The sequence below is a fragment of the uncultured Campylobacter sp. genome, from assembly GCF_937959485.1.
Lineage (GTDB): Bacteria > Campylobacterota > Campylobacteria > Campylobacterales > Campylobacteraceae > Campylobacter_B.
The window spans coordinates 230,685-276,828 of the sequence record NZ_CALGPY010000004.1; the positions used below are offsets into that span (position 1 = coordinate 230,685).

Annotated in this window: 40 protein-coding genes, 1 tRNA gene and 1 pseudogene (1 of these 42 running past the window's edge); 17 read left to right on the top strand and 25 right to left on the bottom strand. The window is 46.7% G+C overall.

Annotated elements, in window-relative coordinates:
* The 6 genes in view from Q0380_RS01745 to Q0380_RS01770 are tightly spaced (at most 32 nt apart) and all read left to right on the top strand, a layout consistent with a single transcriptional unit that may run on beyond the window.
* Nucleotides 1–213 carry the 3' portion of a DNA gyrase subunit B gene (locus Q0380_RS01745; RefSeq protein ID WP_298959400.1) on the top strand. It extends 327 nt beyond the left edge of the window, so only the last 213 of its 540 coding nucleotides appear in the window; its start codon lies beyond the left edge, outside the window; the stop codon is at nucleotides 211–213.
* The gene (locus tag Q0380_RS01750; RefSeq protein WP_298959403.1) at nucleotides 194–2,338 is read left to right on the top strand and encodes an AMP-binding protein; all 2,145 of its coding nucleotides are present in this window, start codon (nucleotides 194–196) and stop codon (nucleotides 2,336–2,338) included. The genes Q0380_RS01745 and Q0380_RS01750 overlap by 20 nt, the downstream gene beginning before the upstream one ends.
* A complete protein-coding gene (locus tag Q0380_RS01755; RefSeq protein ID WP_298959406.1) occupies nucleotides 2,319–4,424 on the top strand; it encodes a glycosyltransferase in 2,106 nt (701 codons plus the stop codon). Before Q0380_RS01750 ends, Q0380_RS01755 begins: the two co-directional genes overlap by 20 nt.
* Nucleotides 4,411–4,938, top strand: coding sequence for a thioesterase family protein (locus Q0380_RS01760; protein ID WP_298959409.1), 528 nt, complete (start codon nucleotides 4,411–4,413; stop codon nucleotides 4,936–4,938). Before Q0380_RS01755 ends, Q0380_RS01760 begins: the two co-directional genes overlap by 14 nt.
* A gap of 32 nt (nucleotides 4,939–4,970) precedes the next feature.
* Nucleotides 4,971–5,498: an outer membrane lipoprotein carrier protein LolA gene (locus Q0380_RS01765; protein ID WP_298959412.1), complete on the top strand. Its 528-nt coding sequence runs from the start codon at nucleotides 4,971–4,973 to the stop codon at nucleotides 5,496–5,498.
* Nucleotides 5,491–7,626, top strand: a complete 2,136-nt coding sequence (locus Q0380_RS01770) for a hypothetical protein (RefSeq protein WP_298959415.1) — start codon at nucleotides 5,491–5,493, stop codon at nucleotides 7,624–7,626. The genes Q0380_RS01765 and Q0380_RS01770 overlap by 8 nt, the downstream gene beginning before the upstream one ends.
* A 380-nt stretch (nucleotides 7,627–8,006) precedes the next feature.
* Here Q0380_RS01770 and Q0380_RS01775 read toward each other — a convergent pair whose 3' ends face one another.
* Nucleotides 8,007–8,918, bottom strand: coding sequence for a LysR family transcriptional regulator (locus tag Q0380_RS01775; protein ID WP_298959418.1), 912 nt, complete (start codon nucleotides 8,916–8,918; stop codon nucleotides 8,007–8,009).
* Between the two features lie 141 nt (nucleotides 8,919–9,059).
* Here Q0380_RS01775 and Q0380_RS01780 point away from each other — a divergent pair, with 141 nt between their 5' ends.
* The 4 genes from Q0380_RS01780 (at nucleotide 9,060) to Q0380_RS01795 (ending at nucleotide 12,659) form a co-directional block, all read left to right on the top strand.
* Complete coding sequence (locus Q0380_RS01780) at nucleotides 9,060–10,601, top strand: flavocytochrome c (protein ID WP_298959421.1); 1,542 nt, start codon at nucleotides 9,060–9,062, stop codon at nucleotides 10,599–10,601.
* An 80-nt stretch (nucleotides 10,602–10,681) separates the two neighbouring features.
* Nucleotides 10,682–11,113 (top strand): cytochrome c3 family protein, encoded by a 432-nt coding sequence (locus Q0380_RS01785; RefSeq protein WP_291937344.1) that lies wholly within the window; start codon nucleotides 10,682–10,684, stop codon nucleotides 11,111–11,113.
* Nucleotides 11,110–11,781, top strand: a complete 672-nt coding sequence (locus Q0380_RS01790; RefSeq protein WP_298959500.1) for a NapC/NirT family cytochrome c — start codon at nucleotides 11,110–11,112, stop codon at nucleotides 11,779–11,781. Before Q0380_RS01785 ends, Q0380_RS01790 begins: the two co-directional genes overlap by 4 nt.
* 386 nt (nucleotides 11,782–12,167) lie before the next feature.
* Nucleotides 12,168–12,659, top strand: a complete 492-nt coding sequence (locus Q0380_RS01795) for a hypothetical protein (RefSeq protein WP_298959424.1) — start codon at nucleotides 12,168–12,170, stop codon at nucleotides 12,657–12,659.
* A 359-nt stretch (nucleotides 12,660–13,018) separates the two neighbouring features.
* Here Q0380_RS01795 and Q0380_RS01800 read toward each other — a convergent pair whose 3' ends face one another.
* Both Q0380_RS01800 and htpG read right to left on the bottom strand, forming a co-directional pair.
* Nucleotides 13,019–14,410 carry an OprD family outer membrane porin gene (locus Q0380_RS01800; protein ID WP_298959427.1) on the bottom strand — a complete coding sequence of 464 codons (1,392 nt, stop codon included), beginning with the start codon at nucleotides 14,408–14,410 and terminating at the stop codon, nucleotides 13,019–13,021.
* A gap of 436 nt (nucleotides 14,411–14,846) precedes the next feature.
* Nucleotides 14,847–16,688 carry a molecular chaperone HtpG gene (htpG, locus tag Q0380_RS01805; protein ID WP_298959429.1) on the bottom strand — a complete coding sequence of 614 codons (1,842 nt, stop codon included), beginning with the start codon at nucleotides 16,686–16,688 and terminating at the stop codon, nucleotides 14,847–14,849.
* Between the two features lie 97 nt (nucleotides 16,689–16,785).
* Here htpG and Q0380_RS01810 point away from each other — a divergent pair, with 97 nt between their 5' ends.
* A complete protein-coding gene (locus Q0380_RS01810) occupies nucleotides 16,786–17,484 on the top strand; it encodes a hypothetical protein (protein ID WP_298959432.1) in 699 nt (232 codons plus the stop codon).
* Nucleotides 17,485–17,719: 235 nt separating this feature from the next.
* Here Q0380_RS01810 and Q0380_RS01815 read toward each other — a convergent pair whose 3' ends face one another.
* From Q0380_RS01815 to Q0380_RS01895, 17 genes are all read right to left on the bottom strand, one after another.
* On the bottom strand, nucleotides 17,720–18,733 hold the full coding sequence (locus Q0380_RS01815) for a UDP-N-acetylglucosamine--N-acetylmuramyl-(pentapeptide) pyrophosphoryl-undecaprenol N-acetylglucosamine transferase (RefSeq protein ID WP_298959435.1): 1,014 nt from the start codon (nucleotides 18,731–18,733) through the stop codon (nucleotides 17,720–17,722).
* Nucleotides 18,734–18,869: 136 nt separating this feature from the next.
* Nucleotides 18,870–20,030: an FtsW/RodA/SpoVE family cell cycle protein gene (locus tag Q0380_RS01820; RefSeq protein ID WP_297904610.1), complete on the bottom strand. Its 1,161-nt coding sequence runs from the start codon at nucleotides 20,028–20,030 to the stop codon at nucleotides 18,870–18,872.
* Between the two features lie 951 nt (nucleotides 20,031–20,981).
* A complete protein-coding gene (locus tag Q0380_RS01825) occupies nucleotides 20,982–23,201 on the bottom strand; it encodes a DNA translocase FtsK (RefSeq protein ID WP_298959503.1) in 2,220 nt (739 codons plus the stop codon).
* A gap of 183 nt (nucleotides 23,202–23,384) precedes the next feature.
* Nucleotides 23,385–24,629 (bottom strand): type II secretion system F family protein, encoded by a 1,245-nt coding sequence (locus Q0380_RS01830; protein WP_298959440.1) that lies wholly within the window; start codon nucleotides 24,627–24,629, stop codon nucleotides 23,385–23,387.
* Nucleotides 24,626–26,374: a GspE/PulE family protein gene (locus Q0380_RS01835; protein WP_177389147.1), complete on the bottom strand. Its 1,749-nt coding sequence runs from the start codon at nucleotides 26,372–26,374 to the stop codon at nucleotides 24,626–24,628. The genes Q0380_RS01830 and Q0380_RS01835 overlap by 4 nt, the downstream gene beginning before the upstream one ends.
* Before the next feature lie 5 nt (nucleotides 26,375–26,379).
* Nucleotides 26,380–26,919 carry a hypothetical protein gene (locus tag Q0380_RS01840; protein ID WP_177389145.1) on the bottom strand — a complete coding sequence of 180 codons (540 nt, stop codon included), beginning with the start codon at nucleotides 26,917–26,919 and terminating at the stop codon, nucleotides 26,380–26,382.
* Complete coding sequence (locus tag Q0380_RS01845) at nucleotides 26,916–27,923, bottom strand: hypothetical protein (protein ID WP_297987259.1); 1,008 nt, start codon at nucleotides 27,921–27,923, stop codon at nucleotides 26,916–26,918. Before Q0380_RS01845 ends, Q0380_RS01840 begins: the two co-directional genes overlap by 4 nt.
* The gene (locus Q0380_RS01850; protein ID WP_005870282.1) at nucleotides 27,916–28,746 is read right to left on the bottom strand and encodes an ATP-binding protein; all 831 of its coding nucleotides are present in this window, start codon (nucleotides 28,744–28,746) and stop codon (nucleotides 27,916–27,918) included. The genes Q0380_RS01845 and Q0380_RS01850 overlap by 8 nt, the downstream gene beginning before the upstream one ends.
* Nucleotides 28,739–30,247, bottom strand: a complete 1,509-nt coding sequence (gene mshL / locus Q0380_RS01855) for a pilus (MSHA type) biogenesis protein MshL (protein WP_298959444.1) — start codon at nucleotides 30,245–30,247, stop codon at nucleotides 28,739–28,741. The genes Q0380_RS01850 and mshL overlap by 8 nt, the downstream gene beginning before the upstream one ends.
* Nucleotides 30,225–30,584 (bottom strand): hypothetical protein, encoded by a 360-nt coding sequence (locus Q0380_RS01860; protein ID WP_177389139.1) that lies wholly within the window; start codon nucleotides 30,582–30,584, stop codon nucleotides 30,225–30,227. The genes mshL and Q0380_RS01860 overlap by 23 nt, the downstream gene beginning before the upstream one ends.
* A 68-nt stretch (nucleotides 30,585–30,652) precedes the next feature.
* On the bottom strand, nucleotides 30,653–31,306 hold the full coding sequence (locus Q0380_RS01865; protein ID WP_298959448.1) for a hypothetical protein: 654 nt from the start codon (nucleotides 31,304–31,306) through the stop codon (nucleotides 30,653–30,655).
* Complete coding sequence (locus tag Q0380_RS01870) at nucleotides 31,306–32,826, bottom strand: hypothetical protein (protein ID WP_298959451.1); 1,521 nt, start codon at nucleotides 32,824–32,826, stop codon at nucleotides 31,306–31,308. Before Q0380_RS01870 ends, Q0380_RS01865 begins: the two co-directional genes overlap by 1 nt.
* A 62-nt stretch (nucleotides 32,827–32,888) precedes the next feature.
* A complete protein-coding gene (gene era, locus Q0380_RS01875; RefSeq protein WP_298959453.1) occupies nucleotides 32,889–33,758 on the bottom strand; it encodes a GTPase Era in 870 nt (289 codons plus the stop codon).
* A 530-nt stretch (nucleotides 33,759–34,288) separates the two neighbouring features.
* Entirely contained in the window at nucleotides 34,289–35,608 is a 1,320-nt protein-coding gene (hslU, locus tag Q0380_RS01880; protein WP_298959456.1) for an HslU--HslV peptidase ATPase subunit, read from the bottom strand.
* Nucleotides 35,605–36,153 (bottom strand): ATP-dependent protease subunit HslV, encoded by a 549-nt coding sequence (hslV, locus tag Q0380_RS01885; RefSeq protein ID WP_177389129.1) that lies wholly within the window; start codon nucleotides 36,151–36,153, stop codon nucleotides 35,605–35,607. The genes hslU and hslV overlap by 4 nt, the downstream gene beginning before the upstream one ends.
* Entirely contained in the window at nucleotides 36,146–36,589 is a 444-nt protein-coding gene (gene rplI / locus Q0380_RS01890) for a 50S ribosomal protein L9 (protein WP_298959459.1), read from the bottom strand. Before rplI ends, hslV begins: the two co-directional genes overlap by 8 nt.
* 182 nt (nucleotides 36,590–36,771) lie before the next feature.
* Nucleotides 36,772–37,992, bottom strand: a complete 1,221-nt coding sequence (locus Q0380_RS01895; protein WP_298959462.1) for an argininosuccinate synthase — start codon at nucleotides 37,990–37,992, stop codon at nucleotides 36,772–36,774.
* Between the two features lie 88 nt (nucleotides 37,993–38,080).
* Here Q0380_RS01895 and Q0380_RS01900 point away from each other — a divergent pair, with 88 nt between their 5' ends.
* The 4 genes from Q0380_RS01900 (at nucleotide 38,081) to Q0380_RS01915 (ending at nucleotide 41,021) form a co-directional block, all read left to right on the top strand.
* A complete protein-coding gene (locus Q0380_RS01900; protein ID WP_298959464.1) occupies nucleotides 38,081–38,326 on the top strand; it encodes a S4 domain-containing protein in 246 nt (81 codons plus the stop codon).
* Nucleotides 38,310–38,717 carry a tRNA (adenosine(37)-N6)-threonylcarbamoyltransferase complex ATPase subunit type 1 TsaE gene (tsaE, locus tag Q0380_RS01905; RefSeq protein ID WP_298959467.1) on the top strand — a complete coding sequence of 136 codons (408 nt, stop codon included), beginning with the start codon at nucleotides 38,310–38,312 and terminating at the stop codon, nucleotides 38,715–38,717. Before Q0380_RS01900 ends, tsaE begins: the two co-directional genes overlap by 17 nt.
* On the top strand, nucleotides 38,710–39,432 hold the full coding sequence (gene lptB, locus Q0380_RS01910) for an LPS export ABC transporter ATP-binding protein (RefSeq protein WP_005870257.1): 723 nt from the start codon (nucleotides 38,710–38,712) through the stop codon (nucleotides 39,430–39,432). Before tsaE ends, lptB begins: the two co-directional genes overlap by 8 nt.
* A 770-nt stretch (nucleotides 39,433–40,202) precedes the next feature.
* Nucleotides 40,203–41,021, top strand: a complete 819-nt coding sequence (locus tag Q0380_RS01915; protein ID WP_298959474.1) for an ATP-binding protein — start codon at nucleotides 40,203–40,205, stop codon at nucleotides 41,019–41,021.
* A gap of 652 nt (nucleotides 41,022–41,673) precedes the next feature.
* Here the strand turns inward: Q0380_RS01915 and Q0380_RS01920 are convergent.
* From Q0380_RS01920 to Q0380_RS01940, 5 genes are all read right to left on the bottom strand, one after another.
* Nucleotides 41,674–42,408: an arginyltransferase gene (locus Q0380_RS01920; protein ID WP_298959477.1), complete on the bottom strand. Its 735-nt coding sequence runs from the start codon at nucleotides 42,406–42,408 to the stop codon at nucleotides 41,674–41,676.
* Complete coding sequence (locus Q0380_RS01925; protein ID WP_298959480.1) at nucleotides 42,401–42,682, bottom strand: hypothetical protein; 282 nt, start codon at nucleotides 42,680–42,682, stop codon at nucleotides 42,401–42,403. The genes Q0380_RS01920 and Q0380_RS01925 overlap by 8 nt, the downstream gene beginning before the upstream one ends.
* A 9-nt stretch (nucleotides 42,683–42,691) precedes the next feature.
* Nucleotides 42,692–44,125, bottom strand: coding sequence for an acetyl-CoA carboxylase subunit A (locus Q0380_RS01930; protein ID WP_298959483.1), 1,434 nt, complete (start codon nucleotides 44,123–44,125; stop codon nucleotides 42,692–42,694).
* A 115-nt stretch (nucleotides 44,126–44,240) separates the two neighbouring features.
* Nucleotides 44,241–44,327: transfer RNA gene (locus Q0380_RS01935), tRNA-Leu, on the bottom strand.
* Between the two features lie 70 nt (nucleotides 44,328–44,397).
* Entirely contained in the window at nucleotides 44,398–44,694 is a 297-nt protein-coding gene (locus Q0380_RS01940) for an HU family DNA-binding protein (protein ID WP_291937435.1), read from the bottom strand.
* A 326-nt stretch (nucleotides 44,695–45,020) separates the two neighbouring features.
* Here Q0380_RS01940 and Q0380_RS01945 point away from each other — a divergent pair, with 326 nt between their 5' ends.
* Both Q0380_RS01945 and Q0380_RS01950 read left to right on the top strand, forming a co-directional pair.
* Nucleotides 45,021–45,698 (top strand): response regulator transcription factor, encoded by a 678-nt coding sequence (locus tag Q0380_RS01945; protein ID WP_298959487.1) that lies wholly within the window; start codon nucleotides 45,021–45,023, stop codon nucleotides 45,696–45,698.
* Nucleotides 45,699–45,807: 109 nt separating this feature from the next.
* Nucleotides 45,808–46,144 (top strand): annotated as a pseudogene (locus Q0380_RS01950) (methionine ABC transporter permease); the annotation flags it as partial.

Below are 46,144 nucleotides of genomic sequence, written 5' to 3' on the forward strand. Positions count from 1 at the left end.
CTCAACGAGCACGGCCGCGCCTACACGCGCAAGCTAACCGAGGTTTGGCTCGGATTTTTTGTGCTAAACGGCCTACTTAGCGCGACGCTACTGCTACCGCGAGATAAAATTTATTGGAGCGTTTACTGCGGCGCGATCTCATATGTCCTCATCGGCGCGCTGATCGGCGGCGAGATGATTTTTAGGAAATTTTATGTTAAAAAATTTGATTAATTCTTTAAAGCCTTACGAGCGCGAAATCCTTGCCGCGGCGGCTCTTGCGCGCGATTTGGCAAAAACTGGATGCAAGCAGAGCGAAGCGGCAAGCTTAAAAGGCGCGGACAAACCCCAAAGCAGCGCGGCAAATGTAAATTTAAAAGATGCGGAAAATTCTGGCGGCAGCGCAAATTTCAATGACGCGGAAAATTCTAGCGGCGGCACAGATACCGCGCGCGACCTGCAATCGGCGCAGACGCAAGAGCAAAAAAACGCGCCGATGATTGAAATTTACGGCGAGGACGCGGCGGAGTTCATTGCGTTTTTTTTCGGCGCGCTGATTGCGGGTTTTGCGCCCGTACTGCTGCGAGAGCCCAAATTTAGCGGCGAATTTCATCTCGGCGGCGACGTGAAAATTCCAAATCTCGCCGCAGCGCAAAATTTAGACAAATTCAGCCCTAATGATTTAGAAAGCATTTCGCCGCACGATACCGAAAAATCTGCACCTAAAATTTTATCTAAAAACGCGCCGCAAAATTACGCGCCGTGCGAGCAAGAGGCTGTCTCTTTGCATCTGCTGCGCGCGGATCAAAAATTTTATATCAAAACTTCGGGCTCGACGGGCGAGGCGAAAAACATCGAAAAAAGCCTGCGCGATATGGTTTTAGAGGCGGAATTTTTAGTAGAAAGATTCGGCCTTTGCGCAAGCGATCGATTTTTATCGGGCGTATCGCACCAAAATATGTTTGGGCTCACATTTAGCATCTTCGTGCCGCTGCTTTGCGGCTCGCGCACGCAAAAAGGCAGTCTAAACTACCCTGAAATCATCCTTGCAGCCGATCTTGCGGGCGCCGTGCTGATCAGCTCGCCCACGGTGCTAGGCGCGCTGTGCGAGCACGCAGACGCCGCAAACATAGCGCCTTTGAGCACCATTTTTAGCGCAGGCGCGCCGCTAAGTCCTGCGATCCGAGATAATTTGCGCGCGCTTAGCAATGCCCGCATCGTCGATATTTACGGCTCCAGCGAAACGGGCGTGATCGCCTGCAACGAGGGCGCGGGGCTTAAAAAATTCGCTCCCGTTAGCGTGCATATCCGCACGGATATTGATAGCGGCAGCGCGGCAAAATGCGAGAATAAGCCCTTCGATCTTGCGGCAAGCTCTTGCGGCGAAAATTTTGCGGTAAAGCCTAAAACGAGCCGTGTGGGCGAGCAAAATGCGGACGGACAAGACACAAGCCTCTCGGACGAGCGGGCGTCTAAATTTAATGCAGACATTAGCGATAAAACCTCGGCCGGCCAGAAAAGCAGCTCCACACCGAGCTCTGTGACAAAACACGATGATAAATTTGCGCAGGCAGAGGGGCTTTGCGATAAATTTGGGGCAAAGCAGCCCGCCGACCAATTTTCGCAAACGGGCGAGTTTACGATCAGCTCTCCTTGGTGCGAGCGCTTCGAAAGCCGCGATTTCGGCTATGTGCGCGCAGACGAGATCGTGCTTTTAGGGCGCGGCGACCGCACCGTAAAGATCAACGAAAACCGCGTGAGCCTCGATCTGCTCGAAGCCAAACTCCGCTCGCACGAATTTATCGGCGAGTGCAGGATCGATCTGCACCCGCAGCGCGACCGCGCCGTAGCTCTTATCAAGCTTAGCGAGCGCGGCGAGCAGGCGTTTCGTGCAGGCGGCAAGAAGGGCGTCACGGACGAACTAAAGGCCTTTTTGAAGCCCGAATTCGGCGCGATTTTGCGCTACTTTAAAATCGCAAGCAAACTACCTTTTAACGAGCAGGGCAAGCTAAGCAAAAAGGACTTTTTAAGCGCCTTGCAGCGCTACGAGGTGCCCGTTTTCAAGCGGAGCGCGGAGAATGAGTTTCGCGCGAAGGTACGCGCCAGCGACTTTTATTTTGACGGACACTTTGCGAAATTTGCGCTGGTGCCCGCGTTTATGCAGCTTCACTTCGTATTGATCTGCGCAAAAGCCCTTGGCTACGAGCTGGATGGCACGCAAAAGATAGAAAATTTAAAATTTAAAAATTTCATCCGCCCGGGCGATGAAATTTCGATCAAAATTACCGAAGCAAGCGGCAAACTCCGCTTTGAAATTTCAAACGACAAGGTCTGCGCCAGTGGAAGAATCTGCCTTTAAGCCCGCGTTTTTGCTGCCCTACTTCAACCACCCCGCGCGCATCGCCGAGCTCGTAAGCGCTCTAGCGCCCATCGCGCCCGTACTGATCGTGGACGACGGCAGCGACGAAGCGAGCAAAAGCGCGCTAAAGGGACTTGCGGCTCAAATTTACGCCCGTGCGCAAAACGGCGGCAAAGGCGCTGCCGTGGGCGACGGGCTGGCGTGGGCGAAGGAGCTTGGATTTACGCACGCCTTTCAGATAGACGCGGACTTTCAGCACGACGTAAGCAGATGCGAGGAGTTTTTGGCGCTTGCGGCGCAGCAGCCCGCCGCGCTAATCTGCGCCGCTCCCATGTATGACGAAAGCGCGCCCAAATCCCGTCTGCATGGACGCAAGATAATGAATTTTTGGTGCGTGGTAAATACCCTCTCGCACCGCATAAAAGACGCGATGTGCGGCTTCAGAATTTACCCGCTAGAGGGGATCGTGCCGCTTCTGTCCCGCACCAAAAACCGCAGGATGGGCTTTGATGCCGAAATTTTAATCCTGGCCGTGCGCGCGGGGCTAGAGATAAAATGGCTCGATCTGGCGGTGCGCTACGAAGCGGGCGGAGTGAGCCATTTCGCGCCGTTTCGAGATAATTTTGGAATTTCGCTGATGCACGCGAGGCTATTTTGCGGGCTTCCGCTTTGGCTTGCAAAAAGAGCACTTCGTCGCTTTAGCTCGCTTTTTGGAAACATCGACGTACATAATGACGCGACAAAGCCGCGCAACATGATCGGTGCGGTGAAAAAGCACGATCGAGGCGCCGTAGAAAATAGCCGCGATATGGGGGCACAAAATGATCTCGCCGCCGCACGAGAGCCGAAGGCTAAGAGCGCAGATAGCAGGCCTTCCGTGCAAAAAGGCGCAAAGAGCACTCCCGTCGCTGCAGAAGAAAGCCCTTATGCCGTAAAAGATCTCGATTCAGGCACGACAGAAAGCAGCCGCGACGAGAGAGAGCAAGAGGATACCAACACCGCGCAAAAGCCCGTAGCAAAAAGCGAGCGCGAAACGACCAGCAGCGGTACACAGGCTAAACATTGGAGCGAAAACAACGAAAAGGCGGGCGCGGCGCTTTTAAATTTAGCCCGCTTCATCACGCTTCACACTCCCGATTTTTGCATGCGAGGCACCGCGCTTTGCATCTCGGCGATCTATTTTGCGCTGCTTAAAAACGAACGGCGCGCAATCAGGGAGTTTTTGCGGCGCGCGCTTGATCGCGAGCCCAAGCTCCGCGAAATTTACGCGAATTTTTATAAATTTTCCCTCAGCCTATGCGAAAAAATCGCGGTTTGGAACGGCAAGATCGCGCTGGATCAAATTCGCGTGCAAAGCGGCATGAAGGAGCTTCTAAGCGATGGAACGGGCAAAATTTTAATCACTTCGCACTTCGGCAACACCGAGATCGCGCGCGCCCTTTCGGCAAGCACGGCGGGGATAAAAATCAATGTGCTGATCTTTCGCAAACACAGCGAAAATTTTATGAAATTTATCGAAAAAATGGGCGGCGGCGTGAAAATTCTCTACGTCGGCGAGCTCGGCATCGGCGAGATGCTGCAAATCAAAGAGCTGCTGCAAAACGGCGAACACATCGCGGTAATGGGCGATCGCATGCCGGTGGGCTCGGATAAATTTCAAAGCGAGGATTTTTTAGGGCGCAGCGCGAACTTCCCGATCGGCGGCTATCTGCTCGCTAAAATTTTAGACGCGCCGCTATTTAGCCTATGGTGCTACGAGGGGCGCAGCGGCCATGAGCTGCGGCTGCAACCGCTACCTGTGCCGCTAAAGAGCCGCGATAAGGCGCGATCGGTCGCGCTAGCGCTTAAATGCTACGTGCGGCAGCTCGAGCTTTATGCCAAAGAATTTCCTTCTCAATGGTATAATTTCTTTGATTTTTGGGCGCAAGGGAAAAACACGAGCGATGCGGAGCGCGGCGGCGCGCAAAATTTCGGCGAGACAAGCACGGATACTGCGCTAAATTTAAATAATTCAAATTTAGCCGCCGCAAAATCCGCCGCGCAAGACGAAAAATTTCATAGCGGAAAGAAGAATGAAAGAGTATAAATTTCGCGCCAGATTTTACGACGCCGATCCGATGGGCGTGATGTGGCACGGCAACTACGTAAAGCTCTGCGAGGACGCTAGATGCGAGTTTTGGCGCGACGCGGGCTACACATATATGCAGATGAGAGATGATGGATTTATATATCCCATTATCAAAATGGAGTTTAAATTTATCGCTCCGATACTTTTTGACGACGAGGTTGCGGTGAGCATCGAGCTGCTTGAGTGCGACACGATCATAAAATTCTCCTACCGCATCAAAAGCCTATCCGGCGCGCTATTAGCCAAAGCTACCACGTCGCAAGCCGCGGTAGAGCTTGCTTCCAAAAGGACGCTGTATGAGATACCGCCGCAGTTAAGGGCGTGCGCGGATAAAATTTTAGCGGGGAAAAATTCCGCGAGTAAAATTTCAATGGCAGATAGAATTTCAGCGGCAAGCAAAGCCGCGTCCGAGCAAGACCGCTCTCAAAACGCCGCGGCGAATGAAAATTTGCCTAGCGATAACGAGCAGTGAAATTTAGCGAGCATAAAATTTAAAGGACTACGATGAAAATTTTAGCTTTATTTTTAGCGATTTTGGGACTTGCGAGCGCGCTTGAAGTAAGCGATCTGGTGCTTAAGACCGACAATATCGGCGGCAAATTTAGCGAAACGCTCAGCATCGAGGGCTTTGCCGAGCCCGTGCGAAGCAGCGGCGAGTTTAAAATCAAAGGCGGCGAGCTGTTTTGGACGACGCTAAAGCCGGTGCGAAGCGAGCTAAAAATCAGCGCGGACGGCGTTTTTGAGCGCAGCGGCGCGGCGTGGGTCAAAAGCGCCGATTCGCTTTTTGATAAGGACACCTTTTTGGCGATCTCACGCCTGGACGTAGCGCGGCTTAGCAAAAATTTCTCGATCGCGCTAAGCGGCAGCAAAAATGCGTGGCGCGCCGAGCTAAACCCAAAAGGGATGCTGCAAAATATCTTTAAAAATATCGTGATCGAGGGCGGCGCCTACGTCAGGGTGCTGCGGATCAGCAGCGCTAACGGCGACGTGAGCGAAAACGTATTTTCGGGCGTCGTGAGCTTAGATGAGTAAGATCGCGATTTTAGCGGTATTTGGCGCAGTATTCATCGCGCTTTGCGCCTTTATAGCGTTAAATTTAAACCGCGTAAATTCCGATTTTTACGAGCTGAGCGGCATTGAAATTTCGGGCGAGCAGAAACAGAGCGTCGAGGATTTCAACCGCGAGATTGCGCGGCAAATCATCGTCGCAAGCGCAGAGAGAGCGAGCTTTGACGCGTTCATTGCAGATATGCAAAAAAGCGGGCTTTTTGAGAGCATAATTTACGAAGTGAAGGACGCAAGCGTGTATCAGAGCGAGCTTGCGCGCTTTGCGCCCGCGATGCTCGATGATGCGAGCGTGGAGCTTTTAAAAAGCGATCCGCAGGCCTTTTTTGAGCGCAGCGCGCGTGAGCTTTACTCAAAATTTCGCCCGCTTAGCCTCTCGCAGGATTTTTTCTCGCTTAGCCTTCACTCGCGCCTCGGCTCTCGCGGCGCGATCAAGCTTGATCCTGCGCAAAACCGCTTCATCGCGACCATTGACGGCGCGCCGCACTACCTCGCTACGGCTAAGCTCGCTCCGAAAGCAAACGACGACGCGCTTAGCGCTCTTGTGCGCGAGGCGCAAAAGAGCGAAATTTTAATCTCCGGCACCGCCCTTTTTAGCGCATTGGGCAAAAGCGCGGGCGTGCGCGAAAGCTCCATCGCGGGCGCCGTTTCGCTTAGCCTGTGCGCGGCGCTGCTGCTGGCGGCTTTTTCGCGCGCACGGATCTTCTGCCTGCTACTGCCCGCACTTTTCGGGCTTGCCTGCGGCGTAGCGGCTACGATGGCGATCCATGGCTCGATCCACATCCTAAGCGCCGTGGTTTCGACGAGCCTAATCGGGCTGATGCTGGATTATGCGGTGCATTGGCTGGGCGCAAATATCGCGCGCAAAATCGAGGCTCGCTCGATAAAAAGCATGCGAAACATCCTACTTCTAGGCTTTTTCATCACCGCGGCAGGCTATTTCGTATTTTTATTCAGCCCGTTTTTTCTGCTCAAAGAGATCGCGATCTTTGCCATAGCCGCACTTGCGGGAGCGTTTTGCTTTAGCTACTTCGCCCTACCGATCCTGCTTGAAGGGGTAGAATTTCGCCCCGCCCAGATCTTTGCAAAAGCTCTTGAGCTCTACGCAAAGGCGCTTTGCAAGATAAACCTAAGCCTCAAAGCGCTCATTCTCGTTTGCGCGGCGCTGCTTGCATTTTTGTATTTTAAAATGGAGCTTAAGGACGACGTCAGCGAATACGCGAGCTTGGATAAAAACCTGATCGCGATGAGCGCCAAGCTCGCAAGCATCGGAGGCTCCAGCTTCGATCTGATCGTGGGCAATGACGCGAGCGCGGTAGCCAAAGAGGCCGTAGCGCGCGATCTTGCGGACTCATACGTGGGCGCGCCGATTTTGGATCCCGCTACGCAGAGCTTTATCAAGCAGGCCTTTGCAAACTACGATAGAAGCGCATTTTTACGTCTCGGGCTCAGCCGCGAGCTCGTGGACGCGAGCTTTGCCAAGATTGCAGAAGCACCTATTTTAAGCTACGAGCAGGCGAGAAGCTCTATTCTTTTTGCCGCGATGCCGAGCATAGATCCGCATATCGCTTTTTTGCGCGGCGTGCACGATAAAGCAGCCGTAAGCGAGCTTGCCGCGCAGATGGGCGCGCTGCATCTAAACATGCGAAGCGCCATAAGCGAGGCGTTTTCGCAGATCAAAATCAACGCCTTGTATCTAAAATGTGCCGCATACGCCCTCGCCCTCGCACTATTGTGGGCGTTTTTCGGCGCGCGGACGGCGTGGCTGATCGTCATCTCTGTCTTTGCGTCAAATTTAGCCGTGCTCGCCCTGCTTAGCGCATTTGGCGTGAGCGTAAATATATTTGCGATCTTTGCGCTGATCCTATCAGGCGCCGTGGGGATAGACTATATGATCTTTGCAAACAACGATAAGATGGCGCTTAGCGACAAAATTTTCGGCATCACGCTCGCGTCCTTAACCAGCATAATCTCTTTTTTTACGCTCGCTTTCAGCTCCACTAAAGCCGTGGCGCTGTTTGGGCTCTGCGTCAGCCTAAATATCGCGCTAGCGGCGATCTTGGCGCAAATTTTAGCGGCGAGCAAGAAAAGCTAATCAAGCGGGAGCCAAAGAGCTGAAAGCACTGAATAGACGCTCTTTGCCCGCTTGCAGATAAAATTTTATAAAAGAGCGCGCCGTAAATTTACGTAGTCGCGGCGAATGAAAATTTTAATCCAACCTGCTGTGAGATAAAATTTAGTCTGCATGTGCAAGATAAAATTTAACCGATTAGAGCGCAAGATAAAATTTTAGATGAAATTTCGGCTAAGCAAGCTGCGAACCGGAATTTAAAAAACAAGGTTGCGGGATAAATTTTAAAAGTCGGTTTTGACACGGCGCCTTGCAGTTATTAAATTTAAACCTATGCAGTGCATTTTTAAATTTAAACCCTTGCGGCGCGTTATTAAATTTAAATTTGCACACCGCAGACCGCCCTACTCGCCGCTTTTGCCCGCTTTTATCATCTTTATAAATTCCTTTGCGAGCTTGGAGGGTTTTTTATACACGACCGAAAACGACACGTCCAAAAGCGGCTCATCAGCGACGTCAAAGAGCGTGATGTAGTCCTTTTGCGTCTCAAAAATGTACCGTGCGAAGCTGAAACTCACGCAAAGCCCCGCCGCGACCATCGCGTTAGCCACATACAGATATGAGGTGTCGCAGAAAATTTGAGGCGTAAAGCCTGCGTTTTCAAATATCTTTTTGAAGTTCGATTCGCTTTTTAAAATTTTACTGCTGATTGCAAATTTATCGGATTTAAACTCGCTAAGCGCGATTTTAGGGTATTTCTCGGTAGAATTTATACTCGCTCGCGAAACCGCCGGATGAGAGGAGCAGACGCTTAGAAGCAGCCTGCGCTTTTTTATAAACTCGCACTCAAGCCCCTCCGCGAAAAGCTCGCCGAAGTGCGCGGCATAGACGATGTCAAGCTCGCCGCTTTTTAGCATCTCGATGAGTGCGGGCTCGGAGTGAGCGTGCACGATCCTGATATCAGCCTTCGAAAACCTGCTATAAAACATCGCAATGATCTTTTCGATAAATTTAAAGCTGGTCGAGGTCGCGCCGATAACGAGCTTGCCCGTCTTGATCGACGAAAGCCCGCGTATTTCGTTATTTAGCTCCTTATTGAGCCTAAGCATATTTTTCGCTCTGGCGATGTAAATTTCGCCCGCATAGGTAAGCTCAAGGCCGTTTTTTCTATCGAAAATTTCGATCCCGAGCTCCTTTTCTAAAAGCATAATGCTCTTTGAAAGCGACGGTTGTGCGATTCCAAGCTCGCTCGCCGCTTTTGTAAAGCTTTTAAGCTCCGAAATTTTTACCGCAAATTCCATATGTCGCAGGCTCATTTTTTGCCCCTTCGGTTGAAATTTTATAGCTTTTAGCTATTAAATTATATACCAAATAACATTTGACTTACATAAAGATTTAATATAAAATTACAACATTAATCTTTAAGATTAAAAAATCTCTAAGTAAAGGGGCAAAATATGCAGAGACGCGACATACTGAAAATGGGTATGGTAGGAGCCGGTGCACTCGCACTTAGCGCGGTAAATGCACAAGCAAGCGCAGTGGACGCAAAGGACGTCAAATTTGACGAGGAGTGGGATGTAATCATCATCGGTAGCGGCTTTGCTGGACTTGCGGCGGGCTTAAAAGCAGCCGAGAAAGGCAACAAAGTCTTGATTCTAGAAAAGATGGGTCGTATCGGCGGAAACTCAGTCATCAACGGCGGCGGTATGAGCGTGCCGATGAATCCCGTGCAGGAAAAAACGGGCGTTAAAGACAGCAAAGAGCTATTTATGAACGACTGCCTAAAGGCGGGCCTTGGCATCAACCACCCTGAGCTTTTAAGCACCCTAGCCGATCGCGGCTTGGACGCGTTTAAATTCCTCGTCGATAGCGGCGTGCAATTTAAGATGGATCACTGCGCCCACTTCGGCGGACACAGCGTCGCGCGCTCGATGCTAACGACGAATGATAGCGGCTCTGGCTACATCCAGCCGATGCTTGAAAAATTTGAAGCGCTAAAAGATAAGGGCTGCGAGCTTCGCCGCCGCGCAAAATTTGACGATTTCGTAATGGACGGAGATCGCGTGGCGGGCGTCGTAATCCGCGAGGAGTATAAATTTGATCCGAATCTTTACAGCGACGATCTTGAAAACACGAGCGGCACAAAAAAGACGCTCAAAGCCAAAAAAGGCGTAGTACTCGCAGCGGGCGGATTTTGCCGCGATAAAATTTTCCGCAAGCTTCAAGACCCGCGTATTCCAGATGATGTCGATAGCACAAATCACGCGGGAGCTACCGCGGGCGTGCTACTAAAAGCCTTTGAAATCGGCGCATATCCGGTGCAGGTCGATTGGATCCAGTTCGGTCCGTGGGCGAGCCCCGATGAGAAGGGCTTCGGCACCGCTCCGATTCTAACTCAGCAAGGCACCTTTAAATACGGTATCGCCGTGGATGTACGCAACGGCAAACGCTTTATGAACGAGCTTGCAGACCGCAAGACCCGCGCGGACGCGGAGTTTAAAATTTTACGCGAGGATCCCAAAGCCTATCCGATAACATTCGCCGATACCAAAATGGCGTTTAAAGATCTAAGCGAAGAGGTTATTTCTAAAGGCATGGCAAGCGGCAAGCTAGTGGGCGAATGCGCGAGCCTAGATGAGATCGCTAGTAAATACAGCGTGCCTGCAGATGCCTTAAAAGAGAGCGTCAAAAAATACAACGAAGGCGTTAAAGCTAAAAAAGACGAGTTCGGCAAACAAGAAAGCGCACTTAGCCAGATCAACGAAGCGGGACCTTTCTACGTCATCCGCCTCTCGCCGAAGCCTCACCACACTATGGGCGGCCTAAAAATCAATACCAAAGCCGAGGTCTTATCATCTAAGACGAATAAACCGATCCCTGGGCTTTGGGCTGCGGGCGAGATCACCGGCGGTACGCACGGCGCGAGCAGACTCGGTACGGTTGCGATAACCGACTGCATAGTTTTCGGAATGATCGCTGGCGAGCAGATCGCCTAATTTGGTCTGAGCGCAAGCTCTTTAAAGCCTTGCCGGTAGCGAAAGCGGGCCCGGTAAGGCACTTCTACAAAAGGTTGTAAATGAAAAATTTCAGTTTTACGGCGCTGTTTCTGTGCTGTATCATCGCGACTTTGTTCGGCGCGCCGAGCGCTAATGACGCCAACGCCACGAACATAGTCGTTTCAGATGAGCTTCGGGCAAAATACAAAATCAAACCTCATCACGAGCATTTGGCGTTTGACTGCGTTGATTGCCACGTAAATCAAGGAAGCGATCCGTCTAAATTTAAAAGTATCGGCGACAAGGGCTGTATCAGCTGCCACGGCGACAAAAAGCAGCTCGCTTTGAGGCTTAAATTTATGGATACGCTTAAGGCTAATCCGCATAACTCCGTCCACGACGGTCCTACGCTATACTGCGACGAATGCCACAACGAGCACAAGGCATCTACGAATATGTGTACCGAATGCCACGAGCACGAAGTGCCGCAATGGATGGGGGTGACGCCATGAGAATTTCTAAAAAATTACTAGCGCTTATCATCTTAATAAGCGGTATTATAGGGTTTTTCGTCGTCGTGCCGGTGCACTATGCGCTTGAGAAAACGAGCACCGATAAATTCTGCGACGTCTGCCACGAGATGGATCCGATGGTGATCGCCTATCAAGAGGACGTCCACTCGGGCAAGGGCAAAACGGGTATCAAAGCTCAATGCGTCGATTGCCACCTACCGCACGACAATATCGTAAAATACGTCTATCAAAAGGCCAAAAACGGCGTGTTGGAGGGCTACTCGCACTTCTTTGACGAGCCTGAAAAATACGACTGGAGCGCAAGGCGCAAAAACCGCGAGCACTATGTGTTTGACAACGGCTGCACGAGCTGCCACGCCACCGTGATCGACAGCAAGATCACCTCCGAGCAGGCGCAACGCATGCACGCGCACTACAAAAAGCTCCTAGGCACCGAGCGCGAGCTAAAATGCGCGAGCTGCCACGTAAGCGCGGGACACGGTATCGGGCTTCGCAACTACCTAGAGTACTGGCGACCGACGTATAAAATTTACGAAAAGAAGATGATGCAGGAGAAGATCAAGGCGAAGAAGGAATTTTTCGGCGACGAGTATAAACCGAGCGCCGAAGAGCAGGCCTTTATGGACGCTTCTAGCGCGAAGAAATAACGCCGCTTGAAATCCTAGAATTTCTAAATTTCAAAATTCCGCCGAGGTTTAGCTGAGACCTTGACGAAATTTTTGAAATTTTGGCGAGGTTTTTGTGAAGTTTTTATTAAATTTGATCGACTTTTAGATTTGAAATTTCCTCGAATTCTCGATTTAAAATTTCATCTATCAGACTATATTAAACTAACTACTCACAACTTAAGTTTATACGCTTCTTACTCGCCAGCTCGTAAACGAAAAGTATCGACAAAAAACCCTTACAATTGCATCTCTATGAGCCTTACTATAGTGCTAACTTGATTTCATACTCACGATACATTTATGAGAGCATAAGGCTAGCATAAATTATCGAGGGTATAATCGAATTAAAATTTTAGGAGGAAGCGATGGCGTTTGTTGCGGAATATATTTCTAAAGAGGACTTGAAGAAATATGATATTGTAAATATTATAAATACATGCTGCCGCAAATATAATGAAGAAGAATATTCGGATTATTTAATTGATCAACTCTACTGGGTGATTGATAGGCAAAGAGACATTTGGCTAATATCCGTCGTTAATTTGCATTTGCCAGATCATAGAGATGGATGGAGCGGGGAACGGATCTGGGTTTTACACTATGATGATCAAGATATTGAGCTTGATTTAAGAGATATAAATAATAAAAATACTAGCACGAAAATTACGGACAACCCTTTTAAAATCTTATATGAATTAAAGTCTATAAAAACCCATACTTATGGTATATCAAGGGATGAAATAGTTAAAATTTTAAAAGACGCATTAGAAGAGTATAGAGGCGGTGCAAGTTTAAATAAATTTGTCCCGAAAGAAAATATTCAAGTAACTTTCGTATCAAAAGATTTAAAACGCTAGAAAGGTATATTTCTTGTAATTGTAAGGAAATCTCTAAAATTTTTATAAATTTAAAATTCCTATAAAGCGCGCAGAACAAAATCCTCGTCAAAATTTCAACGCCCAAGCTTTAATTAAATTTCGGTATGTCAAAGCTCTGCGGCAAAATTTTAGATAAATTTCACCTCCGTTTCATTTAAAATTCAAGAGCATGTTTAAATTTAAGGAGTTTGGATGAAACATTTATCAAGCGCGAGCTCGCTTGATGATACGGATGAGAAAGAATAAATTTTTAGGGTTTAAACGCTCTTTTTTGCGTCATATACGAGGCAAAATAATGCAAATGAGAAAGAGCGGAAAATTCTCCGCTCTTTAAAATTTTAGTTGCCGCTTAGATCAAATTTATACGCAGCCTGCAACCATATCTCGTTCTCGTCGAACTTTCTATTTACGCCGCTAGCGTAGTGGTCGCTTCTCTCAAGCGCAGTGTAAGTTACACCCAAGCTTAGCCCCTTAACAGCCTTAGGAGCGTAGTTTGCCGTTACCGCCCAGCCCTCTACGTCCATGCTGGTGCCGACCTTTTGGCCCGCAGCCCCGCTAGCATTGATATTATTCGTGCCGCCTACTCTGTCTTGATCGCCTTTTACGTAGTGTAGCGCGGTTTTGAAGCCGTCCAGACCGATAGCACCGAAGTTGTAATCAAGCACGACCTTATGCGTATCCATACCCGCGTATCCCGTGAATACGAACGGACCTCTAATAGGCAGAGCGGTGTATGATCCCGGGCCGTTGCCTACGCCCAAAATAACGGCATCATCGTCGCTAACGGTCGTATAGGCATACGATAGACCGAATCCGAAAAACTCGCTAACCGAGACTCTTGCGCCGAACATATCGCCGTCAAGCCTTCTTGGCTCCAGCCCTCCGTCTACGCGCGAGCCTTTGTAGTTAAGATCAAATCCCAGCTTTAAAACCTCGCCTACCGGTACTTTTACATTCGCCTCGGCAAGATACAGGCTAATGTCGCCGTCTTTTAATGCGTTAGCGGGTTTTACGTCCGTTACCGCTGCGTAAGCGCCAGTTAAAGTAGTATAAGGCAAGGATTTATTTTGAACGTATGCGGAGAAGATATTTTCAAATTTTACGGCGACCGGACCGGTCATATTACCCAGAATCACCCTATCTTTAAATAAAGGAGCCTTTCCTTCGCCTGCTGGAGCGCCCATAGCGGTTTTGCTCCTGCCTTGGAATTTATAAAACCATCCGCCCCACAATGTAGTATCGGGGATATCTTTATTAGATATCGCTACGCCCTCGAAAGCCTCTTTAAACGCCCTCGTATAGTTGCCAGCAACGAGCGGAGTAACGACATATTGTCTACCCACCTTTATATCGGTATTTCCTATGCCGTATCCTAGGTATAATTCCGATAATACCGCACCTTTAGTATACCACTCCTTATCGTAGGCGATCTTATTGCTTGAGCCTACATGATACGGCATCAACCAGCCCTGTCCGGTAAGCCCTATTCTAAAGCCGTAAAGAGGATCGGTAACGTATCCGAGCTCAAGACCCACGCCGAATGCCTCGTAGTCGTTATCGCCCGTAGCGGCCTCGCCTCTATTATCTACGGTTTTATTGGCGTAAGTGGTCTTTACCGTTCCGCCAAGCTTACCGTTAGCGATCGCCTCGGCTACGCTATCCGCCGCGCTTAACGAGGACACCGCACATGCGAAAACCGCCGCAGCTAAACTTAGTTTGATGAGTTTCATTCGAAATCCCCTTTCATAAAGATTTACAAATATTTATAAAATGAATTATATCAAACAATCTCGCTGTTTGCGATAAAAAAAGGGGAAATTTAAAATAAAATTACGCAACTTCGTAAAGATTAAATTAATGAATAGTGAAATTTATCGCCCGATTTATGATTTTATGATTTGACGAATATTTTCGGCTTGCGCCCCGACCTCGACTCGCGGATAAAAGCGATCAAAATTTCAAAATTTTCAAAACGCCAAACCGAGCCGCCGGATAGAATTTTACCGAAATCAAAGGGTGAAATTTCGCCGCTTTTAAATTTTAAAATTTAAAAAGCTCGTGAAGTTTGCCTGCAGAAATTTCTCTTTAAATTTAAAACGCGGCTACATAGATATATGCAGCCGCGCGGAATTTGGGTAGCGGATCGAAGCTCTAAATTTAGATAATTTACAGAGCCTTTGCGATCAGCTCGTTTACGTTTTTAATAAACCCGCTCGGATTTTCAAGCTCCTGCCCCTCGCTAAGGCGCGCCAGATCGTAGATTATTTCAGACACTTGCGGCAGCATCAGCTTATCGGCCTGCAGCTTTTTGATGATCTCGTGATCTGCATTGATCTCCAAAATCGGCTTTATTGGCGGTAGATTGCGGCCTCCCATCTGCTTAAGCAGCTGCTGCGTCGCAAAATCGGGATCGTTCTCGTCAAAAACAAGGCAGGAAAGCGAGCCGCTTAGACGCGATGAAATTTTAACGTCCTTGACGCGTTCGCCTAAAATTTCTTTGATCTTCGCGGCGATCTCTTTGGCTTGCGGCGTCGCGGCATCGTCGCTCGCAGCTTCTTGCTTGATCGAAGTTGCGTTTTTAACCGGCGTCTTATCAAACTCAAAAACGCCCGGCATCACGATCGTATCGATCTCATCGTCGCAGAGCAACACCTCCGTTCCTTCGGCGTTAAATTTCTCGATCAGAGGCGAGCTTTTAAGCATCGCAGCGCTGTTTCCCGCGATACAATAGATCTCTTTTTGCTCCGCGCCCATTTTTTCCTTATACTCGCTAAGCGTGATGAGGCCGTCTCGCAGATTTGATTTGAAAAGACAAAGCTTTAAAATTTCCTCTTTGTTTGCGCCGAAGCCGTAAAGCCCCTCTTTCAAAACCTTGCCGAATAATTCGTAAAATTTTATGTATTTTTCGCGATCGTTCTGCAAAAGCTTTTCTAGCTCGGATAGAATTTTTTTGACGCTCTGTTCGCGAACGTAGGCTAGAATTCGATTTTCTTGTAAAATTTCGCGGCTTACGTTTAACGGCAGATCCTCGACGTCCATTATGCCGCGCACGAAGCGCAGATAGCTAGGCAGCAGCTCTTTGGCGTCGTCGGTGATGAAAACGCGCTTGACGTAGAGCTTCACGCCGCTTTGATAATCGACGCGGTATAGATCGAAAGGCTCGCTGCTCGGCACGTAAAAAAGCGTCGTGTATTCGTGCGTGCCCTCGGCCTTGGTGTGGATGTAAAACAGTGGATCGCCGCTGTCGTGGCTGATCTGCTTGTAAAATTCATTGTAATCGCTCGGCTTTAGGCTGCTTTTTGGTAGCTGCCAAAGCGCGCTCGCGCGGTTGATCTGGACGTTTTTAACCTCGCTATGTCCCTGCTCGCCCTCTTTTTGCGCAGGAACGTATTCTTCCTTATCCATAAAGATCGGATAGGGGATGTGGTTTGAGTATTTTTTGATGATGCCTTCCAGCCTATATTCGTCCAAAAACTCCTCATCTTTCATATGCAGGATTATCGTCGTGCCAAAGCTCTCTTTCTGCGCCTTTTCGACTATGTAGTTGCTCGCGTCGCTGCTCCATTTATAGCCGTCCTGCGAGAGCGGCTTGCGGCTGATCACCTCGATACGATCCGCTACCATAAACGCCGAATAAAACCCGACGCCGAACTGCCCGATGAGGTTGCTATCTTTCGCCGCATCGCCGCTAAGGCTCGCCATAAAGCCCTTCGTGCCGCTGCGCGCAATAGTGCCTAGATTGCTCTCGAGCTCGGCCTCGTCCATGCCGATGCCGTTGTCGCCAATGCTTAGCGTTTTGGCCTCTTTGTCGATCTTTATATCGATGCGCGGCACATACGAAAGCGCCTTATATTCGTCGTTCGTAAGGCTTAGGTAGTTTAATTTATCCAGCGCGTCGCTCGCGTTTGAGATCAGCTCGCGCAGAAAAATCTCCTTGTTTGAATAAAGCGAATGGATCATCAAATTTAGCAGATCATTCACTTCGGTCTTAAATTTTTTCTTTGCCATTATGCGGTCCTTTTTGAAAATTTTGGCAGATTATATCATGGAGTGCTAATCTTGTCAAGAGTAGAATAAATAAACTTGATATGAATACTATCAAGTTTTGGAAATTTATGCACGTCCAAAGTGTATAAAATCTAAACCCGACTGCGGATTATACAGCGAGAACCGACCGATCATCATCGTATGTATAATCGCGGTTTTTATAGCGATAAAAGCGCCTTTTCGCACAGAAATTTTGAACGAAACCCAAATTCCTATCAATCAAGCAAACGAAGACGCAAATAAAAATCCTAAAGAAATTTCTATTCGCACCAAAGACGGCACTTTAAAAATGAAAAATCCCGTAAGATTTCGCGAAGATTGCGACGGCGGGGATGGCGATGCCTGTGCCGTACTTTCGAGCCTATTGCTACTAAATGGCGAAATTTCGCAAGAAGGCGCCAAAGATCTACTTAAAAAAGGCTGCTACGAGCTTAACGGCGGCGAAAGCTGCACGAGACTCGCAGGCTACGAGGATAGAGATTCACAAGAGGGCAGAAAATTGTACAAAAAAGCATGCAAGCTCGGTAACGGCGAAGGCTGCTTCATGTTCGGTTACGTCGCGTATTTTGATGATGACGACAAAGAAACGGGTACGCGATACTTTGAGCGATCGTGTGAGTTGCGATTTGCGGAGGCATGCTATTTTCTAGTAGGAATTTATTCAAATGATCCGGCAAAATCGCAAAGATATCAGGCTCTGTTTGAAAAATATCAACAAGAAAACGACGATGCGATAATCAGCTTTAGGCGCAGATAATTTTGCGGCTCAATGCACTTTTGCGCATTGCGCTTGCGGGTTTAAATTTGCGCAAATCAAAAAGCGTCCTTCGCCTGCAAGCATGTAAATTTCAAATTTTTACTCAAACCCAAGCGTCGCGTCAAATTTACACAAACGCAAAAGTCAAATTTAATCGGTTTATAAATTTAAAGCCTCGTGCAGAGGTCGTCTCAAATTTGCACACAAAGTACGGGCATAAAAAAACGGAGGTGCCTTAAATTTTACTCATTACGTCGTCAATAATCGCTTGCGCGCCGTTTCGATCAGCAAGCTCAAGCAGCCCTTTGCTCGCTCGCGCCACGTCGAAGCTCTCAATCAAGCCTAAGATCCGCTCGCCGCTTGCGTCCTGCTGGCGTAAAATTTCGCAAAGCCCGCGCTCTTTAAGAAATTTCGCGTTATAAAACTGATGATCCGCCGCCGCGAATGGAAACGGCACGAATATCGCAGGCAGGCCGTTCGCGCAGAGCTCCCACAGCGTGCTGGCGCCGCTACGTCCGACGCAAAGATCGGCGCTTGCGATGAGCTCGTGCATGTTTTTACAAAAGCCCACGAGCTGTACATCTAGGCCCTGCTGCGCGTAGATCTGCGAGATGCGCTCAAACTCGCGCTCGCCGCACTGATGGATCAAGCCGTAGCCGAGGCTCAAAAGCTTGGGCGCAAGCTCCACGGCAAGCGAGTTGATAAAGCTCGCCCCTTGCGAGCCGCCCAAAAAGATGACCCTCTTAAGCGCCGTGCGCGGCCGCGCCGTCTCAAAAAAAATATCCGCGATCGGATAGGCAAACGCGGGCTTTTCATAGGAGCTGTAAAACGCCCGCGCGAATGGCCTCAGCAGGCGGTTGAGCCGCCCGCAAACGGCGTTTTGCTCGTGGATAAAAAACGGCACGCGAGAAAGGATCGCCGCGATGGATGCGGGCGCCGAGCTGTATCCGCCCACGCTGATGAGCGCGCGGACGCCGTTTTGCTTTAAAATTTTACGCGCCGCAAGCGAGAGGCGCAGGATATTTAGCAGCGAGGCTAGCTTGGCAAAGCCCTTTTTATCGACTACGCCCGAGCTTTGCAGAAAATAGGTGCGCGCAAAAAGCTCGCTATTTTCAAACCACGCGCGATCCTGCCCGCGGTTTGAGCCGATGAATATCGCCCTGATGCCCTGCTTCGCAAGATGAGCGGCTAAATTTTTAGCGATTATCAGATGCCCGCCAGTGCCGCCGCCGCTGATTGCTATGACCATACTTTTCCTTTAAATTTATAAAATTTCGCGCTTAAATTTAAGCCTCGACGCGCTTCGGCGTAGAATTTTAAGCGCAATTCGCCTCTAAATTTACGCCTAAATTTAAATCGCACTCGCTCCAAAGCCCGCAAAAGCCTTAAAATTTCGCCCTTTTCGACGCCATCAAAACGAGCCCCACCGCAAACGACGCCGCGAGCAGGTGACTGCCGCCGTAGCTCAGAAACGGCACGGCGATGCCCTTTACCGGCGAGATCGACGTGATGCCGTAGGAGTTGATAATGAACGAAAAGAAAAACATAAAGCCGATACCGAGGCAGAAGAGGAAATTTACGTTACTCGGCGACTTACTCGCGGTCTGAAAGATGCGAAAGAGCATCGCATAAAATAGCGCCACGATGAGCAAAATCCCGATAAATCCCCACTCCTCGGCGATACCTGCGAGCACGAAGTCGGTATGCACCTCGCTCAGATAGCCTAGCTTAAAGCTTCCAAGCCCAAGCCCCTGCCCGAAAAACTCGCCGTTGTTTATCGCATTTAGCGAGTGTCCGACCTGATACGGCGCGCTAGCGTCCTCTATACGCAGCCCTGCGGCAGTTTCGGGCGACATAAACGACAGCACGAAATCCTGCACGCCGCCCCACCACGAGCGCACGCGATCGACCCTGTGCGCGCTCGTGACGATAAAAACGTAAGCGAGCCCCAAAATCCCCATAAAGCTAAAGCCGATGAGCTTGAAGCTCGTGCCCGCAAAAAGCGACATAAAAATCATCGTAAGCCCCAGTACCGCGACCTGCCCTAGATCGTTTTGCACGATGGCGACCAGGATCACCACAAAGCCGAAAAGCGCTACGTATGGAAGCAGCGTCGCGATCTCGCGCCCGATGCTTTTTTTGGAGTGATCGAGCTTACGCGAGAAGCTCCACGCCAAAAAGTAGATGAAGCCCACCTTAAAAAATTCCACCGGCGCGAGGTTAAAAAACGGCAGCCTTATCCAGCGCGCCGCGCCGTTTACGTCGGCGACCAGGGATTTTGGTAAAAAGCCCATCGCGAGCATCAAAATCCCCATTATCGCAAAAAGCGACATGCACACCGGCGTTAGGCATTTATCGGGATCGGCGCGCGAGACGATCCACATCACCGCGATGCAGGCGATCCCTACCGCGCACTGACGATAAAAAAAATGCAGTGGTGTAGCGCCCAGCAGAAGCACCGTATACGAGCTCAGCGACAGCGAAAATATCATGCCGATCGTAATGAGCGCGCAGGTGAAGTAATATAGCCATTTATCGGTTCTCAATCATCTCTCCGTTTTAAAATTTTATCCGCATTTACGCGCGCCGTGCACGCTTCGTCTGCCGCGCGAGCTCAAACCTCGCATCGCGCCCATGCCGCATGGTGCTGATCGCGCATCATTTTTTGGCATGCAGCGCGATCGCGCATCTTTTACGCGTGGCACGATCACACATTGTCTTTTGGAACGCAGTGCGAATTTTATCTCGCACATAGGCGACTTTGGCAGCGCACGCTGCGGGATAGCGCACCGCCTTGCAAGTACGCATTCTTCTTACACAAGGCGGCTTTCAGCATACGAAACGTAAATTTATACCGCACACGCCGTCTGTCAATAGGCGCGGTGCGATTTAGAATTTCAATCTGTTGCGGCAAATTTAAAATTTCAAAATTACAAAGCTCAAAAAGAAGCAAAATTTTAAATTCTGCGGGGCTCTATAAATTTATAAAATTTAAATCGCAAAATTTTTACAATCAATTTTTAAATTTTAAAACCGCCCTATTTCTACTACGTTTGCACTTTAAAATTTCACGCCGCGATTGAAATTTAGCGCCAAGAGCACAGCGCACATTAACTTGCGCCTTATAAAATTTGACAGCGCGCACGCCGTAAACGCAAGCTGTAAAACGCGCTGTTTGCACTGCGCCGAGCCTACTTTTGAAGCATCTCTCTGCCGCTACGCCACAAAATGCTTCGATCGCATCCGTGTAAAATCGCCGCTTTGCCATAGCCACAAGAAAACGAGCATGAGCCGCAAGGCGCGCAAATTTTAAAATTTAAATCCGCCGCAGGGGCCGAAAATTTTAAAATTCCGCTGTGACAAATCCGATAAATTTTAAAATTTATAAAATTTAAAATTCCACCGGCGCAGACCGATTAAATTTCAAAAATTCTGGTACCCGTAAATCCAATAAATTTCAAAATTTCGCTGCTTAAATTTTATCAAAATTTTGAAATTTACTTGATTATGTCGCGCTGGCCTTTGGCGTTGATCTCGCTTAAAACGCCCATCTGTTCTAGCTGCTCGATGATCGTCGCGGCGCGGTTGTACCCGATACGCAAGCGGCGCTGCAGGTAGCTGATCGAGGTTTTCTCCTCCTCCAAAACGATCGCTTTCGCCTCGTTGTAAAGCTCGTCAAGCACGATATTTTGCGGATTGATTATACCGCCTTCTTGCTTGGCGCCCTCGTTTTCGATCAAAAATCGCTCGTCATAAACGACGCTTTCTTGCGCTTTTAAAAATTCCGCGATTTTGTTGATCTCATTCTCGGTCGTAAACGGCGCGTGCAGGCGGATGAGCCCCGGCGCGGTAGGCGGCGTAAAGAGCATATCGCCACGCCCAAGCAAGCTGTCCGCGCCCATCTGATCCAAAATCACCTTGCTATCGACCTTTGAGCCCACGCGGAAGCTGATACGGCTAGGCAGATTCGCCTTTATCAGCCCCGTGACGACGTCCACGCTAGGGCGCTGCGTCGCTACGATGAGATGGATGCCGCTAGCGCGCGCCATCTGCGCCAAACGCGCGATATAGTGCTCCACATCCTTGCCGCTCGTCATCATCAGATCCGCGAGCTCATCGATGATAACGACGATGTAAGGCAAAATTTCGCCCCCCTCGCGCAGCATCTTTTCGTTATAGTTGTCGATATTTTTCGTCCTGTTTTGCGCCATGAGCGAGTAGCGTTGCTCCATCTCCGAAACAAGATTACTTAGTGCGATGATCGCCTGCTTAGGCTGCGTGATTACGGGCGTTAGCAGATGCGGGATGTCGTTGTAGATACTAAACTCAAGCATCTTCGGATCGATCATTATAAGGCGCAGGCTCTTGGGCGAGTTGCGATACAAAAGGCTAAGCAGCATGGCGTTGATACCCACGCTCTTGCCGCTTCCGGTGGTGCCTGCGATGAGAAGGTGCGGCAGCTTCTTAAGATCGGTGACGAAAGGCTGCCCCACGATGTCCTTGCCAAGCACGATGGTAAGCGGACTGGAAGCGCTTTTAAATACGTCGCTTTCTAAAATTTCGCGCAGATATATCGTATCGATATTTTGATTTGGGATCTCGATACCCACGACGTCTTTGCCCGGAACCGGCGCTTGGATGCGGATGGTCTGCGCCCGAAGAGCCATCGCGAGATCATCTTGCAGCGTTAGAATTTTACTTACTTTGATGTGCGCGGCGGGGCGAAACTCAAAGGTCGTAACGACCGGACCCGAGTAGGTCCGCACCACATCGCCGTCGATCTTAAATTTACGCAGCTTATCGAGCAGGTCGTAAATTTTACGATCGATCTCGCTCTCATCGATGTTGCTTTTCTTTTTCGGCGGTAAATTTAAAAAGTCAAGCGGTGGCAGCTTAAAATCCTTGGGCTTGGCCACCCTGCCCTTGTCGAGCTGATCCAAAAGCCTTTTATTTTCGGCGACCTCACTTAGGCGCTCGACCCTTTTTAGCCTGCTCGGCTTTCCCTTTTGCGGCATTTTAAGCTCGCGTTCAGCGGAAGCCTGCGGACCCTGTGCATCACTGAAATTCTGCTCATTTTCAGGCTCGCGAGTATCGTTTAAATTTTGTAAATTTCGCTCACCTTCAAAACCGCGCCCGCTTGCACCTTGCTCCACAAAATTACCCTGTTTTGCCGAATTGTCCTCTGTGCTCAAAGCGTCATTCAAAGCGTTAAAATTTTCCGTACCTCTCAAGCCCTGCGCAGACGAATACCTTGCAAGCCCGCCCCTTTGCGCTGCATCCGCATCGCTAGTGAAATCGTCCCCAATTTCATCCTGCAAGCTTTCGTCTCTTGAGCCAATAAAGCAGTTTTTGATGATGTCGGTAAAACGATCTTCGAATATAAGCACTAGCGAAAGCACAAAAATCGTAATATTAAAAATCCACACGCCGACGCTTCCGATCATTCGCCTAAGCCCGTCCACCGCGAAGCTACCAACTGCTCCGCCGCTAGCACCAAAGAGACTCGACTGCACCATCAAAATGGTAAAAAATAGCAAAATCGCGCCAATGCTAAACTCAAAAAATCTAAAGTCAAAACCGCGAAAATGCTTATAGGCTACGTATGCTAAGGCGAGCAAAAATAGCGGATAGATGTATGCAAAATAGCCGAATAGCTGGGTATTAAACGAGCGGATGGCGTTACCCGCGCTGCCTACGAGCGCAGAATCGGGCGCAATAGTAGCAAGCCCAAAAAATATTATGATAGCCGATACGACGATAAAATATACTTCTTTGATTATGATAGATCCTTAAATTTAAAGCGGTATTTTAGCCAAACGAAGGTTAAAATTTTATTTGAAGGACGAAATTTTAATGCTTTGATAAAATTCCGCGCCCTCACAGGCGCGGAATTAAAGGAGTTAGTTTTTGACGGCTTTGCCCAAATCCCACATAGGCATAAAGATACCAAGAGCCAAAAGAAGAACCATGCCCGCCATAAAAAATAGCATGATCGGCTCGACGTAGCTTGAGATATTATCGATGATATCATCAAATTTCTCTTTATAATAATCCGTGACGTTGCCAAGCATCTTATCGAGGTTACCGGCCTGCTCGCCCGCGCTGATCATCTGAATAAGCATACTCTCATAAAGCCCTGTATTGTTAAACGCCTCTGTTAGGCTCACGCCTTGCTGCACGGCAATTTTAACGGTAGAGAGTTTCTCTTTTAAAGTATGATTATCCACCATTAAAACAGATGTATCCAGCGCATCAGCAATAGGAATACCCGCTCGCACAAGCTCTGTAAAAATAAGCATAAATCGCGACATCGTAGAGAAAAATATGATCTTGCCAAATAGATAGACCTTTAAAATCGTCTTGTCAAAGCCCTTTTTAAACTCAGGGTTATTGCGATATGCCCATCTAAGAGCTATGATAGTGCCTATGATGCCCGCTAAAACAAAAATTCCATAATTATTAAGCGTGCTTTCGATGCCAAGTAGAATTCTAGTAGGTAGTGGCAAATCCGCGCCCAAATCCTCAAAAATCTCACGGAATTTCGGTACGACATACATCATCAAAACCGAAAACGCAATTGCCATAACGATCATAAGGATCATAGGATAACGCATCGCCTTTTTAAATTTACGCTGGTTCTCCCAAAGCTCTTGAAGCATAGCGGCAAGCTTGGCTAGAGATTCTGCCATATTACCGGTTGCTTCGCCCAGACTTACCATCGCAACGACGACATCACCGAGCTGTCCTCTAAATTTCTCCGTAGATTCGGTCAAACTAAGACCTGCATTAAGATCATCGTTCATAGCGCTAAAAATCTCTTTTAGCGTCTTATCCTCTGCCGCCCTTGCGACCTCTTTGATCGAGTCGTGGATTGAAATTCCGGCATTTGTCATAACGGAAAGCTGCCTGATCGACGCTACTAACGGCAGCGTTCTAACTCTTCCGCTACCACCTAGCATGCGCGAAACCTGCGCCTTAAAATCGCCGCCCGTATTCGCTACGACTTTGGTTTCACCTCTTTTTACGATCGTCCCGCCTACGCGCTGCTTCATGAGGTTGTTTGCTTGCACCTTATCGCTAGCTTGCAAAAACATCTTCCTTCTTGCGCCCTTGGCGTTGTATTCAACTTCTAATTGCTTTTTCATTGTTTAGCCACCCTATAAATTTCTTCTATACTAGTTACTCCGCGCGCAGCACGTATAACACCATCTTCAAACATATCTATAAAACCCTCCTCCTTCGCCAAGGCCCTCATATCGTCCTTTGAGCCGCCGTTAGCGATCAAGCTTTGCATTTTATCGGTAATAGGTAAAATTTCACTAATCATCTCACGCCCCATATAGCCCGTCTGACCGCATTGATCGCAACCTACGGCCTTAAAAAATGTGTATTTTTCAGGCAAGAATTCCTTCAGCTGATCAAGCATCGATTTAGGCAGATTTGTAGGCTGCTTGCAGTGCGGGCAAAGCTTTCGCACAAGACGCTGTGCCTCTACCGCAATCAGTGCACCACTTATGAGATAGGCTTCGATACCCATATCTACTATTCGCGGGATCGCACTAACAGCGTCGTTGGTGTGTAGGGTCGAGAAAACCAAGTGTCCCGTAAGAGCGGCTTGGATCGCAATCCTAAGGGTCTCTTGATCACGGATCTCACCTATCATTATGATGTCGGGGTCTTGTCTTAAGATCGAGCGCAATGCTGAAGCAAAGGTAAGACCCGCTTTTTCGTTAACTTGGACTTGTTGGATTAAATTTACTTGATACTCGACTGGATCTTCTACGGTAATAACCTTAGTATCGATATTTTTAATATCGTTTAGCGCTGCATATAGCGTCGTAGACTTACCGCTTCCCGTAGGTCCGGTAACCAAGATAATACCATATGGAGCCTTCATAGCGTTATTAAATTTCTTAAAGCTATCAGGGTGCATGCCTAGTTTTTCGAGGCTGATGATAACCTTCGATTTATCAAGGATACGCATAACGGTAGATTCGCCATTGATAATAGGCAGAGTCGAGATACGAAAGTCGTACTCGCGACCTGAAATTTTCATACTAAACCTGCCGTCTTGCGGCTTGCGACGCTCGGCGATATCCATATTCGAAAGTAGCTTCAATCGGCTTACTAGCGGTGGATAGATATCCTTATCAAAGATAAAAATTTCAGCGAGCATTCCGTCGATTCTGGTGCGCACGACGCAGTTATTCTCGGTAGGCTCGATGTGAATATCGCTACCGCGCATCTTAATAGACTGACTAATTATCATCTCAATGAGCTTTAAAATCGCCGAGGTATCATCGCTGCTTCCGCTACCGCCGGTGTTAGCAAGCTCTTTGCGAATCTCCGCTACGAGCCCTTTAATGCTCTCTGAAAGCTCAAGCTTAGATAGATATTTATTTACCTGATTTGGATCGGCTACTACGATTTTAAGCAGCTGTTTGCTAAACATAGCCTGCGCTTTATCTTGCGACTCAAGATTAAACGGATCAGAAAAAGCAACGTAAATATTCAGATCATCCGCTTTAACCGGTATCACGCCGTATCTTTTAAGCTGTGCGGTAGGAGTGCGTTCCGATAGCCTGAAGTCTATGTCGATATCGTCTAAATTCATATACGACAGGTTCATTTTCTTGGCTAGAATTTGCAAAAATTCCTTCGGATCCATCGAAAATTTTTCGCTTATATCGTCAAATGCTATCTGACGACGCTTGTATAACTCAACTAAAATTGAGCAAAAATCATCCTGGCTTAGATAGTTATCTCCGACTAAAACCTCGCCTAGCGTCAAGCCAATATCCATCTTGTCCTTGATTTCTGGAACAACGGTGCTAGTAAGGATATTGTTTCGTATTAAAATCGCAACGATCTGCTCTTCAATCTTTGTCATCGCGATCACCAATAAATTTTAATCGAGCTAAGCTTATCGCCAGCATAAATTGCAATTACCATCTTTTTTACCTCTTCCTCTTCTTTGATAAAAAGCTCGGCACGCTCGCCGTTTTCTAGGGTAAAGACATACGTATCACTCTTTTTTACGTATGCTCTCTCCGTAAATTTATCAAAAATTTCAGACAAAATATAATTAATTTTAGGTGTTCTTATATAGCTTATGTCTACGCCATCGCAAAGCGCCAAATAAAGCATCTTTTTTTGAAAAATTATGGTCGAATAAAGAGAGGCATTCTCGCGAGCCTCTTTCGTCTTATAAAGCATCACCGTAGGCACGACGAGCTCGTTTACTTTATCCATCTTGAGGCACGCTTTAGCATACATATTTGCAAGTGCCTCGCTCTGCTCCTCGATGAATAAATTTCGCACGCTTTCTTGGCAGATACGGTTATACTGACCGATCTGATCCCAGTTGCGCACGTCATCGGCGCTAACTGCAAATAACGACGCGATCGCAAAAGCTAAAATATATAAAATTTTCATAGTTTATCGCTTCTTATCTTTGAAATGAGGTTAGAAATTTCGCTATTTTTCGCCTTTGCATTAAAAGTCTCAAGAGCGTAAAGTGCGTCTTCCTTACGACCCTTTTTATAATTGGCTTTAGCAAAAATTATCCAGCTAGCGACGTTGTCCTTATCAAGCTCGTTTGACGTAAGAGCCCATTTGATCGCATTGTCGTAGTCTTTCTTATTATACGCTTCTTCGGCTAGCGATAACGAATACTCAATCTTATTCGTCGCGTAAAATTTGCTCTCCAAGCTCTGCTTATCTTCGCTTAAATTTGAAGTTTTTATCTCAATTCTAGAACTTAGTGGAGCGCTACTTGCGGTATTTGTAGAACCTCCCGAGAAATTTGATTTAGGCGGCAATGGAGCGCGTCCAAAATCTATAACCTCATTTTTAGGTGGCTGATTTGCAAAAGCTGCGTTATTGGTATTAGGTACATTAAATGTAGGAGCATTTTGATTGCCAAAATTCTGTCCGCCAAAATTTTGACCGCCGAAATTCTGAGCCTGAGCCTGCCCGCCATAGTTTCCGCCATTTTCGTAATTATTGGTTATCTTAAACCCACCGGAATCCTCGCTGGATAGCACACCCACATCGTTTAAATTTAAGCTTGGACGTTCCTTTTCGTGCTTAGAAGTACGAGCAACTTTCGGCGCGCTGATATTATAATCTTCTTTGGAAATATTATTTTGCACTGCAAGATCTGCCGCCTGCTGCTCGGCATCACTAGCAGAATTTGTAGCACCACCCTTGTCTTCAATATTTTGATTGATACTTGCCATACTGACGCTATCGCTATCTTTAAGCAGCCAAAATATCGCTCCGATCGCAACCGAGATTAATATCAAAAGCCCCAAAATCGTCTTGTCAAATCTCAATACGAAATTCGGCTTAGATTTTAGGAAAGAAAACTGCTTTCTGTTTTTGTTATACTCTTCCCATTTTTTTTCAAGTTCGTTTACTTCGTAAAATTCAAGCATTTATTATCCCCGAGCCTATCGCTGCCATCTCTATGATTTTATTATTAATCTGCGAAAAACTAATTTCCGTAGGTTTATTTACCTCGTAATACTCAAAAAGCTCATACATCTTATACATAAGCTTGTTGATATTCCTCATATTACCGTCCGTTAAATTTAAAATCAAATCGAAATTATCGTCGCTAAACATAAAATAGTATTGTTGAAAGCCATGAAGCACAAGCTTTTTTTCAATATACAGCTTGACTTCGCCTAAATTTGAATTAGGAAGCTCGATGCTCTCCCAAATTCTAGTTTTAAAATAATCCTTTGCGAGGCGATCTTCCTCGTCGGTCTTATGCACCGTAAATAAAAATTTAAATAGTCTAGTATCTGCCATAAGACGAATTTTTTCTATCAAATTCCCAGGATACAGCTGAGCCTCATCAAGCAAAATAACGACCTGCTCTACCGCCCCTACGTTCGTAGAAATTCCAAATCTCTCTCTGTAAACCCGCATAAAATTTTCATAATTATCAATCGGCTCGCTAGGAGTTGAATGAAAAATCTGCGAATACAGCTCTAAGAAAAATTCTTTCTCATCAAAAAACGGCTGCGGTACAAATACGACTCTTACCTTTTTTTCAAGATCAACCTTGATCTTATTAAGCAAAAATGTCTTGCCACAGCCCGGTTTGCCGTAAAAAAGTATAAGTTTTAACGGCTTTTGCAAAGCATTTAAAATTTTATGATAAGCAAGGGTCGATTTATCGAGATTAACGAAGTCCGAGACTTCGTTATCCTCGATAAAAATTTCCTTGATCGCCGTATAGTTATTACTCATTTTCGTAGATGGATTTTGAGTAACCTAGCTCTTTAAGCGAAGTAGCAAGCGGCGCGCCGGTATTGTCGATGATATGTGGAGTTACTACGAAGATTAGCTCCGACGTGCTCAAAACATCGGCAGTGCTTTTGAAAAGATTTCCGATTAATGGAATTTCGGCTAGCACAGGCACTCTAGTATTATTCTTGGACTTAGTTGCGCCGATTAAACCACCTAAAATTACAGTATCGCCATCATCTACCCAAACTACACTAGAGAGTTTCTTTTGCAAAGTATCAGGTGCGATATCTCTTCTGCCATTCTCTCTCCTTACATTATCCTCTGCATATTTAAGAGAGCTTAAAGATGGATTAATTCGTAGCATAATCCTATTATCATCTGAAATTTCAGGTAAGATATTCAAAAGAATACCTACAAATATCGAATACTGATCGTCCGACTGAGTATCTCCACCTTGATAATCGCCTGTAGTAGTAGATTTCAATACGTAGTTAATGGTATCACCTACAGAGATAATAGCAGGCTGATTATTCATCGTAGTTACTTTAGGGCTTGAAATAATCTTGGTTTTGCCTTTAGTCTCTAGGAAGTTAATCAAACCGTCGATATTGAAATTTAGATTAGCTCCTATCGTCCAAGTTCCGTGAGTATCGCTAGCCTTTCCTCTATTTCCGTTATCTATGTGATAGCCTGAAAGTTTCTTTGGATCTCCGCCTACATAGGTATTAAATCCTAGTTGAAATTTACTCCAATCAATACCGGTAGTGTATTCGTTATTTAGCTCGACAGATATGATATTTACGTCTAGCAAGACTTGGCGACTAAGGCGTTTTTGCATACCGCTTAGATATCTATCTACGCGAGCTATCTGAGACTTCATAGCAGTAACGGTTACTAAACCGGCATTTTGATTTATAATAGGAGCGACTGCGACGTATTTTTCGGTACCGTTATTTAGAACAGAGGTGATTTCTTCGCTAATCTTCTCCCAAAAATCAAATTTCTCTTTGGTAGTGATCTTATTATCTTCTTTATTTTCTTTATCGTCGCTATCATCCACTTTCGTAGGTGCAGAATCGACAGAAGATTTAGTAACAGCAGTGCCTTCTCTAATAGAGGTGATGTAATCCACCTTAAAAGTCCTAGTCTCTAGTGCTGAAATTTTTAATATACCATGAGAATACTCATAGCTTAGATTATTCTCTTTTATGAGTAGATCTAAAACTTCGCGCAAAGAAAGGTCTTTGATACTTACGCCTTGCAGCGGTTTACTCATCTCCTCTTGAGCGATAGCATCTTTTGCTACCACCGAAAAGCGGCACATATCGGATAGCTGAGTTAGCATCTCGTTTAGCGTAACGGTATCGTTAATCTTAATATTTAGCGCCTTCCTATCGCAGTTACCTGTAGTTGCGGGAGCGGCATATAGACTAGTAGCCGTAACAGACAAAGCAAGCATAGCAGCTATGCTAAGCTTTTTACTTATATGTAATAATGACATTTTGACTTCCTTGTTTTAGTGTTAATTCGACTTTATTTTCATCGTCGTTGGTAATAATAACGCTATTGCCCGTTATTTGCACGATCTTATATGAGCCTACATACTCGCCCAAACCATACCACTTATCGTTTAGCTTAACCTTATCGCCCATAATACCTACTAGCTGATAACCTAGATCCACCTGCTGATTAGCTTCTCTAGGTGCATTAGCTTCTTTAGGATAAAACGGATCTTGCAAAGAAGCTATCTGCTCATCGCTAAGACCCACTCTAGGTTTGCTAAGATCATCAAATATCGCATCGTATTTAGCTTTATAGGCTCCATTACTAGGCGCCACCGTCTGATTATTATCTACAGCAAATAGAGCAGTAGAAAGTAGCAAAGAGCATAAAATTAACTTTTTCATTAGTAATTTACTCCCCAGATAGATATACCGATGCTTCCACCGATTTTGCCATTTTTAGTGGCATTGATATCCATCTTATTTACATCTACGATCATCTCCGATTGTTCGATAAGGTTGATATACCTAAGGACATTCGAAAACGCTCCTTCAAATTTCACATCTATATCCAGCAAGGCTTCAGGTTGAAAAATCTGTTTGATGCTAGGCTCCCTTCTATCGCTGTGAATAGCGTAAATTTTAATATTGTTATTCTCTGCGATCGTTGAGAGACTATCCATAAATTTAGCCCAGTTCTTTTCATTATAGGTAAGCTTTGAAATTTCTTTTAGCTTACCGTCTAGATACCCACGCTCTTCAATAATATTGTTAAGGTTGGTCCTAGCACCATTGAGTATATTGCGCTTATTATCAACGAAAGCTTTAGGATCACCGCCGAAGAACTCATTATATTCTCTTTGTGCGCCTTCAAGCTTAGTCGTGGCAGTACTTAGATTTGTTTCACTCTCCTCTAAATACGGATCCGCATAGCTACTCAAAATAAAGTAAGCTACCACACCTACAAACAATAAAGCTATGTAAAAATAGTTATTTGCACTATTTCCCTTGGAGGCAAACCATTGATCAAGCTGATCTAATGAACTTTTCTTTTTCATTATCTAACCTCCACACTGATATTGCTATCGTAAAAGACAGTTTTATTACCCTCTTGTAGCGCGATTGTTTTAGTATCCACGCCATACACCTCTTTTTTACTGATATCCTCTAAAAGCTCGGTCATCTGCTTATCGTTTTTGGTGCGCACCTGAACAGTCAGAGTCCTATTCTCATCACCGATCCTAACCATATTGCCCTTATTTTTAACGACCATATTGGTTAGCTCAAAAATAGAAACACCCTTCATAGCGTAATTATTTTTCTTATCTAAGATAGCATTAATTAGATCGCGCCTGTCATTAAGCTCCTTGCCGCTCTTAGCAGCCTGGGCATTTACCTCTTTAGTCTCTTTATCCAAACGCGCATTTTCTGCTCTAGCAGGAACCATCTGATCTTCTAAACCCTGATATTCGCTAGTTTTATCGTTAGCTACCATATTATTATAATATCCATAGCCGAAGTTATACGCAGGATACGCAGCGCCAAGTAAGCAGCCTAGCAGCATATAGCCTATCAGCTTGCCGGTTGATCTTTGAGTCAAAGGCGGAGGTCTCATAAACGGCGAGTAGTTGTGATCGTCGTCTTTAGTAACCAAATAATCTTGACCTACCAAGAACATCAAAATATCTAGCTGAGTGAGCGGATAATCTTTTGCGTTGATTGCAACATTAAAATTAAAATCCTTGTATCTTAGCTTTAGATTATTTTCTACAAAAACCTCGATCGCAGGAATTTTACCGATATCCGTTCCGATATAAACGTTTTGAATATTGACGTTGTAAATTTTACTGATACCGTTCAACACGTCGTTAATGTAGTAAAACATATCGTCAAAAATTTGGATCATGTAATCGCGTTCGGTCGGATTTTCTAAATTTACTCCCTGTTTGGAGAGCAATCTATAAAAGCTCTCTTCATCGACTCTACTACCGACTAGCTCGACATATTTTTCATGCAAGAATTTTAGGTTATATCTTACTTGGCGGGATTGAAAATATTCGCCGTTTTGATACACTACCAAAAACGCATCGTCGCGTTGCAAGTAGATGAAGCAGTCGATTCCGTCGCGAGTTAGGACGCCTCTATTATACAAGCCCTCGTATAAAAACGGAGCCATAGCCACATAGTCGATGTAGTTCGTCCTAGCGGCGATCGCATCGAATTCTGAAGTGAGTTTGGCATTATCTACGACAAAGACATTGAAAATTCTATCATCGCCGCCAGCGCCTATTACCTCACTATAAGTGATTTTGTAATCCAAAGCGGTGTCAAGCCCCAGCTCCTCATACACCTTAACGACGATCGCATCTAAAAGATCCGCGTCCTCTACCGATCTGCTTATCTCGACCGTCGCAGTCATTATATCCTTATACGGAATATATGAGACGTAAGTTTCCTTCGCACGATTCGCTTTTGAGAAGTCGTGCTCGAAAACTTCATTCTCACTTAGACCGAATATGGTTTGCGTGACTTTGTTAATCGCAACAATCGAACTAGCATTTTTACTATTCTTTGCCATAACACTCCACTTCCAAATGAAATTTTCTACGCTGCTAATACTAATAGAAATAAAATAAAATGTCAATAGATAAAATCGGTTTTTACCCTAAATTCGTCATTTTTCCAGCTTTTTTTTACAAAAACTGTTAATTTTAAGTAAATTTTGACCTTAGAAAAATTTGAAATTAACTTTTTGGCTCGAATTCCGATCCGCTTTATCGCCTCGCCGTTTTTGCCGATCAGCATCTCTTTGTGCGAATTGCTGTCCGTTATAATCCGCGCATATACCGAGATCAGACCCGGTTTTTCCACCACTTTTTCCATCACGACGTCGCTGCAATACGGGATCTCGTCGCTCATACTCTCAAAGATTGCCTCAAGTATGAAGTCGCGATAAATTTCACGCTCATTGGTTGCGCTTAAAATTTCGGGATCGTAAAAGTACTCGTGCTCGGGCAAAATTTTACAAATTTCGTCCAAAACCTGCTTTTTATAGACCCTTTTTTTGATGCTAACGGGGATTATCGCTTCGAATTTATCGGTAAATTTTTGATATTGCAGCAGCTTTTGTACGATCTTTTCGTCATTTACTTCGTCAATTTTAGTTAAAATCACGATGTGTTTCGTGCCGGGATTTAAATTTAAAAATTTTTCATATTCAGAAGTATCGTCGTGCACGGGCGCCAAAAACAGCACCAAATCGCAGCCCTCAATCGCTCCGAGCGCCACTTCGACCATCAGCTTATTCATCAGCTTGGCGCTTTCGTGCAGCCCGGGAGTATCCGTGAAAATCACCTGATCCGCGCCGTTCATCGCGATGCCGTTAATCTTGCGGCGCGTAGCGTTAATTTTATGCGAGACGAGCGAAATTTTCTCGCCGCAGAGATAGTTTAACAGCGAGCTCTTGCCCGCATTAGTCCGCCCGATGAGCGTTACAAATCCGCTTTTCATATTTTCCTTAAATCAAAATTTTATCTTAATCTAGCGCCTTCGCTCGCCGTTAATTTTAAATCGCGTCAAATTTCATACGCGAAAACCGCAAACCGCGGAATTTAAAATTTCATTTTTGCGCGCTGCTAGCGACCGAGCGCATGCGACACAATTAAATTTAATCCGCAAGCGCGCAGATTAGACCTGCCGCAGATGCAAGCGGGGCGCTAAACTTAACTTGAGCCAAAAACGCAAGAGTCCAAATTTTAACGACAAAAGCTTCAAGTCTGCATTACCGCCGCAAGATATAACGCCGAAATGCGTTTATAATTTGCCGTAAAACTTTATAAATTTAATATTTTACGCATTTTATAAACACAATGTGAATTCGGCGTAAATTTAATTGCCGCAAACATAAAATTTTATTTAGCATCCGAGCTTTTAAAATTCCTCACGGCGCGCCGTATCATACTTAGCTGCGCCGCCGAAACGATGCTCTAGGCGTGCTCAAACGAGCGCTTTAGCTCCGCGGCGGCCGAAAAATTTAAAAATCACAAAATGTATTTCGCCAGATCCTCGTCGCTTGCGATGCCTGCTAGCTTTTCGCTTACGAGCTTTTCATCCACGACGATCTTTTGCCCTTTAAACTTATCCGCTTCGAAGCTGATATCCTCAATCACCTTTTCCATTATCGTATGTAGTCTTCTAGCACCGATATCCTCGACCTTTTCATTCGTGCTCGCCGCAAATTTCGCGATCGCCTTGACCCCGTTCTCGCTAAACTCTAGCTCGACGCCCTCGGTCTTTAAAAGCGCCGAGTACTGCTTAAGGAGCGAATTTTTTGGCTTGGTTAAAATTTCACACAGCGCCGCCTCGTCTAGGCTGTCAAGCTCGACGCGAAGCGGGAAGCGCCCCTGAAGCTCGGGTATAAGATCGCTCGGCTTGCTGATATGAAAGGCGCCCGCAGCGATAAAAAGGATGTGATCGGTGTCGATATTGCCAAATTTCGTGCTTACGCTGCTGCCCTCCACGATCGGAAGCAGATCGCGCTGCACGCCCTCTTTGCTCGGATCCTGCCTGCCGCTATTACCGCTTGAAACCGCCACCTTATCGATCTCATCGATAAAGATGATGCCCTCGTTTTGCGCGCGCCTAACGGCTTCGGCTTTGATACTCTCCATATCGAGAACTTTCTCGCTAGCCTCGCTTTTAAGGGCAACCTTGGCGTCTTTTACCTTCATCTCTTTTTTGCTTTTGCGCGTCGAAATTCCGATTACCTTGATGAAGCTTTCCTGCATATTCGCCATCTCAGGCGGCAAATTCGGATTTGATTCAAGCGCGTTTTCGCTTACTTCAATCTCGATACTAAGATCATCCAGATCGCCGCGCTCGAGCTTGGCCGCCATCTTTTCGTAGCTTTTTTCGTAATCTACGACCTTCTCCTCGCTCGCTCCGCGCGGAAGCGGCGGAAGGACTTTTTCTAAAATTTTACGCTTGATATAATCATCAATCTTATCTTTATTTTTTTCAAATTCCTCGCCGCGAACTAAATTTACCGACGCGGCGGCTAGATCTCGCACCATGCTCTCCACGTCGCGCCCCACGAAGCCCACCTCGGTGTATTTGCTGGCCTCGACCTTGATAAAAGGAAGCCCAAACATCTTCGAAAGCCTGCGCGCGATCTCGGTCTTACCTACGCCGGTAGATCCGATCATCAGGATGTTTTTGGGCATCACCTCGTTTTTCATCTCATCTTCGAGCGCCATTCTGCGGTAGCGATTTCGCAAAGCCACCGCTATCGTGCGTTTAGCGCTATTTTGTCCGATTATATATTCGTCTAGTTTCTCTACGATCTGCTTTGGCGTCATCATCTCTTTTCGTCCCAAATTGCGTATGTTTTAATGTTTTCGTTCGTGTAAATGCAAATCTCGCCCGCGATTTTAAGACTTTGCTTTACGAGCTCCTCTTCGTCTAAGCTTGCAAATTTATCCAAAGCTCGCGCCGCGCTAAGAGCGTAATTCCCGCCGCTTCCGATCGCCGCGATCTTGCCGTCGTCCGGCTCTACCACATCGCCCGTGCCGCTAAGCAGAAAGATATTTTTGCGGTCCAGCACCAGCATCATCGCTTCGAGCTTTCGCAGATACTTATCCTTGCGCCACTGCTTGCTAAATTCTATCACAGCCCTTAAAAGATCGCCCTTTGCGCCATCTAAGCACTTCTCAAACATATCAAAAAGATTAAACGCATCGGCGGTGCTGCCCGCAAAGCCCGCCAAAACGTTGCCCTCTTTGCCGATCTTTCGAATTTTAGTCGCATTGCCCTTTAAGACGGTGTTTCCGAACGTAACCTGCCCGTCGCCGCCGATGACAGAGGCCTTTGCGCCTTTGTAGGCTAAAATGGTAGTCGCTTCAAACACTAGCCACCTCTATCTCAAATTTAGCGCTTATGCCGTGCTTCAGCTTAGCATTTACGTCGTAGATCCCAGTCGTTTTGATGGCTTCGGTTTCTAAAATTTTCTTATCGATTTCGATCCCCTTTTGCTCTTTTAGCGCGGTTGCGATCTCATCTTTGGTAACCGAGCCGAAAAGCGCGCCGCTCTCGCCCGTCTGCTTTGCGATCTTTACGCGGATCTTGGCTAGCTCCTCGGCTAGTTTTTGTAGACTTGCGACCTCGTATTTTTCAAGCTCGGCCTGCTTTTTCTTATCTGCTTCAAATTTACGCAAAACCTCAGTCGTAGCGGCTTTGGCGTAGCCTTTGCCGATTAGGAAGTTATTGCCGTAGCCGTCCTTAACCTCCTTTACCTCGCCCGCCTTTCCGAGCCCCTTAACGTCTTTGATCAATAATACTTTCATCCATTATCCTTTTAAATTTAGCTTTAAATTTATAAAATTTTATAAGCGGCGCGGGCGGATCTGAAATTTAGTGAAATTTCATGAAACCTGCCCGCAGCCGCTCGCTACTTTTTCGATAAATTTTAAAATTTCGCTTTGTGAAATCCGCCTGCGCGCCTTGCCGCTATGAGGCAAAATTTCAGCTAAAGCTTGCGTCCGTTCTTACCCGCGATGATAAATCTTAACGCGCTTAGTTTGATAAATCCGTCGCCGTCTTTTTGATTGAAAACTTTATCCTCTTCAAACGTCACGAAATCGGTATTAAACAAACTATCGCTCTTGCTTTTCCTGCCCAGCACGGTCACGTTGCCCTTATAAAGCTCTAGCTTAACCTTGCCGTTTACGTGCTCTTGGGATTTATTTATCAGCTCTTGAAGCAGCAAGCGCTCCGGGCTGAACCAAAAGCCGTTGTAAATAAGCTCGGCGTAGCGCGGCATCAGATCGTCTTTTAGATGCGCCGCGCCGCGATCCAGCGTGATGCTCTCGATCGCGCGGTGAGCCTTTAGCATAATCGTGCCGCCCGGAGTTTCGTAGCAGCCGCGACTCTTCATGCCGACGTAGCGGTTTTCAACAAGATCAAGCCTACCGATGCCGTTTTTAGCGCCAAGCTCATTAAGCGCTGCTAGCATCTCATGCGGCTTAAGCGCTTTGCCATTTAGCTTTACAGGATCACCATGCTTGTATTCAATCTCGATGATCTCGCTCTTATCTGGCGCATTTTTAGGGCTCACGGTCCATCGCCACATATCCTCTTCAGGCGCATGGGCGGGATCTTCCAGCACCAAGCCCTCGTAGGAGATGTGAAGGATATTCGCATCCATCGAATACGGCGATTTGCCTGGCTTTGAAGCGATATCAATGCCGTTTTTCTTAGCGTAAGCAAGCAGCTTCTCGCGAGAGTTCAAATCCCACAACCTCCACGGCGCAATCACCTTAATATCGGGATTTAGCGCATATGCGCCAAGCTCGAAGCGGACTTGATCGTTACCCTTGCCGGTCGCGCCGTGGCTTACGGCGTCTGCGCCGGTTTTTTTAGCAATTTCAACTAGCTTTTTAGCGATCAACGGGCGGGCAATCGATGTGCCTAAAAGATACTCGCCCTCATAAACCGCATTTGCGCGAAACATCGGAAATACGTAATCTCGCACAAATTCCTCGCGCAGATCCTCTACGAAGATATTTTCCTTTTTGATGCCCAGTTTCACAGCTTTGTTTTTGATAGGCTCCAAATCCTCGTTCTGACCGATATCTGCGGTGAAAGTCACCACATCGCAGCCGTAAGTATCGCCGAGCCACTTTAAAATAATGCTAGTATCTAGTCCTCCCGAATACGCCAAAACGACCTTTTTTACATCTTTTGCCATCTCAAATCCTTTACGTAAAATTTGGCGAAATTCTACCAAAAATAGTTTAATAGTTGCTTTTAAGGCAAATATCGCTAAACTCACGCTTATGAGAATCGATAAATTTTTAAACGCAGTAAATATCACCAAGCGGCGCGCCATCAGCGAAGATATGTGCAAAAGCGGCGTCGTAGCCGTAAACGGCGTGGTAGTAAAGCCCGCCAAAGAGCTTAAAATCGGCGACGTTATCACCATAAGCTTTTTGGATAGAAAACAAAGCTTTAAAGTCCTAGCCTTTCCTAGCGCGAAAAATACGCCCAAAAACGAGCAAACAAAGTATGTCCAAGAGCTTTGAACTCATCTGCGGCGAGGATGAAATTTCGCGCCTCATACAAGCGCTGCCAAAAAGCGGCATAATCTTACTAATCGGGGGTCTCGCCGCCGGTAAAACGACGCTTGCGCGCGCGATCGTGCGGGCTCACGGGTTAGATGAGCACGTGAGCTCGCCTACGTTTTCGATCATGCAAAACTACGGCGAAATTTATCATTACGACATCTATAACGGCGGCTGTGAGGGGATTTTAAAAAACGGACTATTTGAAAATTTATTTGAAGAGGGACTTCATCTGATCGAATGGGCGGATGAAAATTTGATAAATTTACTTAAAAAATATGAGCTTGATTTTTGCGTAGTGAGGATCACACCGCACGCGCAAGGGCGAAAATACGAGGTAAGCTATGCATAAACTGGAAGTCAGGGGTCTTAAAAAAACCATAAAAGGCACGCCGATCATCAAAGGAATCTCGCTAGAACTTTACAATGGCGAGATTGTAGGGCTGCTAGGGCCCAATGGCGCGGGTAAAACCACGACATTTTATATGATCTGCGGGCTGATAAGCGCTAGCGGTGGTGATATCTTGCTTAATGAAAATAGCATCGCAAAGGTTCCGCTTCATAAGCGCGCCAAGCTCGGCATAGGCTACCTGCCACAAGAAAGTAGCATCTTTAAGGAGCTTAGTGTGGAGGAAAATTTAATGCTCGCTGCAGAGATTACCTATAAAAATAAAGCCGAAGCCTCACGTAAGGTCGATGAGATGCTAAATCTGCTAAATATCGAGCCGATCAGATTGCGCAAGGGCGTAAGCCTAAGTGGCGGCGAGCGCAGGCGCTGCGAGATCGCGCGAAGCCTAATGATAACGCCGAAATTCCTACTTTTAGATGAGCCGTTTGCAGGCGTTGATCCGATCGCCGTTAACGACATCCAAAGCATCGTGCGCGATTTAAGCGATCTTGGCATCGGCGTGCTCATCACCGATCATAACGTCCGCGAGACGCTTGCGATCTGCGACCGCGCCTACGTCATCAAGGACGGCGAGCTATTCGCCGGCGGCACCGCAAAAGAGATAGCCAGCGATCCGAATGTCCGTAAATTCTACCTCGGCGAGGATTTTAGCATCTAAGTCAGCCAGAGCGCTTTAGATTTTCACTTCCCGCTTCGGCGCGCGCGGTTAAATTCTATAATTTAAGTTTTGCGATTTAAAATTCAAGTGTACGGCTGCGATTAGTCGTGCACTTGAATTTCGCGTATTAAATTTTTGAAAAGTAGCTAGGTTCGTTTTAAAATTTTTAAATTTCAAAGGGCGTTTTGTGCACTGCAAATTTTAAATAATTTTTGCGGCAGGTTCTCTTTTCACGACCGAAATTTACACCCGTGGTACATAAAATTTAAATCGCATTTTAATCACACTTTGTTTAAATTAAATCAAATTTTAAAGCGGAGGCGTCTTTAAACGTAACGCTTTCATCTGCGCATCAAAATCACGCCCACAATTTGCAAAAGAATATCCGCTCGTAGAATTAAATTTCAAAACGAACACAGCCGCAAATGAATTACATATGCAACGGTGCTTGAAATTACGCGCGAGATGCTGTCTAATTTCACGGCTAAATTCTGCGAGCGGCGGCGTAAACCAAAGCGCACACAAAACCTACTCACTTCGGCTTCGACGCATTAAATTAAAAGCGACGCGCGAAGCAAGGCTGTCCGACCCGTTAGAATTTTGCCGATCAAGCCGCCTTGTTTAATTAAAATTACACTTTTATTTGCTCTGCGGGTTTAAATTTCGCTCATCTTAAAGCTCGCTGCGAATTTTAAAATTTTAACCCGGCACTCGTCGCTTCCCTTAAAATTTTAAAATTCTTAAAATTTTGGCGAGATCAAGGAGAGATTATGAAAAAAGTTCTACTTTCGTGCGCCTTGGCGGGCGCGCTTTTCGGCTTGGAGCTCGATGGATTCAGTGCGCCCGAGGGTTCGCTAATCACTGAGGACGCTTTTTACATCGCAAATCGCGGCAAAAACGAAGATTCGCTAGGCAGAAGCGGCTTTATCAGCAGGATCGTAAAAAATTCCAATGTCGTTGAGACAAATTTTATAGACGATCTGGTAAATCCGGGCGGAATGGCGCAGATCGCGGGCGTGCTCTACGTGTGCGATCTGGATGCGATCAGAGGCTTTAGCAAAGGTCAGGAGGTTTTTAATCTAAAAATCGAGGGAGCGCAGGCCTTAAACGACGTCGTAGCGCTCGGTAGCGAGGTTTTGCTCGCAAGCGATCCCGCGCGTGGGACGATCTGGCGCATCGACCTGCTCTCGCGCACCGCGGATGAGTTTGCGCGCATTGATCCATCGCTAGGCAGCCCAAACGGACTTTTGGCTAAAGGCGACAAGCTTCTGATCACCACCTTCGATCTTAGCGGAAAGGTCCCGGGGCGCGTGCTAAGCATGGATCTGAAATCTCGCGAAATTTCGATCTTTGCCGATATGAAGGGGGTTTTCTACGGCATAGCGCGCGGAAAAAACGACGAAATTTTAGTTAGCGACTGGGGCGAGGACCTTTTAAGCGGCAAAATTTGGCGTATAGATGCGAACGGACAGATACGCAAAATAAACCTCGGCGCGATGCAAAGGCCTGCGGACATCTCAAGCGACGGCAAGGTTTTATTGATCCCAAAATCACTGGAAAACAAAGTCGAGCTGATAAATTTGCCGTAACCGGCCGTCTTATTGCGGCTTCGCAGTTTGCTTAAATTTTACAAAATATATGCTGTATCGTGCTTTATAAGCCATCTTTTTGCGCTTCGCCGCTTACGTAGCGGCGTCGATTGCGACGCTATAGCCGATCGCGATACCGAAATTAGGTCAATGCCGAAGCCGGTCGCAGCGCCAAGGCTAATTGTGGCAGCGTAAGAGTTATATTACGAAACTAATCGTCCTTTTTCGCGCACTCAAGAGCCAAGTACGCCCAAAAGTCGCGTGTGTCGTCTTGCAATATGCAAATGCCGAGCCTGCCGTAAAATTTGCAAATCCATCTGCCCTCATTTTAAATTCCATCGCCTTAAATTTCCTCGCCGCGGATATTTTCGCAGGCCGAGCGGTGCTAAATTTCAGCGCAAAATTTAACGCCTGCCGTGACTCAAAAGCCTTGAAGACTCATAGCGCGCGAAATTTCAGCGCGATATTTGACGCCGAAGCGTGCTTTTAACATACCGAGTTCATGTCTGTGCGAGACCGAATTCTACGCGGCGGCACGACCTCTACCGCGCGCCGTATTTATAGGCTGCAAGGGCGAGCGGAGCTTATCCTTCTACGCACCGCACGGCGCGTATGTCTGTCTAGGCTGCTTCTGGGTCCCCGCGCGCAGAACTTACCCCTCTACGCACCCCTCCCACACGGCGGGGACGTCAGGCTCTACGTATGAGCTTAAAATTTCATACGGCTCGTAGCTAAATTTATACGCCAGGCTCGGGCACTGCTTCACCGCATAGCCCAAATAAATCCAGCGTAGCCCCAGATCTTGGGCAAACTCGATCTGTTTTAAAAGCGAAAATTTACCCAGACTTAGATGCGGCAGATACGGATCGTAGTAGCAATACACCGAGCTGATGCCGTCATCCACGATATCGATGAGATCGACGCAGATAAGCCGCCCGTCCTCGCCGTAGTAAGAAATTTCTTTACCGAAGTCGCCGTGGCCCTGGACGTAAATTTCATCATATCGCTCAAAATCGATCTCTTGCAAAGGCCAGCCCTTTTTTAGATGCATGTAGTCGTGATAGAGCGCGAAAAGCTCCAAACGCGCATCGTTTAAAAGCGGGCGAGATTGCCATACATAGGCGGTCGTGCGATTATTTTTATAGACGCGACGATACGATTTGCTAAATTTAAAATTTGCGGCATCGATGCGTAGGCTTTTGCACTCCACACATCCCGCACAAATGGGCTTTTGAAAATACCTGCCGAAGCGGCGGTAGCCGTGCTGCACTAAGTTTGAATTATACTCAAAGTCGCAGTCTTTTATATAGAGATACTCGCTGCGTGCGGCTCTGCCGCCTAGATAGGGGCAGGCAAAATCCAGCGTACAAAATGGAATTTCAGTCATTCAGCTTTTTGATATTTGCCGCGTCCACGTATTTTAAAAACTCGTCTTTGAGGCGCTTTTCGCGTGCGGCGATGCTCTCTTTGGCTACGTCGAACTCTTTCGCGACGCCGTCTAGGAGGCCCTCGCCTCGCAGGCTCAAATCATCATCTTTAAAAATATCTTTAAACTCGTCGCGATTTGGATTAGGTTTTTTGGGCTTTTTGGGCGCGGAGCTTGCTGCCTTATCCTTAAGCATATCCTTTTTTATATCTTTTAGGCTATCTAAAAAATCCATAACTCTTTCCTAAATCCGCGCCGATTTGCGCATCGCGGCGGCGATAGCGGCAACCGCTTCGTTTTTGCCGGGCTGCATATCGTCGATGGTGTTTTCTAAAATTTTAGCTAAATTTTTCTCGACGTAGCTTGTATCGAAGAAACCGAGCCGAAACTCGCGCGACTTGCTGATGCTAAGCAGAAACGGGATGATCGTACGCACTCCCTCGATGCGAAACTCCTTCAGCGCGCGCTCGAGCTTATTGACAGCTAGATCGTAGTCGGTGGTCTTGATGATGAGCTTGGCTAGAAGCGAGTCGTAAAACGGCGGAATTTTATAACCTTTGTAGATGTGGCTATCGACGCGCACGGAGGGACCGAGCGCTGGATAATAATCGCTAACGGTGCCTGGAACGGGGGTGAAATTTTTCCAGACGTTTTCGGAGGTAATACGCGCCTCGATCGCATAGCCGTGCGGCTTAATATCGCTTTGCTCAAGCTCTAAAATTTCGCCGTTTGCGATGCGGATTTGGCGAACGACGAGATCAACGCCCGTGACCTCCTCGGTGATGCCGTGCTCGACCTGGATACGGGTATTCATCTCCATAAAATAGAAGTTGTTGTAATCGTCGAGTAGAAATTCTACCGTGCCGACATTGGTATAATTCACCGCCTTCGCCGCAGCTACTGCGGTCGTACCCATCGTCTTTCGCAGATGCTCGCTTATAGAGGGGCACGGCGCGATCTCGATGATCTTTTGATGGCGGCGCTGGATCGAGCAATCGCGCTCGCAAAGGTGGATGATGTTGCCGTAATTATCGCCGATGATCTGAAACTCGATGTGGCGCGGCTTAACGACGAGTTTTTCCATAAAAATTTCATCGTTGTTAAAAAAGGTTTTCGCCTCTCTCGTGCACGAATCATAGGCGCTCTCCATATCTTTCTCTTCCCACACCTCGCGGATACCACGTCCGCCACCGCCGCCGCTAGCTTTTAAAATCACGGGGTAGCCGATCTCGCGCGCATATTTTTTAATCGTATCCATGCTCTCGTGATTTAGCTTTTCGGTGCCCGGCACGATCGGAATGCCGTTTTTGCGCATCAAATAGCGAGCGATGTTTTTATTTCCCATTTTGCGGATAACGTCGGGTTTTGGGCCGATGAAGATGATCCCCGCGTCCTCGACCTCTCTTGCAAAGTCAAAATTCTCGCTTAAAAAGCCGTATCCAGGATGTATCGCATCAGCGCCACACTCTTTGGCGACTTCGACGATCTTTTTGGCGTCCAGATAGCCTTTTAGCGCATCGGTGCTTACCTCGTAGGCCTCATCGGCGATTTTTACGTGCAAGCAATCGACGTCGGGTTTGGTGTAGATCGCGACGCTTTTAATATGCAGATCTCTGCAGGCCCTAATGATGCGAACCGCGATCTCGCCGCGATTAGCGATAAGAATTTTACGTATCATAAATAATTGCCTCTTTTAAAGAAATACCGCAGTAATAATAGTATAAAAAATTTTATAGCAAGTTGAAATTCATGAAAGGCGGTTGAAATTCTGGATAAAATTTAAAGAAGATTTATGGTGCCCGAGGTCGGAATCGAACCGACACGAGGTCGCCCTCGCCAGATTTTGAGTCTGGTGCGTCTACCAATTTCACCACTCGGGCATTTTAAAAAGTTATGATTGTATAAATTTAAAAAAGATAAGCCCCGAAGACGGGGCTTGGAGCAAGAAAATTATTTTTTCTTCTTGCCTTTTGCAGCTGCAACAGCCTCTTTTAGCTGTTTGCCGACTTTAAATTTTACTACTTTAGTAGCAGGAGATTTGTAAGTTCTGTTTGTGCCAGGAACTTTACCCTCGCGAGCTGCACGCTCTGCAATACCGAAAGATCCGAAGCCGATGAAGCTTATATCATCACCTTTTACTAAAAGCTCTTTGATAGCCTCAAGTGCAGAATCAACTACCTTAACAGTATCTTTTTTAGAAAGACCTGCCTTATCGGCAACTACTTGGATAAAATCAGCTTTTTTCATGCTAATCCTTTAAAATAAAGTGGTTTGGGCGGTATTCTACAATAGTTTCGCAAAAAATACAATAGTTTTTTAAGAAAAAAACACAAAAATCGGCAAAATTTAGCCGAATTTAGCCCAAATTCGTCAATTTTTCAGATTTTGCTTCTTTAAATTTCAAAATTTCGCCATATTTTTGGGGCTGATTTTTGAAATTTTGCTAGGTTTCAAAAAATTTAAAAATTTCTTCCCTTCCCGCTTCATTTTTATAAAATTTCGCCCCAGCCCGCCGCTTTAAAATATATAAACTATATTTTGTTATAATCCGCGCAAAATTTCAAAGGCTTTTTATGACTAAAATTTTAATGATAGAGGACGATTTAGAACTCGCCGAAATTTTAAGCGAATATCTGCAACAATACGATATCAATATTACCGTCGCGGACGATCCGTTTTTGGGGCTTTCTAAGTTAAATTTAGAAAATTTCAACCTCGTGATTTTAGATCTCACGCTTCCGGGGATGGACGGGCTTGAGGTCTGCAAAGAGATCCGCAAAAATACCGATATACCGATCATAATCTCAAGCGCCCGCCACGATCTGACCGATAAGATCAACGCTTTTGATTTCGGTGCGGACGATTATCTGCCAAAGCCTTACAATCCGCAAGAGCTTTTAGCGCGCATCAAGCGCCACATCGAGCGCTACGACATAAACTCGCTCCAGCGCTCCGCCAAGCCCAAAAAAGACCTCGAAGTGGATGATTTCCGCCACGTCATCAGCTTCAAAGGACAGCCGCTGTCGCTCACCATCGCCGAATACGACGTGCTTTCGTATCTCATCAAAAAAGAAGGCGGCGCGATCACCCGCGAGGAGCTCATCTACAACTGCAGCTCCATAAGCGAGGAATCCTCGAGCAAAAGCATCGACGTCATCATAGGTCGCATCCGCCTAAAGCTTGGCGAAACGTCCAAGGCGCCAAGCTACATCCACGCTATCCGCGGCGTAGGCTATAAGCTGATACAATGAGCGCTCGCGCCGTCAATTTTGAAATTTAAAATGGTGAAAAGCTCGATATAGCGCAAGCAAGCACAAAATGAAAGGACATAAATGAAAGGACATAAATGAAAGGACATAAATGATAGAATGGATACAAAATTTTTTTAGCGGAGTGATTCCGAAGCTGCTGTTAAACGCGACGCTTGAGACACTGTATATGACCTTCGTAAGCACGGCTTTGGCGTTTATTTTGGGGCTCGTGTTTGCGATCGTGCTTATCCTTACGCGTCGCGGCGGGCTCTGCGAAAACCGCATCATCTACGCCGTGCTGGACGTCGCGATAAATACGCTGCGAAGCTTTCCGTTTATAATTTTGCTGATCGTGCTCTTTCCGCTTACAAAACTTCTTGTGGGTACTAGCATCGGCACTACCGCGGCGATCGTACCGCTTACTATAGGCTCGGCCCCCTTTATCG

Bases quoted from the DNA above. Each gene is read 5' to 3' on its own strand.
- Q0380_RS01750 (WP_298959403.1), top strand. From the start codon at position 194: ATGTTAAAAAATTTGATTAATTCTTTAAAGCCTTACGAGCGCGAAATC.
- Q0380_RS01760 (WP_298959409.1), top strand. From the start codon at position 4,411: ATGAAAGAGTATAAATTTCGCGCCAGATTTTACGACGCCGATCCGATG.
- Q0380_RS01765 (WP_298959412.1), top strand. From the start codon at position 4,971: ATGAAAATTTTAGCTTTATTTTTAGCGATTTTGGGACTTGCGAGCGCG.
- Q0380_RS01770 (WP_298959415.1), top strand. From the start codon at position 5,491: ATGAGTAAGATCGCGATTTTAGCGGTATTTGGCGCAGTATTCATCGCG.
- Q0380_RS01775 (WP_298959418.1), bottom strand. From the start codon at position 8,918: ATGAGCCTGCGACATATGGAATTTGCGGTAAAAATTTCGGAGCTTAAA.
- Q0380_RS01780 (WP_298959421.1), top strand. From the start codon at position 9,060: ATGCAGAGACGCGACATACTGAAAATGGGTATGGTAGGAGCCGGTGCA.
- Q0380_RS01785 (WP_291937344.1), top strand. From the start codon at position 10,682: ATGAAAAATTTCAGTTTTACGGCGCTGTTTCTGTGCTGTATCATCGCG.
- Q0380_RS01790 (WP_298959500.1), top strand. From the start codon at position 11,110: ATGAGAATTTCTAAAAAATTACTAGCGCTTATCATCTTAATAAGCGGT.
- Q0380_RS01795 (WP_298959424.1), top strand. From the start codon at position 12,168: ATGGCGTTTGTTGCGGAATATATTTCTAAAGAGGACTTGAAGAAATAT.
- Q0380_RS01800 (WP_298959427.1), bottom strand. From the start codon at position 14,410: ATGAAACTCATCAAACTAAGTTTAGCTGCGGCGGTTTTCGCATGTGCG.
- htpG (WP_298959429.1), bottom strand. From the start codon at position 16,688: ATGGCAAAGAAAAAATTTAAGACCGAAGTGAATGATCTGCTAAATTTG.
- Q0380_RS01815 (WP_298959435.1), bottom strand. From the start codon at position 18,733: ATGGTCATAGCAATCAGCGGCGGCGGCACTGGCGGGCATCTGATAATC.
- Q0380_RS01830 (WP_298959440.1), bottom strand. From the start codon at position 24,629: ATGAAAAAGCAATTAGAAGTTGAATACAACGCCAAGGGCGCAAGAAGG.
- Q0380_RS01835 (WP_177389147.1), bottom strand. From the start codon at position 26,374: ATGACAAAGATTGAAGAGCAGATCGTTGCGATTTTAATACGAAACAAT.
- Q0380_RS01840 (WP_177389145.1), bottom strand. From the start codon at position 26,919: ATGAAAATTTTATATATTTTAGCTTTTGCGATCGCGTCGTTATTTGCA.
- Q0380_RS01845 (WP_297987259.1), bottom strand. From the start codon at position 27,923: ATGCTTGAATTTTACGAAGTAAACGAACTTGAAAAAAAATGGGAAGAG.
- Q0380_RS01850 (WP_005870282.1), bottom strand. From the start codon at position 28,746: ATGAGTAATAACTATACGGCGATCAAGGAAATTTTTATCGAGGATAAC.
- mshL (WP_298959444.1), bottom strand. From the start codon at position 30,247: ATGTCATTATTACATATAAGTAAAAAGCTTAGCATAGCTGCTATGCTT.
- Q0380_RS01865 (WP_298959448.1), bottom strand. From the start codon at position 31,306: ATGAAAAAGAAAAGTTCATTAGATCAGCTTGATCAATGGTTTGCCTCC.
- Q0380_RS01870 (WP_298959451.1), bottom strand. From the start codon at position 32,826: ATGGCAAAGAATAGTAAAAATGCTAGTTCGATTGTTGCGATTAACAAA.
- era (WP_298959453.1), bottom strand. From the start codon at position 33,758: ATGAAAAGCGGATTTGTAACGCTCATCGGGCGGACTAATGCGGGCAAG.
- hslU (WP_298959456.1), bottom strand. From the start codon at position 35,608: ATGATGACGCCAAAGCAGATCGTAGAGAAACTAGACGAATATATAATC.
- rplI (WP_298959459.1), bottom strand. From the start codon at position 36,589: ATGAAAGTATTATTGATCAAAGACGTTAAGGGGCTCGGAAAGGCGGGC.
- Q0380_RS01895 (WP_298959462.1), bottom strand. From the start codon at position 37,992: ATGGCAAAAGATGTAAAAAAGGTCGTTTTGGCGTATTCGGGAGGACTA.
- Q0380_RS01900 (WP_298959464.1), top strand. From the start codon at position 38,081: ATGAGAATCGATAAATTTTTAAACGCAGTAAATATCACCAAGCGGCGC.
- tsaE (WP_298959467.1), top strand. From the start codon at position 38,310: ATGTCCAAGAGCTTTGAACTCATCTGCGGCGAGGATGAAATTTCGCGC.
- lptB (WP_005870257.1), top strand. From the start codon at position 38,710: ATGCATAAACTGGAAGTCAGGGGTCTTAAAAAAACCATAAAAGGCACG.
- Q0380_RS01915 (WP_298959474.1), top strand. From the start codon at position 40,203: ATGAAAAAAGTTCTACTTTCGTGCGCCTTGGCGGGCGCGCTTTTCGGC.
- Q0380_RS01920 (WP_298959477.1), bottom strand. From the start codon at position 42,408: ATGACTGAAATTCCATTTTGTACGCTGGATTTTGCCTGCCCCTATCTA.
- Q0380_RS01925 (WP_298959480.1), bottom strand. From the start codon at position 42,682: ATGGATTTTTTAGATAGCCTAAAAGATATAAAAAAGGATATGCTTAAG.
- Q0380_RS01930 (WP_298959483.1), bottom strand. From the start codon at position 44,125: ATGATACGTAAAATTCTTATCGCTAATCGCGGCGAGATCGCGGTTCGC.
- Q0380_RS01940 (WP_291937435.1), bottom strand. From the start codon at position 44,694: ATGAAAAAAGCTGATTTTATCCAAGTAGTTGCCGATAAGGCAGGTCTT.
- Q0380_RS01945 (WP_298959487.1), top strand. From the start codon at position 45,021: ATGACTAAAATTTTAATGATAGAGGACGATTTAGAACTCGCCGAAATT.